A 56988-nucleotide genomic window follows, 5' to 3' on the forward strand; every position below is an offset into this window, starting at 1 on the left:
CCGTGCCCTGAGAAGTCTGCGTCACGATGGGCACTTGGTCGCCCACCTGCAGGCTTGCCTTCTGGTTGTTCAGCACGGATATCTTGGGCGCCGAGAGGATCTTCACTTCCGTCTTGGATTGCAGGGCATTGAGGACGATGCGTGCATTTGCCTTCCCCGAATACACATAAGGGCACCTCGAATAACCCGAGGTTTTCAGTGAATCCTGCCGCGTAATGATGCCCGTGACCGAGTTCGACCCAATTTCTCTGGCAAACCACCGCGTTTCTCGGCGACGTTGCCCCGTTTTTGCCTCGAATCGCCCCGGGTATCGGCGATTCGGCCCATTTCGGGCATCAGAAGGCCTCGATTCCGGCCTTCCGGAAGTAGACCAGCCGCTTCAGGTTGTAGCAGGCGGCCATCATCGTCATCGCAAAGTTCGCCCGGGCCTGGCCGATGGTACGCAGCAACTTGCCGCCCATCTGATCGATGGCGGCAAAGACATGCTCGACCCGGGCGCGTGTTTTGGCGATGCGCTGGTTACGCCGCTGCTGGCACTCGGACAGCGGCTTGTTGCGCTTGCCCTTCCTCTGGATCTGGTTACGGAAGCCGTTCTCCTTCAGCCAGGCTTCACACCCCTCGGACGGGTAGCCCCGGTCGGCATAGACGTCCCGACTCGTGTTGCCCGCATCGAAGACGTTGTCGAAGTGCTGGCTGTCGTGCGTACTCGCCGTGTCGGTCTCGATCCGGCGAATGATCTTGTATTTCTTGTCGACGTTGATCGAGAGCTTGTAGCCGAAGTGGCTCTTGCCGTGCTTCTTCGTCCAGGTCGCATCGATGTCCTTCTGGCGGCGCTTGGCCGGCTTCCAGTCAGCCGGCATCGCACCGTGCTCGATCAGCGCCTTCTCGCCCCGGCTGTTGTGCTGCTTGGGGGCGGGGACCAAAGTGGCGTCGATGATCTGACCGCCGCGCGCGATGAAACCCTTCTTCAGCAACTGCGCCGAGACACCGTCAAAGAGCGCCTTGGCGCCCGCTTCACCGATCCGGTTCTCGAAGGTCCACACCGTGGTGCGGTCCGGGACGTTGGTCGCGTTCGCCAGTCCGCAGAAGCGCTTGTAGCTCATGCGGTCGAGCAGTTGGTACTCCATCTGCTCATCGGACAGGTTGTACAGGCGCTTGAGCACCAGGATCCGTACCATCGTCTCGGTCGGGTACGGCGGACGCCCGCCCTGCGCGCTCACCGGACGCGGCGCAACCTCATCCACCTCGGCCGCCAACGCCACAAAGTCGATGTGCGACTCGATGTCGGCCAGCGGGTCGCCCAGCGAGTCGATCTTCTTGCGGTGATGCTCGTCAGCGAACAGGTCAGTCTTGATAGCGCTACGCGGTTTCATCGGTACAGGCTGCAGGGTTCAGGACGATGTAATTTTACCAAGGGCGGGCGGTGCAGAGGTTTTTCGAGCCGCCCATAAGAGAAACCCGGGAACTGCGAAGCGACCGAGCCGGTGTCGGTCGCACTCAGGGTCACGGTGTTCTCACTCGAGTCGAAAAACCATTGCACGCCATAGCGCAGGTTGTTGTTCAGGGTCACCTCGGCCAGAAACGCTTCGATCATGACCTGGCGCGGTAACACGTCGATCTGCTTGAGCGCTTCCTGGATCACACGGAACTCGTCCTCAGTGCCGTAAAACATCAACGAGTTGTTCTCCTCGATCGCCACCAGCCTGCCAATGTTCGCCTGGGGGCCCGATGCTGAGGGCGATATCGAGGGCGATGGCAAGCCGGGCATCTGCGGCTGCGGCAACGAGGACGTCGATGGGCTGGTAGTCGCTGTAGTCTGCATTTCCCCAGTCAGCACCTGCCGGAGCGATGTCACCAAGTCCTTCGCGTTACCATTCTGAACGTTATAGACGAAGATGCGCTGTGCACCGGCTTTCGAGACATCAAGCCGCCCAATCCACTCGCCTAGCAGCCTGTCGGACTTGAAGCCGGCGGACGGCGTACCGGCAGGCGGGTTTTCATGATGTGAAAAATAATCGGCATTTCAGAGCCGAAAGCGCCTTTTTCGCGTGAAATCGCCATGGTCCTGTCGTTTTTTCTCACTGCAGACGCAATACGGCCATGCGCTTGAAGTTCCACGCGAGGCAGACCAGCGTCCATTCGTTGCGCACGTTGCCAACACCGCGCAGCAGGAACTGACGGAAACCCATCACGGACTTGATGATGCCGAACACCGGCTCGACGGTCTGTTTGCGCAGCGCGTAGGCGGCGCGACCGGTCTGGGTCTTGAGGGCGTGCTTCATCTGCTCGACGTGGGAGGTGGGCGTCTCGAGCGGTGCGGGCTCCTCGAAGCGGCTGCGCCAATCCGGATGATGCGCATCGCGCCCCACTGCGATCAGCGGCTCGACCCCGGCGTCGTGGCAGTGCTGGACGTTGCGTTCGCTGTAAAAGCCGGTGTCGGCCAGCAGCCGCGCGGGTTGATTGAGCCCATCGGGCAGTGCCTGGATGCACTCGAGCATCGGCGCGACCTGCTCCTTGTCGTTACCGGCGGTGGTGATGTGGGGCGCCACCACCAGCATCGATTCGGTATCGACCACAGCTTGCGCGTTGTAGCACTGCTCGAAACCACCGCCCGCCACCTTCATGATGCGCGAGTCTTCATCGGTCAGATTTATCTGATCCTCGGCCTGTGGCCCCGTCTGCGGGGGCTTGGGGGGCTTGCCACCGGGCTTCTTGCCCGTGCTCGCCTGCTTGGCCTTGCGCTTGGCCATCTTCGCCTCGTACTCGGCTTGCTCGCGCTCGAAACGTTCCTTCGCGCGGGCCTCGATCTTGGCTTTGGCCGTCGCGATGGCCGCCAGACGGTCTTCGCGCCGCTTGATCTCCGCCGGCAAATCCACCCCCTCAGGCACATTGCCTTGATCGGCGGCCTCGGCCAGCTTGAGCATCTCCTGCACCTCGGCTTTGAGCTGCGCTTCGATCTTCTGCGCGTGCCCGTAAGACAGCGCACTGTGCCGGGAGGCGTTGGCGTGCAGCTTGGTGCCGTCCAGGCTGACCGTGCCAAAGCGTGAGAGCTGGTTCTCGCGTGCGACCTGCAGCACTTGCACGAAGAGCTCGGCGAACTGTTCGCCGAAGCGGCGCCGGAAACTCGCCAGGGTGTCGTGGTCCGGGTGCTGGTTGCAGGCGATGAACCGAAACGCCAGCGAATCGTATGTCGCCCGCTCGATCCGGCGGCTCGAATGCGTCCCCGTCGCGTAGCCGTAGATCAGCAGCGACAGCAGCATCGCCGGGTGGTAGGCATCGCTCCCACGCCCCGCATACGCCCGCTCCAGCGCCGACAGGTCCAGCGCCTCGACCACGTCGACCACATAGCGCGCCAGGTGCGTTTCGGGCAGCCACTCCTGTACCGAGGGCGGCAGCAGGTAGTCCGTCTGGCGGTCGATCGGGCGGAAGCGGCTCATGCTCTTAGGATCCGGGGGCGATGGGGCATTTTACAGGGGGTAGTCCGACAGGCTGCTAGATAACCCGCTTGGCCAGATCCACCCCGACTCGGGCAATCTCGTTCATGGACTTCCCTTTTCACATGGCTGCAGATTGATGACTTGGGGAGCACCATCGCGGTGGCAGCCAACATTTGTTTCCTGGCTGCTTACGATTGAGTCACATCAATCGGCCAGCAGATCACTGAATGTTGACTCTTGATTTTCTGCATGTTAGGCGCGACATCTTGCAGCGTCTTGAAAAAAATCCTCGATTGAGGCTGTACGAAGGCGTAACTTGTGGGGGTGGTATGACAGCGCGCCAGCAGGCGATCTTCACACTCGACGAGTTGGCTACCTACTTAAAGGTCGGCAAGCGGACGCTTTACCGGCTCGCCGCGCAGGGGAAATTCCGGCCTTCAAGGTCGGCGGGACATGGCGGTTTCGTCCAAGTGAAATCGATCGATGGATCAATGATCAGATCCAAGCAGGCAGAAAGAAGGAGGTGTTACGCACAGATGAGCAGCCGAAGTCAGCGAAACATCCCGTGTTGCCTGGGCGCGCTATCCATAGCCGCAGGCAAACGGAGTGAGCGAGAGTCTTCAATTTTTCTTCTGGAGGTGTGACATGGACATTGATTTCAAGAAGTTGGCTCCCTGGAACTGGTTCAAGAAGGAGCAGGAAGAACAACAGAGCACTGCCTCGCTGCCGGTGCAGCGCAATGACCTGCCGGTAGCGGGTGGGCCCGTCAGTCCCATCCTGCAATTGCATCGCGAGATCGATCGCCTGTTCGACGACGCGTTTCGAGGCTTCGGTTTCCCGACGCTGGCCATGCCACGCTGGCCGTCGGACTGGCCGGGCATGCTGAAGCCGGCGCTGGACATCCAGGAGACCGACAAGCAGTACAAGATCGCCCTGGAAGTACCCGGCGTCGAGGAAAAAGACATCCAGATCACGCTCGACAACGACGTGCTGCTGGTGCGCGGTGAAAAGCGTCAGGAGCAGGAAACGAGAGACGGCGGTTTCCACCGGGTGGAGCGCTCCTACGGCAGCTTTCAGCGCGCTCTGAACCTGCCGGCCGATGCCAACCAGGACACGATCAAGGCCGCTTTCAAGAACGGCGTACTCACGATCACGATGGAAAAGCGCGAGGCCAGTACGCCCAAGCAGGGGCGCTCGATCCCGATCAACGGCTGACGCGGGGCAGCGCGTTTTTCTCAAAAACCACAAAGAGATGAGGCACCGTGATCGGCGGTGCCTCGTCAGATCAATCTTTACAGGAGCATCAGCATGGCCAGAAAACAATGCCAAGTCTGCGGCCAGCCCGCCACGGTGCGGGTGGAAGCCAATCTCAATGGTCGCCACAGCACCATGCTGTTGTGTGACGATCACTATCGCCAACTGGTGCGCCAGCAAAAGCGCACCGTCTCACCGCTGGAAGCCTTGTTCGGCTCGCGCAGCGGGCTGTTCGAAGACTTCCTTGGCAGCGACTTCTTCCGCATCGGTGACGACGCACCGTCCATGGCGGCCGATACCGACGAGGTCGTCGATGCCTCGTTCGGCGAACCCGCCCCGGCCGGTACGGGCACCGCGCGCCGTCGCGGCAGTGGGCTCGCCAGCCGTATCAGCGAACAGTCCGAGGCCCTATTGCAGGAGGCCGCCCGACACGCTGCAGAGTTCGGGCGCGCCGAAGTCGATACCGAACACCTGCTGCTGGCGCTATCCGACAGCGACGTGGTCAAGACCATCCTGGGGCAGTTCAAGATCAAGGTCGATGACCTCAAGCGCCAGATCGAATCCGAAGCCAAGCGCGGCGATAAGCCGTTCGAGGGCGAGATCGGCGTGTCGCCCCGGGTCAAGGACGCGCTCAGCCGTGCTTTCGTGGCCTCCAACGAACTCGGCCACTCTTATGTCGGGCCGGAGCATTTCCTGATCGGGCTCGCCGAGGAAGGCGAAGGCTTGGCGGCCAACCTGCTGCGCCGTTACGGCCTCACGCCGCAAGCGCTGCGCCAGCAGGTAAGCAAGGTGGTCGGCAAAGGGGCCGAGGATGGCCGCGCCGAGACGCCGACCAACACGCCCGAGCTGGATAAATACTCGCGCGACCTCACCAAGATGGCGCGCGAGGGCAAACTCGATCCAGTCATCGGCCGTGCGCAGGAGATCGAGACCACCATCGAGGTGCTGGCCCGGCGCAAGAAAAACAACCCGGTGTTGATCGGTGAGCCCGGCGTCGGCAAGACCGCCATTGTCGAAGGGCTGGCGCAGCGGATGGTCGCCGGCGAAGTGCCCGAGACGCTGCGCGACAAGCGTCTGGTCGAACTCAACATCAACGCCATGGTGGCAGGCGCCAAGTACCGCGGCGAGTTCGAGGAGCGCGTGCAGAAGGTTCTCAAGGAAGTGACCGAGCACCAGGGCGAGCTGATTCTCTTCATCGACGAGGTGCACACCATCGTCGGTGCAGGCCAGGGTGGCGGCGAAGGCGGGCTGGACGTGGCCAACGTGTTCAAGCCGATGATGGCGCGCGGCGAACTGAACCTGATCGGCGCTACCACGCTCAACGAGTATCAGAAGTACATCGAGAAGGACGCCGCGCTGGAGCGTCGCTTCCAGCCGGTGATGGTGCCCGAGCCGACGATAGCGCAGACCATGATGATCCTGCGCGGCCTGCGCGACACCTTCGAGGCGCACCACAAGGTCAGCATCACCGAGGATGCGATCATCGCCGCCGCCGAGTTGTCGGACCGCTACATCACCGCGCGCTTTTTGCCTGACAAGGCCATCGACCTGCTCGACCAGGCGGCCGCACGCGTGAAGCTGTCGGCCACGGCCCGCCCGGTGGCGGTGCAAGAGCTGGAGTCCGAACTGCACCAGCTGCGGCGTGAGCAGGACTATGTGGCCTCGCGCAAGCAATACGACAAGGCCGCCGAGCTGGGCAAGCACATCGAGGCCAAAGAGGCCGAACTCAAGAAGCTTGTCGAGGAATGGGAACGCGAGCGCGCCTCGGGCAGCGCCGAAGTCAAGGCCGAGCATGTCGCGCAGATCGTCTCGCGCCTGACCGGCATTCCGGTCAACGAGCTGACGGTGGAAGAGCGCGAGAAGCTGCTGCATCTGGAGCAGCGGCTGCACGAGCGCCTGGTGGGCCAGGACGAAGCGGTGCGCGCGGTGGCCGATGCCGTGCGGCTGTCGCGGGCGGGCCTGCGCGAAGGCGGCAAGCCGGTGGCGACTTTTCTGTTCCTCGGGCCGACTGGCGTGGGCAAGACCGAGCTCGCCAAGGCGCTGGCCGAGTCCATCTATGGCGATGAAGGTGCGCTGCTGCGCATCGACATGTCCGAGTACGGGGAACGCCATACCGTGGCACGCCTGGTGGGCGCGCCTCCGGGTTATGTGGGCTATGACGAGGGCGGCCAGCTCACCGAGAAGGTGCGTCGCAAGCCCTACAGCGTGTTGCTGCTGGACGAGATCGAAAAAGCGCACCCCGACGTCTACAACATCCTGCTGCAGGTGTTCGACGACGGGCGGCTCACCGACGGCAAGGGCCGGGTGGTGGATTTCACCAATACCATCATCATCGCCACCTCGAACTTGGGCTCGGACATCATCCAGCGTCGGCTGAAGGCCCGTGGCGCCGCCGGCGAGGAATACGAGAAGACCAAGTCCGAGGTGATGGACGTGCTGCGCGGACACTTCCGCCCCGAGTTCCTCAACCGCATCGACGAGATCATCGTCTTCCATGCGCTGGGCAAGGAGGAGATCCGCCATATCGTCGGCCTGCAGCTCGATCGTGTGGCCCGCAACGCCGCCAGCCAGGGCGTGACGCTGACCTTCGATCAGACCTTGATCGATCACTTCGCGGAGGAAGGCTACAAGCCCGAGTTCGGCGCGCGTGAGCTCAAGCGGCTGATCCGCAGCGAGCTGGAGACGGCACTGGCGCGCGAGATGCTGGGTGGCGGTATCGGCAAGGCCGATCACGCCAGCGCCCGCTGGGACGACAAGGCCGAACGGGTGGTCTTCGAGCGCCAGGAGCCACCCGCGAAGCCGGCCGAGCCTGAGAAGCCCGATGCCGCGAACGTGGCCGAGGCACCGCCTAGCGACGCGAGCAAGCCTGCGCGCAAGAAGAAGTCAGCGGGCGGCGAATCTTGAGCGATGGGAGGCTGTCGTGTCCGACCCCAACGGGCTGACATGGGCAGCCACCCTCGTGTCGCTGACGGTCGCTATCCCCACAGCGGGGCACGCGGTCATCTACAAGCGTGACCCTCGATCGGCCACGCTGTGGGTGCTGCTGATCGCGCTGTTGCCGCTGGGCGGTTCGCTGCTGTATGGGCTGTTCGGCATCAACCGTTACCAGCGGCGGGCGCGGCGGCTCTTCCCGGGGGCAGATCCTGCTGTTCGGCAGGACCTCTCGCCCACGATGCCCGAGGCTGTATCGCCGCCGCTTGCCGGTCTGGCCCACCTGGTGGGACGCGCCACCGGCCAGTCGCTGACCGGCGGCAACCGCATCGAGCCGCTTGTCGATGGCGAGCAGGCCTACCCGGCCATGCTCGCCGCCATCGAATCGGCCAGGCACAGCGTCGCCTTGGCCTCGTACATCTTCGACAGCCAAGGCATCGGGGCGCAGTTCGTCGATGCGCTGCGCCGGGCTCATGAGCGCGGCGTGCAAGTGCGGGTGCTGATCGACGACGTGTATGCCCGCTGGACGCCCCGCAGCGCCTACCGCGCCTTGCAGCGCGCCGGCGTTCCGGCGGCGACGTTCAACCCGACATTGATTCCCGCGCGCCTGCATGGCGCGCATCTGCGCAATCACCGCAAGCTGCTGGTGATCGATGGCAAGACGGGTTTCACCGGCGGCATGAACATCTTCAGCCCGTATTGGCGGCCCGATGCGCCGGACCGGGCCTGTCACGATTTGCACTTTCGTCTGCGCGGGCCGGTGGTTGCGCATCTGATGCGGTGCTTCACCGATGATTGGTGCGATACCACGGGCGAGCGGCTCAGCAAGGGTTTCTGGGGCGAACCGCCCGCAACGGCTGATGAGCAAGGAACCTCTTGGGCGCGCGGCATCGAGGCCGGTCCCGATGAGGCCCTGGACAGGATGCGCTGGACCTTCATGGGCGCTTTGAGCGCGGCGAAGCATTCGGTGCGCATCTGGACACCTTACTTCGTGCCCGATCAGCCGATGATCGCGGCGCTGAGCACGGCCGCGTTGCGCGGCGTGCGCGTCGAGGTGCTGACGCCCGCAAACGGCGACCATCCCACGGTGCAATGGGCCGCGCGCGCCCACTACTGGCAGGTGCTGGAGCACGGTGTACGCATCTTCGAACGGCCTGGCCCGTTCGACCACAGCAAGCTGATGCTGATAGACGGCCAGTGGTGCTGCCTGGGTTCGGCCAATTGGGATGCGCGCAGCCTGCGCCTCAACTTCGAGTTCAATGTGGAGGTGTACGACACCGCGCTGTCTACGCGGCTGGAATCCCTTTTTGATGCCGCTCGTGATGCGTCGGGCGAGATATCGGCGAAGGCGTTGCGCGCCCGCCCGCTGGCCATCCGCTTGCGCGACGGGGTGGCCCGTCTGTTCACCCCCATTCTCTAGCGACACGACTTGCGAGGAACATTGCCCATGGAAAAGAAAGATCAATGGAACATTGGCTACTGGATCGTCGCCGGCCTGTTGCTGCTGACGCTGCAGAACTACTGGCAGGCGGCCAAGACCGTCGAGCCCGTGCCCTACAGCGAATTCGAGAAGGCGCTGGCCGAGGGGCGCGTCGCCGAAGTGCTGGTGTCGGACCGCACGGTCACCGGGCGCCTGAAATCGCCGGACAGCCGGGGCAAGACCACCATCGTGGCCACCCGTGTCGAACCCGACCTGGCCGAGCGGCTGTCCAAGTACGACGTGCCCTATGCGCGGGTGGTGGAAAGCACCTGGCTACGTGATGTGCTCTCCTGGATTCTGCCGGCGGTGGCCTTCTTCGGCGTCTGGTTCTTCCTGTTCCGCCGCTTCGCCGAGAAGCAGGGCATGGGTGGCTTCCTGAGCATCGGCAAGAGCCGTGCCAAGGTATTCATGGAGAAGAACACTGGCGTGACCTTTGCCGATGTCGCTGGCGTCGATGAAGCCAAGGCGGAGTTGGTTGAGATCGTCGATTTCCTCAAGAATCCGCAGGAGTATGGACGGCTCGGGGCGCGCATTCCCAAGGGCGTGTTGCTGGTCGGCCCACCGGGCACCGGCAAGACATTGCTGGCCAAGGCTGTTGCCGGCGAGGCGGCGGTGCCCTTCTTCTCCATCTCCGGATCAGAGTTTGTCGAGATGTTCGTCGGCGTGGGTGCGGCCCGTGTGCGCGACCTGTTCGAACAGGCGCGTGCGCAGGCGCCGGCGATCATCTTCATCGACGAGCTCGATGCGCTGGGCCGCGCGCGCGGCGTCGGCGGCCCCATCGGCGGCCACGACGAGCGCGAGCAGACCCTCAACCAGCTGCTCACGGAGATGGACGGCTTCGACAGCTCGGTCGGGCTGATCATCCTCGCCGCCACCAACCGCCCCGAAATCCTCGACCAGGCGCTGCTGCGCGCCGGTCGCTTCGACCGTCAGGTGCTGGTGGACCGGCCCGACAAGAAGGGACGGCTGGACATCCTGAAAGTCCACGTCAAGAAGGTGACGCTGGCTCAGGATATCGATCTCGAACAGGTGGCGGCGCTGACCACGGGCTTTTCGGGTGCAGACCTCGCGAACCTGGTCAACGAGGCCGCGCTGGCCGCGACCCGGCGCAAAGCATCCGCCGTGGAGTTGCAGGATTTCACCGCCGCCATCGAGCGCATCGTGGCCGGCCTGGAAAGGAAGAACCGTGTGCTCAATCCGAAGGAGCGGGAAACCGTGGCCTATCACGAGATGGGGCATGCGCTGGTGGCGCTGGCGCTGCCCGGCACCGATCCGGTACACAAGATTTCAATCGTTCCGCGTGGCATCGGTGCACTCGGCTACACCCTGCAGCGGCCCACCGAAGACCGATTTCTGATGACACGTGCCGACCTGGAGCACAAGATCGCCGTGCTCCTGGGAGGGCGCGCGGCTGAGAAGCTCGTGTTCGGCGAGCTGTCCACCGGGGCTGCCGATGACCTCGCACGGGCCACCGACATTGCCCGCGACATGATCACCCGCTTTGGCATGGACGAAGGACTGGGCTACATCGCCTTCGAGGCGCAGCGGCCCCGCTTTCTCGATACACCTGAACTGGCCCACGGCGGTTGCCGGGTGGCCGAATCGACCCAGGCGCGCATCGATCAGGCTATCCGCGACATCGTGATGGGCGTGTTCGAGCGCGCCTACCGGATTCTCGACATCAACCGCGCGGTGCTGGAGCGCTGTGCGCGCGAGCTGCTGGCGCGGGAAACGCTCGACGAAAGCGATATCCGTCAATTGACTCAAGGACTTGTTCGGAACTGAAAACAGTAGTAGGTGCCATTCAGAGTAAACGTAAGCGCTCCACGAACCCCATCCTTACGTAGCCCCCGTTGAGCCCTCATGCTTCGGCTTCCGTTTTTCGGGGAGCACGAGCATGTCGGAGCGCAGTACGTTCTGGTTGTCGCACCTGTCGGCAATCGAAGCCGAGGGCATCACCACGAAGGCGTACGCCGAGCGCGAGGGGCTGTCGCCGCAGGCGCTCTACCAGTGGCGCAAGCGCCTGGTGGCCGGTGGCCGTCGTAGCCGCGCCAAGCTTGGCGGATTCGTCCCGATCCAGATCGAACCCTCGATGACGCCCCGCGCGGGCTGCACGGTGGTGATCGACGCGCAGTTGCGGCTCGAATGCGCGATGCTGCCCGGCGTCGACTGGCTGGCCGCGCTGTCGGTGGCCCTTGCCGAGCGGGGGCGCTGATGCACCCGGGGCATTCGATCGGTGCGGTGTATCTGTACCGGCCGGCGATCGACTTTCGCAAATCCATCGGCGGACTGTCGGCACTGGTCGAGCAGGAGCTGGGGCTGAACCCGTTCGGCGACGCACTGTACCTGTTCATCAACCGTCGCCGCGACAAGCTCAAGGCGCTGTACTGGCACCGCAACGGCTTTTGCCTCTGGTACAAGCGGCTCGAAGCCGAGCGCTTCGCCTGGCCGGCGGCCGAGGCGGGCGAGCCCACCTGCGTACTGACGATGAAGGAGCTCGAATGGCTGCTTGAGGGCTTCGATCTGTGGGCGGCAAGGCCGCATAAAACGCTGCAATACCAATCAGTTACGTAGCGTGATCGGGTATAATTCCGGCATGCCGCAACGTACCGCCGCCCCTCGCTCGAACCCTTCCGTTGGCGTGTGCGCATCCGTCCTGGCCGAGCTGTTGCCCGACGATCCAGCAACGCTCAAAGCCTTGTTGCTGGCACAGCAGCGTGCCTTCGAGACGCGTGAAGCCGAACGGCAGGCAGCCTTCGAGGCCCGTGAGGCCGCACTCCAGAAAGTCTTCGATGCGCGGGAGGCTGAACGCCAAAGAGCCTTCGATGCGCGGGAGGCTGAACTGCAAAAGGCCTTCGAGGCACGCATCCTCGAGCTCTACGAGCAGCTTCGCCTGGCGCGTCGGCGCATGTTCGGGCCCAGCAGCGAATCGCACGCGGGCCAGGCCTGGCTCTTCGACGAGGCCGAGGCGCTGGCCGAGTCCGCACCCGAGGCGCTCGACACCGCAACCTTGCCGCCGCCGGCCACCGAGACGACGGGTGAGGCGTCCGCCGACACCGGCAAGAAGAAGGCGCGTGGTAAGCGCAAGCCCTTGCCCATCGAGCTGCCGCGCATCGACGTCGTCCATGACGTCCCCGAGGCCGAGCGCACCTGCGCCTGCGGCACGCCCATGGTCGAGATCGGCCAGGACGTCAGCGAACAGCTCGACATCGTCCCGATGCAGGTGCGTGTGCTGCGCCATATCCGCAAGCGCTACGGCTGCCCCGAGGGCGACCAGGCGCCGGTCACCGCCCGCGCCCCGGCGCAGGTGCTGCCCAAGAGCAACGCCAGCAACGACCTGCTGGCCTTGCTGATCGTCATCAAGTACGTCGATGGGCTGCCGCTGGCGCGTTTCGAGTACGTGCTCGCTCGCGCAGGCGTGCTTGTGCCGCGCCAGACCCTGGCGCGCTGGGTGATCGGTACCGCCCAGGCGCTGCAGCCGCTCGCCAACCTGATGCGCGACGTGCTGCTCGGGCACGACGTCATCCACATGGACGAAACCCCGGTGCAGGTGCTCAAGGAGCCTGGCCGGGCAGCCACGAGCAAGAGCCAGATGTGGGTGCAGCGCGGCGGACCGCCGGGCAAGCCGGTGGTCCTCTTCGAGTACGATCCGAGCCGCGCGCAGGCGGTGCCCTTACGCCTGCTCGAAGGCTGGAAGGGGCATCTGATGGCCGACGGGCTCGAGAGCTACGGCGCAATTGCCTTCACCGAAGGGGTGACCCGGCTCGGTTGCTGGGTGCACGCGCGACGTCGTTTCGTCGATGCCAGCAAGGTGCTGCCTGCCGGCAAGCGCGGCCGCGCCCACGAAGCGCTGGCCCTGATCGGCAAGCTCTACGCCATCGAGAAGGACGCGCGCGAACTGAACGACGCCCAGCGCCTGGCGCTACGCCAGAGCAGAAGCCGCGCCGTCATCGACGAACTGCGCCGTTGGCTCGACCAAGTGCTCCCCACCGTGCCGCCCACCTCGGTGCTCGGGGGTGCCCTGGGCTACCTGCATCGGCAGTGGCCGCGTCTGACGCGCTACCTCGAGCGCGGCGATCTGCCGATCGACAACAACCCCGCCGAAAACGCCATCCGTCCCTTCGTGGTCGGGAGAAAGGCATGGCTCTTCTCGGACACTCAGGCCGGTGCGCGTGCCAGCGCACTCCTCTACTCGCTGGTCGAAACCGCCAAGGCCAACGGCTTCGAGCCGTATCTGTGGCTGCGCCACGTGCTGCGCGCCTTGCCCACCGCGACCAACGTCGAACATTTCGAGGCCCTCCTGCCCTGGAATCTCAAGGCTGAGCAGTTGATCACGGCGTAAAGAGCCCGGGAAGGATGGGGTTCGTGGAGCGCTTACGAGTAAACCGACGGCTCTGTTCAGTGCGTCATCCAATTCGTCGGCATTGTTCAAGGAGAACCGATATGTCTGCATTGACTCCGTGGGACCCCTTCCGGGAACTGGATGAATTGCAAAACCGCCTGGCGACGATGTTCGGACGAATACCCCAGCGACAGGGCGCCCGTACCGGCAACGAAGCCATGACCACGGCGGACTGGGCACCAATGGCGGACATCAGCGAGGATGAGAACGCATTCCTCCTCAAGCTGGATCTGCCGGAGGTCCCCAAGGATGCCGTGCGCGTCAGCGCGGAAAACGGTGTGCTCACCATCAGCGGCGAGCGCAAACTGGAAAAAGAGGAGCAGGGCAAGAAGTTCCACCGCATCGAACGTGCGTATGGCCGCTTTGTGCGCAGCTTTGTCTTGCCTGACAACGTTGATCCGACCAAGGTGACGGCTTCCATGAAAGACGGCGTGCTGGAAGTGCGGCTTGTCAAGGCCGAGCAAGCCAAACCGAAACAGATTCCTGAATCCGTGTTCGTTTAGCCGGAAATCCAGCCTAACGCATTGATGTAATTGTACAATTACGCATCCGACTCATTCACCCAACCGACCATGCCGCGCTTCGAAGTCAAGCAATCCGCCAAGCTCAACCTGACCTCGTACTCGGGCCTGGCGCTGATCGGGCAGTGCTGCCAGGCGGCACAGGTTCAGGCGGTGATCGACCCGAGGCTGCCAGTGTCGCAGGGCATGCTGAGCTCGGATCTGGTCAAGTCGGTGGTCGGGCTGCTGAGCCTGGGCAAGAGCGACTTCGAGGCGATCGAGCCGTTTCGCGGCGACCGCTTCTTCAAGGAAGCGCTCGGGCTCGCCAAGGTGCCCGGCAGCGTGTGGATGCGCCAACGGCTCGATGCCCGCGCGGCCGAGCTGCGCGAGCTGACCGACGAGCTGAGCCTGCGCCTGCTCGAGCGCACCGAGGCGCCGATCACGGCGCACAAGGGCTACGTCTGCGCCGACCTGGACACCTTCGTGATGGACAACTCCGACACCAAGAAGGAAGCGGTCAGCCGCACCTACCAGGGTGTCGACGGCTACACGCCGATCGCGCTGTACCTGGGCAACGAGGGCTGGAACCTCGGCCTGGAACTGCGCGCGGGTTCGCACCACTCGGCGCTGGAGACGGAGTATTTCTTCGAGCGCGCGCTCCCGCGCCTGCGCCGGGTGTGCGCCGCCGATGCGAAGCTGCTGTGGCGCGCCGATAGCGGCTTCGATAGCGCGCGGCTGCTGTTCGCGCTGGCCGACGAGCGCGATCGCTGGGCCGAACTCGGGCGTTCGTTCGATTACCTCACCAAGTGGAACCCGCGCCGCCAGGACAAGACCGCCTGGGTGGATCGGGCCGAGGCCGCCGGTGCGTTCGAAGAAGCGCGCGTGGGCAAGCGGGTGGGGCTGCTGGACCTGAAGATCGATCGTGCCTGGAAGAAGGCCAAGCGCACGCTGCGCCTGGTGGTGCGGGTGACCGAGCGCACCATCGACAAGAAGGGCCAGCACCTGCTGGCGCCCGAGATCGAGATCGAAGGCTGGTGGACCAGCCTCGATGGGGCGATGGCCGAGGTGATCGAGCTCTACAAGCACCACGGCACGCACGAGCAGTTCCACTCCGAGATCAAGACCGACCTGGACCTCGAGCGCCTGCCCTCGGGTAAGTTCGACACCAACGACGCGGTCGTGCATCTGGCCGCATTCGCCTACAACTGCCTGCGCCTGATCGGCCAGCTCGGGCTGGCCGGCGAGCTCTCGCCGATCCGCCACCCGGCCAAGCGCCGGCGCATCAAGACGGTGCTGCAGGAGGTGATGTACCGCGCGGCGAAGTTCGTCGAACACGCCCGGCGCCTGGTGCTGGACTTCGGGCGCGGCGTGGCCGCGCATGTGAAGGTGTTCACCACGGTGCAGGCGCGACTGTGCGCGGTGGCTTCGCCGTGATGCAAATCCGGCGGCCGAATTCTCCGAATCGAGGCCATTTCGCTGCGGCGGAAGGGCGACGGCCGCGCGGGAGAAGGGAAATGACATAGCGCACCCGCCGGAAGCCCGGCTCGCCGGCGCTCCGGGCCATGAAAGGACGGCGCTCGGGGCTGCGGTGAGCTGAGATTGGGAGTCAGGCAGCAGAAGAATCATGCGCTGGGGCTCGCGGAGCGGGTATGCGCTGTAGAGAACACGGATTCAGGAGATTGAAATCTCAGTCAACTAACTTCAATCAAGAGCCCAAGATCATGAATATCAAACAGCCACAATACACCTTCTCCGCACTTGCCCTGGCGGTCGTCGTCGGACTGAGCGGACCGGCTCTGGCCCAATCGGCGGCAGGTTCTAGCCCAGGTGCTGCAGCACCCTCTGCCGCATCCAAGGCGGCACAGCCACAGGTAGATGACAAGGCCGCCCGGGAAGCCGATAAAAAGCGTGCCGAGCTCACTCAAGACGCCATCACGGCGCTCACCAAGACCCAGGAGGCTTTGACCCTCCTTGATGCAAAGAAGACCAAGGAGGCGCTTGCTGCGCTGGAACTGGCCAGCGGAAAGCTGGAACTGGTATTGGCACGCGACGCCAAACTTGCTTTGGCGCCGGTCGATGTACGCGTCATCACCCACGATATCCACGCCAACGTGGAATCGGTAAAGAAAGCGGTCAAGTTGTCTCGGGAGTTGTTGGGTGATGGCGAGGTGCAAAAGGCCCGGCCCATCGTTGCCAATCTGGCCAGCGAAATCGTGATCCAAACCGACAACCTTCCGATGGCAACGTACCCGGCAGCGATCAAGTCGGCCGCACGGCTCATCGACAGCGGCAAGATCGACGACGCCAAAGCGGAACTCGCCCGAGCACTGAACACGCTGGTGGTGACCTCGGTCGCCTTTCCTCTGCCCGTGCTACGGGCCGAAGCCGCGATGGCAAAAGCTGAAAAGCTGGCCGAGACCGACAAGCGCGATGCCAAGCAGAACGAGGAGCTCAGCACCTTGCTGTCGTCCGTGCGCACGGAGATCGAGATGGCGCAGATCCTGGGTTATGGCAAGAAGGCGGACTTCACCCCCATCTTCGATCAGGTGAAGTCCATTGAGCAAAAGTCGGCTGGTGGCAAAAGCGGCAAGGGATGGTTCGACGAGTTGAAGACGCGCCTCCAAAAGCTGTTTTGAGGTGATGAAGGGGCCGACTGTTCGGTCGGTCAGTCTCGCGATGTTCGCAGTCAGCCCCAATAGATTCGCCTATTTTCACTAACTCATACGAGGCATATCACCATGAATGAGCAAACATCGAATCCCAATGCGACGAACAAAGAAATAAACGAACAGGCCGCGGTAAGCAGCCTTCCTGTCAGTCCAGAGGCCAAGCCTGAAGTCGTCACGGAGGTACAGCCTGAGGTTCAGAAGGAAACGGACTCGCAGGCGGCAGATAAACGTAAACAAGTCCTCGATGAGGCCGTCTCGGCCTTGGCGCTGACCAAATCAGCGCTGGCCGCACTTGACGGCAAGGACGCTGCACGCGCATTGGCAACGCTGGCCGAAGTGACGGGAAAGCTGGAGCTGATCGTTGCGCGCGAACCCACGCTCGCCCTGGCCCCCGTTGATGTGCGCACCATCGTGCACGACTTGTTCGCCAACACGGAAACCATTGAGGCGATGACCGACGAGGCGCTGGAGGCCCTCAAACATGGCGAGGTGCAACAGGCACGTCACGTGCTGGCTTTGCTGGCCAGTGAAATCGTGATCGCGGTCACCAACATCCCTCTGGCGTCCTATCCCGCAGCCGTGAAGTCAGTCGTGCCGCTGATCGATCAGGGCAAGATTGAAGAAGCCAAAGCCGCGCTGCAGGCAGCGCTCAGCACGCTGGTCGAGACGCGCAGCGTGCATCCGCTGCCCGCCCTGCGCGCCAGGCTGCTCCTGAAGCGCGCCGAGACCTTGGTAGAAGATGGTCAGCGGAGCGAAGCGTCCAATGAGCGCCTGGAGACATTATTGAACGAAGCGCGGCAGCAGTTGGAAATGGCAGAACTGCTGGGCTATGGAAAGAAGAAGGACTTTGAGCCCCTGTATGCTGAACTCAAGAAAGTCAAGCAAAAGACGGCTGGGGGAGGCGGCGGAAAAGGCTGGCTCGATGAAATCAAGGCAAAGCTGTCCAAGTTGTTCTGAAACCGCTGGATAGGGCGTAAGAGGGGCGCGTCGCGCCCCTCTCTTGGCTCAGGAGTGTTTGCTTTTTCACCCCATTAGATCTTTAGGAGATATAGCATGAACACAGACACCATCGCCGATTCCAGTGCGGATGACCCCACCAAAGCACTGTGTTCGCTGAGCCAAAATTGGTGGCTTTTTGCGTTGCGCGGTGTCTTGGCATTGATTTTCGCAGCCCTCGCGTTCTGGATGCCACAATCGGCTCTGTTGGCCATGACCATCATGTTCGGCGCATTTTCCTTGGTCAATGGCGCGTTCAACTTGTTTGCAGCGGTGCGCCATATCCAGAAAAAAGAGCGCTGGGGCTGGCTGCTGTTCAGCGGCATTGTCGGCATACTTACGGGCGTCGTCGTCCTGGTTGCTCCTTGGGTCGCCACGATAGTCTTGGCTTCTTTTTTATGGGCTAGCGTGGGCTTCTGGGCGATTTTCACCGGTGTGCTGGAGATATCCGCCGCCGTTCGGCTGCGTCAAGAAATCAAGGGTGAAATCTGGCTTGCCTTCAGTGGACTGCTCTCGATTGTCCTTGGCGCTATCGTCTTGTGGATATTTTTTTCCCGTCCGGTCGAGTCATTCCTGGCCGCAGGCTGGCTGTTGGGCTTCTATGCGGCAGTCTATGGTGTCACGCTTTTGTTCTTGAGTTGGCGTCTTCGCAAAACGCGCCAGGGATAAGAGCGGGTCAAACTAAATTCTATGGATATGAGCATCCTCGATTCATACCTCCATAGAAATGACATCGAAGGAGTCATACATGCAGATGCAATATAGCTATCGAGCTATCGACAAAGAGTTTCATGAACCTTGGCAGAGAGCTTTGGGAAATGTGATCGAGCACGCCCTCAAGCCATTGCTCGACAAACACACTAAAGATTCAGCGCAACTTCATATCGTCCTTGATCGCGACAAGACCAAGCGGCAATTTCTGGCCAGTGGCTATATGCACCTGCCCGGCAGAAAGATTGTCAGCGTTACTGCATCACATGACGAGCTGACGCCCCTCGCGCAGATGCTCGCACAGTCGTTGTTCCGTCAGGCCAAGAAGCATTTTGACCGGCTGCATGCTCAGGACCAAATCAAGCGCAAAGCACGACGCAAGCGCTTGCGCGAGCTCAAGGTGCGAATTGCCGCAAAACCCGCGTCAGCCGCCCATGAGGCCGAGGCGACCCGAATGCCTCTACTGTCGAAACTTGAGGCTGTCGCAAGGCGTGAGCTGGCTTATCTGCGGGCCGTCGGCGATTTACCGCGCGATTATCCGACGCTGCGCGACGTGGTGGATGAAGCGATTGTCCGAGCTGAGGTGGAATGGCAATCCGTGCCGGGGGAAAAAGAGGCTTACACCGGTCTTTTGAAGCATCTGTTCGCCGTCCTGGATAACGAAGTGGCAAGCAGCCGGCAATTTGGCGAATTCGTTTCTCTGGACGCGCCGGTCGAACCGGATGCCCAAGACGTCGCCGAGGCCATGGTGGAAGAGGAAATCTTCGAATTTTATCAGCCCGATGACACACTCAAGCTGGCCGATATCTTCGCTGGCAGTCAGCATCCCGATGTCGCAACGATCGCGGAACAGGAGGAGCTGATTGATCGGTCGAGCGAGTTCGCTTTTGCATTTGACCTGCTGAAGGACATGCCGCGTTTGTGGCGGCGCATTTTTCTGCTTATCCGTGTGGACGGGCTGGATGCCAGCAGCGTCTCTGAAATCCTGCTGATTCCTAGTAAGGAAGATACTGTCCAAAGGTGGCTCATGCAGGCCGAAGCATTCATCGCTGCTCATTTGGAAGAGGCCGGAGTAAGCAAAGACGGGAACGATTGGCTCCAAGGCGTTGATTGGTCGGCATTGTCTGTGACCCGAAGCGCGGCAGCCTCACTGTGGTCCAAGGAGGCGAACCATGAAGAATGATCTTCACCTCGTCTGTCCGCATTGCCAGTCCATCAACCGCGTACCGACTGCGAAGCTATCGGAACATCCCAACTGCGGCCGCTGCCAGCAGCCCTTGTTCACGGGCGAACCCATCGAGTTGACCACGGCGACGTTCTCGCGCCACGTGGAGCGCAGCGATCTGCCGCTGCTGGTCGATTTCTGGGCGCCATGGTGCGGGCCGTGCAAGATGATGGCGCCACAGTTCCAGCAAGCGGCGCACCAGCTCGAACCGAGGATCCGGCTGGCGAAGGTGAATACCGAGGCTGAGCCCCACCTGGCCGCCCAGTTCGGTATTCGCAGCATTCCAACCCTGATTTTGTTCCGAGGTGGACATGAGGTTGCACGTCAGGCGGGCGCCATGGGCGCGCAGGACATTATGCGCTGGGTGACATCCCGCTTGCCGCAATGACCCGGCGCGAACCACCCTGCTTATCAGTTGTTCGATCCTTGAAGAAAGTGCGTAGCCGCGATGCATAGCGACCCAACCACACAATCTTTGACGAAATACGCTCCGAGTTGCAGAAACGTTGGAACCTCTGTTTCACCCATAAGGAGCGTCACCTTTGAACGAGACGCCTCAAATCTCAGCCCGACACTGTGGCCAGATTAACCAGAATGCCCATTTTGGCAGTTGGCATCTCGATCTTGGCTCGCAACTCCTCACTTGCTCCGATGAAGCCTGCCGCGTGCTCGGCCTGGATGTTGGTGCGCCAATAGCCTTCGAGCGATTCCTGCAGTGCATTCACCCTGAAGACCGCCCCCTCTTCGATAGGGCATGGGATGCTGCCATGTGCGGAAAGTCCCTTGATCTGCGGTATCGCATCGTCAGCGGAGGGCAGGTTCGCTGGATACACCTTCGGGCAACATTCAAGGGCGACGCCTCTGGTCGGCCCAGAGCGGCAGACGGGACGGTAGAGGACATCACCGATCTCAAGAGGGTCGAGCAGGCGCTGAACGCTATGCGCCGACAGCGAGAAGAGTTGGCCAGCCACGTTCCCGGTATGCTTTACCAATACCGTCTTCGTCCGGACGGCAGCTCGCACTTCCCTTATGCCAGCGCGAGGATACAGGAAATATACGGGGTTGCACCGGAGGATGTTGTTGAAGATGCCACTCCTGCGTTCGCTGCGCTCCATCCTGAAGACCGCGACCGTGTGCATGAAACCATACAGGCGTCGGGGCAGTCACTCGCGCTTTGGCATGACGAGTACCGAGTGCAGTTTCCAGACGGTCGGGTGATCTGGGTCGAAGGCGAGGCGTCGCCTGAAGCCATGCCTGATGGGAGCATCCTCTGGCACGGCTATATCCATGATGTCACCTCACGCAGAAGATCCGCGGAAGAGCTTCGCCTTGCGGCTAAAGTTTTTGAGCACGCAGGAGAGGGCATCCTCGTTACGGACGCTCAAGGCCACATAGTCAACGTCAATCGGGCGTTTTCCGTGATCACTGGTTATGCGCGGGAGGAAGTAATGGGTCAGACACCTCGTCTGCTCGAGTCCGATCGCTATGACGATGAGTTCTATCAGACCGTTTGGCAGGCTCTGCGTGAGCACGACTATTGGCACGGAGAGCTCTGGTGCCGACGCAAGAACGGCAGTCAGTTTGCCGCGCTGCTGACGATCAGTGCAGTCCCGGATATGCAGGGCAATATCGAGCATTACGTAGCCATGTTCTCCGACATCACGGCGCTGAAGGAGAACCAGCAACAGCTTGAACGCGTTGCTCATTACGACCTGCTCACCGGCTTGCCCAATCGACTATTGCTTGGAGACCGCCTTAAGCAGGCCATTCGTCAGACACGTCGGCGTGGCATGCACCTGGCGGTTGTCTTCATTGATCTGGATGGATTCAAGGAGGTCAACGACCAGCACGGCCACGCAGTCGGCGACAAATTGCTGTCCGTCCTGTCCAGGCGTATGACGCAGGTGTTGCGCGAAGACGATACCTTGGCCCGTCTTGGAGGTGATGAGTTTGTCGCCGTTCTGGTCGATCTGCCGGAAAACTCCTTCAGCCTACCAATTCTTGATCGCCTGATCGAGGTAGCGGCACAGCCCGTACCGATTGGTGACGCACTGTGCGAAGTGAGCGCGAGTATCGGTGTGAGCTACTACCCGCAACTCGAAGACATCGACGCCGACCAACTACTGCGGCAGGCAGATCAGGCCATGTATTTCGCCAAGCAAGCTGGCAAGAATCGATATCACGTTTTCGATACGGAGAAGGATCGTACGCTGCGCACCCGTCACGAAGGATTGGACAGCATAGAGAATGCACTTGCCAATGGGCAGTTTCTGCTTTACTTCCAACCTAAGGTCAACATGCGCACCGGTGAGGTGCTGGGCGCCGAAGCCTTGATCCGCTGGCAACATCCGGCGCGTGGCTTGTTATCTCCTGCCTCCTTCATACCCATCATTGAGAACCATCCGCTCGGGATTGACGTGGGGAAATGGACCATCGAGGCTGCGCTGACCCAGATCGAAGTTTGGCGCAAGGCCGGCCTTCATGTCCCGATCAGCGTGAATATCGGTGCGCGGCACTTGCTGCAACCGGACTTCATCATGCATCTACGGGGTATGTTGTCACGACATCCCGGTGTCCAGCCGCAAGACCTTGAACTGGAAATCCTCGAAACCAGCGCCGTGGAGGACTTCGTTCAAGTGTCTCAGTTGATGGCGCTGTGCGAGAGGATGGGATTGCGTTTTGCCCTCGACGATTTCGGCAGCGGCTATTCATCGCTGACCTATCTGAAGCGCCTGCCCGCGTACCTGCTCAAGATCGACCAAGGTTTTATACGCGACATGCTCGAGGATCCGGACGATATCGCCATCCTGGATGCGCTACTGGCACTGGCAAGGTCGTTTGGCAGGAACTGCATCGCGGAGGGAGTCGAATCCATTCAGCATGGTGAAATGCTGCTGCGTCTGGGATGCGAGTGGGGCCAGGGTTATGCCATCGGGCATCCGATGCCGGCGCATGAATTCGAGCAATGGCTACACACCTGGCAGGTACCCTTATCCTGGAAGGGATTCAAACCTGACAGTCGCGCCGCGCTGCCCGTGCCGTTCACATACGCCGACCACCGGGTCTGGATTTCCCAGATGATCGACTATCTGTCAGGCAAGACCCAAGTGCCTCCTCAATCCGAAACACTCCAATACTGGCGGGATCAAAGTGGACGCCCTACGTTCTTCGGCAAGAATCCTGATGATCAGGTCGATGCCCTGCATCAGAGCATCCAGCAGTTAGCGCACACCCTGAGTGAAATGAAAAATGCCGGCCGTGTCGAGGCATTGAGGGCTGGCATCGACAAGTTGCAACATTTGCAGGCGGATCTGCTGGGATTGCTGCCGCCAGACCAGAAGCCGGATTGATGCCATGCATGGGACAAAGGGTTGACGTGCAAGAGGCTGATCCACCCATCGGCGGCGCCACGGGCGCGCAGGACATTATGCGCTGGGTGCCTTCGCAATTGCCTCGGCAATCCAGGTGTAATCGAGTCGTCTTCTCGGACTCCCCGTTCCATTAACGTTTCATTGAAAGAGAGAGCAACGCTTATGCATAAAGAATCTGGCCACACGGCCCTTGACGAGATGCGCTCCCAGTGGCGGTTGATGACGGTTTACGAGCGCTTCGAGCAGGTCGTCGCCCTCGTTCTGTCGGCGGTGATTGCCGTCATCATCGTGGTGTCGCTTCTCCAGCTCATCTCTATAGTCTTCACACTGCTGATCCTCGATGCCTTCAATCCCATGGACCACAAGGTATTCCAGAGCGTGTTTGGCATGATCATGACGCTCTTGATCGCGATGGAGTTCAAGCATTCCATCGTGCGCGTGGCGCTGCGTCGGGACAGCATCATCCAGGTCAAGACCGTGATCCTCATCGGCCTGATAGCGCTGGCACGCAAGTTCGTGGTCCTCGACCCCGACACGAGTCCCGCCAAAATCGCCGCGCTGGCAGGCGCCACACTGGCGCTCGGTGCCACTTACTGGCTGCTGCGCGAGCGCGACGACCGTGCCGCCGAGACATCTGAGCATGCCCCGTCATCATCCCAGTGACCCGCGCGCGGCGTTGTTGCAACACCGCTGGCTCAACCGCCTGCAGACCGGGCTGTTGGTCCTGACCCTGGTCGGGATCGCAGCCGCCGCAGGAAGCCTGCTGTTCGGGGAAAGCGGCCTGTGGCTCGCGCTGTTTGCCGTTGCAGGCACGCTGCTGCTGGAACCGGCAGCCGCATCCGCCTTGACCTTGCGCCTATACCGCGCCCGGGCGCTGCACCCGCACGAAGCCCCGGAAATTTGGGCCCTGTTGCGCGAGCTGTCCGTCCGTGCCGGTTTGCCCGCAACGCCGGTGCCGCACTACGTGCCCAGTGCCGTCGTCAACGCCTTCGCCACCGGATCGAAGCAGGAGGCATCGATCGCCCTCACCGATGGCCTGCTGCGCCGCCTGAGCCCACGCGAGCTGGCGGGTGTGCTCGCGCACGAGATCGCGCACATCGCCAATGAGGATCTGCGCGTCATGGGGCTGGCGGATTCCGTCAGTCGCCTCACGAGCCTACTGGCCCTTATGGGACAGATCGCGATCCTGCTGAGCCTGCCTGCGCTGCTGGTTGGCGCGGCGGAGGTCTATTGGCCTGGTTTATTGTTATTGGCCGCATCGCCCCAGCTGGCCCTGCTCGCACAGCTCGGCTTGTCTCGCGTGCGTGAGTTCGACGCTGACCGCCTCGCTGCGGAACTGACTGGCGACCCGCAGGGGCTTGCGTCCGCGCTGGCGAAAATCGAGCGGGTCAGCCGCTCCTGGCGTGCCTGGTTGTGGCCGGGATGGGGCAATCCCGAACCCTCCTGGTTGCGCACGCATCCGGCCACGCAAGAACGCATCTCACGCCTACTGACGTTGGCGCCTGGGCCAGCATCAGCGTTGCCACTCCACGCGCCCCATTTCTTGCCGGAATCCGCTTTGACGCCGCGCCCACCGCGCTGGCGCCCGAGCGGGCTGTGGCGCTGATCGCCTATCAACAGGAGACTTCTCATGGCCTACCCCGACCCGTACCAACGTCCCGCGCCGGACCACTTCGTCCGGCGCTGGCTCTTCATCACCGCCTGTGTTGCCGCGCTCATGCTGCTGTGGCAGTTCCTGCCCGCCATCGAGGCCTGGTTCAGTCCGCGCGAAGCGGCAGAACGCACTGTGACGGCGCGTGGCGATCTGGCGGCGGACGAGAAAGCCACCATCGAACTGTTCGAAAAATCGCGCGCCTCGGTGGTCTACATCACTACCGCACAATTGGTACGCGATGTCTGGACGCGCAACGTCTTCTCCGTGCCGCGCGGCACTGGCTCGGGCTTCATCTGGGACGACGCCGGCCATGTCGTGACCAATTTCCACGTCATCCAGGGCGCGTCGGAGGCCACCGTCAAACTCGCCGACGGACGCGACTACCAGGCCGCGCTGGTAGGGGCGAGCCCTGCGCACGACATCGCTGTGCTCAAGATCGGCGTCGGCTTCAAACGCCCGCCTGCCGTGCCGGTCGGCACCAGCACCGACCTCAAGGTGGGACAGAAGGTGTTCGCTATCGGCAACCCCTTCGGCCTGGACTGGACGCTCACCACCGGCATCGTCTCCGCGCTCGACCGCTCGTTACCCGGAGAAGCGGGCGGCCCGGCCATCGATCACCTGATCCAGACCGACGCCGCCATCAACCCTGGCAACTCCGGTGGGCCGCTGCTCGATTCGGCAGGAAGGCTCATCGGCATCAACACGGCGATCTATAGCCCCTCCGGCGCCTCGGCCGGGATTGGTTTCGCCGTGCCGGTGGACACCGTCATGCGCGTAGTCCCGCAACTCATCAAGACCGGGAAGTACATCCGTCCGGCGCTGGGCATTGAGGTGGACGAACAGCTCAATCAGCGCCTGCTGGCGCTGACTGGAAGCAAGGGCGTGTTCGTGTTGCGTGTTACCCCTGGTTCGGCAGCGCACAAGGCCGGCCTCGCGGGTGTCGAAGTCACGCCGCAAGGCATCGTGCCGGGCGACCGCATCATCGATGTTGATGGCAAGGCGACGGACGATGTGGCCAAGCTGCTCGCGCGGCTAGACGACAGGAAGGTCGGCGATGTGGTGGTCTTGTCAGTGGAACGGGCCGGCAAATCGCGCGAGGTGCGTGTGGAGCTGCAACCCGGGAATTGATTGAACTGAACCTGTGGATCAGGCGGTAGTGCAGCGTCGCGGCGATTGAGGTTCTCAGGTCTTCGGCCAGGTAGCGTTCCGCCTCAACCTCCGTAATTTTCGGATGCGATCTGCCTATCCGAATAGGCAAGCATGCAACGCCGGAACCTCTTGCCAATCATCGAAGGAGAAAGCGAGGCGCAATCCGCATGAGGTGGACGCAGGCCAGGAACGAGGCAAACAGGAGGCCGCATTGGAACTCAGACTACTGCGCTATTTCGTTGCGGTCGCGGAAGAACTGCATTTCGCGCGAGCGGCCGAGCGCCTTGGCGTAGAACAATCGCCTGTGTCGCGCGCAATGCGAAATCTCGAAGCCACGCTCGGCGTGCAGTTGTTCGACCGCAGCGCGCACCAGACGCGACTGACCTGCGCCGGTCAAGTGTTCCTCGGTGAGTGCCGGCGCGTGCTGGCCACCGTGGAGCAGGCGGTGAGTGCCGCAAAGGCGGCGGCGCAGGGCTATCAGGGTTATCTGCGCATCGCCATCTGCGACAGCTTGGCGCAGCCCCACATTGCCACCTTGCTGGCGCGCAGCCGCGAGGAAGAGCCCGAACTGGAGATTCGCGTCTTCGAGCTGCCTTTCGCGCAGCAGCTCAAGGGCCTGCACAACGATCTGCTGGACATCGGTTTTGCGCTGTCGGACGCGGTGAGCGAAGGCCTTGTCGCCGAGCCCGTGTGGACCGATCCTCTGTCGGTGATCGTGATCGTGCCCGTGCGCCACCCCTTGTTGGCGCACGCGGAAGTGCCATTGGATGAAGCCTTGAAGTTTCCGTTGGTACTGTGCCATCCGGACGCGGGATCGGGCTGCCACCACCAGATCCAGGCGGTGCTTCAAGGTGCGTCCAAGCCGCTCAAGCTGGTAGATCAGGTGACGAGCCTAAAGAACACGAAGTCATTCGGCAGCTTTCCTGTTCTTGGCGTTTTTCAGAATTGCAGGAAAACCGTTTCGCAATTAACGAACTACTCTGCTCGCGCGAAGGGCCATTCTTCGCGACGACGTCGGCCGCGTCTTCGTCAGGCCAGATCCAGGCGGGCGTTTCTGAGCCTGAACCGTCTGGGCCTGTTGAGGAGGTGCGTTACTTCCTCCTGGTTCGCACCAGCGCACGTTCGCATTCTGTACGCCCAGCACCGTCCGCTGCACTGCGACTGCAGGAGCCGATGACATCGAGACCAACCATCGGCACCGAGATACCTCAGTGGCCGCGTCCGTCGCAGGCGATCGAGCGTGCTAGCGGCACGCGAAAGCGTCGCGGCTGCTACTAGATACGGGGCTCAATAAACGGTTGACACACCGCTTACGGTCATATCTTCATGTATTGCAAAGAGAATTTGTTATTGCACGCTTCACCCTACATCGGGTATGCTTTTCGGTGCTGCGAAAGCGGTAGGCCAAAAAGGAAAGCCCCAGTTCTGCGGGAACAGAATTGGGGCGGAATATTCAGGCCTGACTGCACACCGAAGAGGCTCTTGCAAAACTTATTCGGATGTGCTTGGTGCTAAGTGCGTCTAGAGCGAAAAAGATTATATACAGCTTGCTGTAATAGTCAAGACTTGACTTTGTCAAGAGGATCGCCTTACTCGGCGCGCATTGAGAGATGCGTCCATGCCTCACTACTTCAATCACCTGTCAGCAGTTCCTGCGCAGAACGTCTGTGCGGCCACTCAGTTCGCCCAAGCAGCTAGAACGGAAGCGGGGCACACCCAGCGCAGAACAGACCGTCCCCGGCCGTTCTTGCGGCTCCGGCGCATACACCACCGAGTGAACGCGCGAGTCATGTACCCGCTTTTGCCCCGGCTGCAGCGCGAGCGCAAGGCAAGCAGCGTGCGACGTCCACACTCGCCGATCCCGGTGCTCGAGAGCTGCCGGACGATGGCTCGACAAGCCTCGGGAAGGATACCCAGCGGGGACTTGACGGAAATTTTCTATTTAGCTAACGTATCAGCTATTCGGATAACAGTCCGTCGAGTCACATGCAGACCGTACGCTTGGATAGGAGGCCATATGAAACTCACACCCTTTGGAGAGGCTGCCAGGATCCTGCGAATGAAGTGCGACCTGCCCCTTAAGGCAATGGCGGAAGCGATGGAGATCAGTTCTGCTCACCTTAGCTCGATCGAATACGGCGAGAAGCGCCTAGCTGACAAACACATCAACGCGGCGCTGAAGTTTTTTTCCGACAAGGTCGATCAGGAGCAGCTGCGTGAACTACGCAACGCAGCTGAGCGCTCGAAGGACGTGATCAACACCTCCGACCTCGCTCCTGATGCACGAGGCCTGGTTGCCGCCTTCGCGCGCCGATTGCAGCAAGGCGCTGCGCCCACGCCGGAGATCGTGCGTTGGCTCAACGAGCAGAACGGCAAGGGAGATTGAGCCAGTGACGACGCTCTATGCCAATGGACGGCTCGACACCCCGTCTGGACTCAAGGTAGCTCCGCAGAGCTATGCCTCCCTTGAGCAGGTTGCGGCCGACCTGCAGAAGATTCTTCCCCTTGCCCGAGGCGAGCGATATCGACTCGATTGCTGGAAGGTCCTCGAACAGACATTACAGAAGGCGGGGCTCCAGCTCAAAGTGGTCGAACTAGAAGACCTCGACGAGTGCGCGGCATTCACGATCCCTGAAAGGGGCGTCGTGGTGTTTAGGGAGGACATCTACGAGATGGTGCTCAGTGAGCACGTCTTCGGGCGTAGCACGGTCATCCATGAGACGTCACATATCGTCTTGAAGCACGCCGTGACGCTGCATCGAGGCGCGAAGCTCGGGGAGCATCGTTTCTGCGAGGACTCGGAGTGGCAAGCGAAGGCTCTCACTGCCGCCACGATGATGCCTCTGGCTGCCTGCAAGAATGCCCGATCGCCCGAGGATCTGGCTGAGATGTGCGGAACAAGCGTTCAAGCCGCGTCGTATCGGCTGGGGCGTCTAACGAAAGATGGGCTCATCACCCGTCAGAAATCATTCTGGGAGGTCACGTGATACCTCTCATGGAAAAGAAAAGGCTCTGTCACCGGTAAGTATTGAACGACCGCCACATAAACTGTATATTTTTACAGTTTTCGAGTTTAGGAGGCGGAGATGAAGACGGTGGCGTTCGAACAGGTTTTGAAGCAGCTGGCCGGACTTTCTCATCGGCAGCGGAGTCGGCTTGCCGAGGCGTTGAAGCATGTTGGGCACGACACGCAGGCGGCCGAGCTTATCCAAACTCACTTTGAGTCAGCACCTCAGTGTCCACACTGCACGCATGAGCAGGTCCATCGGTACGGTCACGCCGATGGCCTTCAACGTTACCGCTGCTGCGCCTGCGCCAAGACCTTTAACGCGCTGACCGGCACGCCGCTGGCGCGGCTGCGGCACAAGCCCAAGTGGCTGTCGTTTGTGCAGCAGATCCTTGCTTCCCTGACCGTTCGCCAGGCGGCCCGCGAAACCGGTGTTCATCGCAACACCAGTTTCCGGTGGCGCCACCGCTTCCTCGCCTGGGTCAAGGACGACCGGCCTGGGCGTTTGCACGGCATCACCGAGGCCGACGAAACTTACTTTCTCGAATCCAACAAGGGCGCTCGCAACCTCCCGCGCCCCGCTCGCAAGCGAGGCGGAGCAGCGAGCAAGCGCGGCCTATCGAAGGAGCAGGTCTGCGTTCTCGTGGCCCGGGACCGTACCGGCCAAACGCTTGATTTCGTGACTGGCAAAGGGCCCGTCAGCAAGGCCCAGCTACGCAAATGCCTGCCACCCGTGCTCGACGAGGACGTTCTGCTCGTCAGCGATGCCAATGCCAGTTATCGCTACTTTGCCCAGGAAGCGGGCATCAGCCATGAGTCGGTCAATCTGTCGGCCGGCATGCGTGTCAAAGGCGCGTTTCATGTCCAGAACGTGAATGCCTACCACGGTCGGCTGCGCCAATGGATTGACCGCTTTCACGGCGTCGCCACCCACTACCTACCCAACTATCTCGGCTGGCGACGGGCAATCGACACTGGCCGGCTGAAAACCCCGCACGCCCTGCTCCTCGCGGCCGTCGGTGTATTTCCACAGGTAACGGTGACATAGCCAAAGAAAAAGCCCAAGAGGTGCGCCAACACCCCTGGGCTTTCTGGTGAGGCGAACGAGGGTCTGCCAAACCACCCTGATCCCAGCACCGCGTCTTACGGAAGATGCGGAAGTGTAGTGCTACACAAGGGATCTGGGCAAGCCAACACCCTCCAACCCTTCATAGGGGGGGCCTATCGTGGCTTACTCGCGCATGAAGGACGTCTTTGTTCGGGCGTACCGCCGCTACCGGTTCGGTCAGTGGGAAGAGGTCTGCCAGCACTGGCGTTCGCATCCTGGTCAGTTGAGTCTCTTCTGATCTGCACTAGGCCGGCGACTACACGGTAGCTGGCTATGGGGCGGAGAAATCCGCCCCAAACACTTCCAAAATTCATGTCTTCAAGGAGAAGATCATGGCAAAGAACGAAAAATCGTCCCGGGAACTCGCCTCTCTCGCCGGAAAGGTGCTGTCCCAAAGTTCATCCACGAAGGCCGCAAGAAGCCTCGCTGGGTCTGTCCTTACGCAGGCGCCGGACAGGCCGAAGTCGACACCGAAGAAGAAGTAAGCATCATGAAGAGGCCGCTCACTGAGCGGCCTCTTTTTTCCGTGCGCCCAGCATGGGCGCACTCCTGCGGGTGTAAATCCCGCCGTAAGTTGATCACAGCGAACGAACCGACGGCGGGCGGGTGGATCGCGATCCTCGACCGCACTGCTCAACGCGTGTTCAAACTGATCGCCAAGGACACCGCCCGGCTCATGGTATACGCGTCAAGCGATGCCTGCCTTTTCGCCTTTCACCGCAGCATCGCCGAGCTCGATGCCACGCCTGACAGTTTCTGCGAGCCGGACCTTTCGGCCCTTGTCGCGGCGGGCATCGCTCGATCGCCGCGGTAATCGACTGCGGCGACAGCAGTGGAGCGAGACTCACAACACAGGGATCTGGATCTCAAGGCACGATCCGACGCGCTCCTGCGCGCGGCGGGTTGTCGGGTAGATGGTCGTCTGGACCTCATCGTCAGCAGAAGGTCGGCCACGAGGGAGGTTTTGACTTTCCTTGTGATCGCGCTCGTATTCGGATTCGCTATCGACTTTGTGATCCGGCTCGATCCGCACGCCGCAGCACGCGTCTATGGTTGGAAAGCAATCCATCCGTGAAGGAGCAGGTGGGGAGATCGAGGGCTCACTCATTGTTAAAGTCTATTACTTCGGCGCTCGAGCGGGACGCGGAGGAGTCGATCGTGAATACTTCTTCGTGGTGCGAGGTTCCAAAGGGCGCGCCTAGATCCTTGATGCATGCCGAGGTCTTTCGAGGCGCCCTTAATGCTGAAGTCGTATCGGATCGATATGGCGTAGCTCTGGATCGGCTGCCTCAGCATCCGTCGTCGCCTTAGCCGGGGGCATCTCATGCCCGTACCTGGCGTACGGCACGGTCGGCGTTCAGGTCCCGGCTCAGCCAGCGCATGACCTATTGCGCTTCGAGAGGTCGATCTCGGCATCGTGCGGCCTGTAGCGGCGCTGCATGGCGGTTTCTATACCCGCGAGTTCTGCGCCGCACTCGATCTCCATCGTGGTCGCCAAGGGCAGTTAGACTTGGAAAAGGGCGTTGATCTGGGCTTCGAGCTTGAGGATCTTTGATCTGCCCAGTAGCCCAGTACGACGCCAGCTTCTACAGTCCCGGTTCGAAATGTCAGCAAGCAGCGTTCCGTGAGGAGCAACATCACGATGCGGGGGCCGAATCTCCACGCAGGTTGTTCGCCCGCTCCTACCGAAATACCATAGGACGCCGGTTTAGCCTGAGAGGTCGTCGGCACATCTGAAAAAGCCCGGGACATCGCGCGCATGGCAAAGAAATCGGGGTCGAGCCCGCTGCTCATCATGGCAGCCATCATCATCGGGGCGATCGCGTCCGTACCCAAGGACGTCTGGGTCTTCCTCTTCATCATTGGAGGTGTTGTGCTAGTCGCCTGGCTCGCCAAGAACCTATTCGGAGGCAAGGCCAAGGCGACCGCTGAGCCGCCGACGGCGCAGGCTGGAACCGCTCATCGGGCATCCGCGCCGGCACGGGCGACAGGAAGCCTCAAGACGGCACGCGGCGAGCCGGACGATGAGTTCGCTAACTTCCGCCTGGATGACGCTACGAACAGTGATGGGTACCGGGTTCCGGCATCACCCGTGGCTAGTAGCGGCCTGCGTTGGGTGCCGGCCGGCGAGAAAGTGAACGTTGCGGGCTTCGATGTACCCGGAGGCATGCTTTACATCGGAAGCAACCCTCACGATGACTACGGTCACACAGAGCCTTCTGCCATCAATCCAAAACTGCGCGTAACCGGCAGCCCCGTCGACTGGTCGGATCGCCTGACTGACTACTGGCCCTCTTACTCCTCAATCTCGCACGATGCTCGCCGTGCATACCTTCAGTGGCTGGTTGATGGCCGACGCGCCCCAGACGCGAACATCGGATACGTGTTCCTGTACTTCTACGGCCTGGAGCGCAGAGTCCTTGTCGACCTCGGCTCAGGTTCGAGTGAGCGTGGTGAGGTTGAAGTCATCAGGAACGAGGTGCGTCGCTTACTTGGCATCTATGGCGACAACAACTCCTTCCGCCGGTATGCGAGCCATTTCCTGGCCTTCATCGAGGCCGACAACTACCGTAGCCAACCCTTCACACCCGACCCACCCACAGTCAATTCGGCCCTCGAGCAAGGCTACGAGCTTCCCCTGAGCTTGAAGCTAGGGCTCGGGCACCTAGCGGTTGCACAGAAGCCCGTTCCGGCTTCATGGGCTTTGGCATGGGCGCTGAACGACCCCAACATCTACCGCCGCACTCCCGTATCGCGGTGTGAGGCCGAGTTCAAGGCTCTCTTCAACCGCAAATACGCCGAAGACTTCGGCGATGGATTCGTGCTCCGGCTCAATAAGACGAAGCTCCAGGTCACCTACCAACCCGCATCAGGTGCTCTCGGAAGGCAAGAGATGCGTCGAAATGTCGGCGACCTGCCAGACGTCACGGCGGTCAAGGGCCCCATCCAGAAGCTGCAGGCGTTGGTGGACGCTTGCACGACGTCCCTGGAGTCCTACAGCCGCTTCATCGGGCGAAATCCCGACAAGGCGCACGCCCTCGAAGGCTTGCTTCAATTACCGGTCGAGCTTTGGCCTGCCCCAGTGCGCGCTGAGCTGGATGACCTCAAGAGCCGCGTCGGCGATGGCATGCTCTTGATGGCGTTTGGAGAGTTGTCGGGCCGCCTCAAGAGCGCTGGAACACTGTCTCGAGACAAGGTGATTGGCCTGGCTCGTGCCCTTGAATCGCTGCACATCGGCATGGAGCCCGATGTCCTTGCCGGTAGTCGTACACCCAAGGCCGAGGACAAGGTTGCACTCTTCGCCACCCTGCCGGAGGACAGCGCCGCCCGGGCCGGACATGCGTATCGCGCGGCGGCGGTCACCCTCGATCTGGCCTGCATGGCCGTTCATGCAGATGGCGAGGCGTCAGCCCACGAACTGATGTCGCTGACCAAGCAAATCAATGCCTGGGCTCATTTGAGCGACACCCAACGGAAGCGACTCAAAGCACACCTGCGCTTGGGCATCGACCAACCCGCGACGCTGGCCAGCCTGAAGAAGAAGCTGGAGCCCTTGGCGGAAGACGCGCGCCGCTCAATCTGTCGGCTACTTGCGCATCTCACGCAAGCTGACGGTGTCGTGAGCCCCGCCGAAGTGAAGTTCCTTGAGCGCACCTACAGAACCTTGGCGCTGGACACCAAGCTCGTTTACTCGGACCTGCATGCGAGCCCCGCGCCAAACGTCGTCCCCAGCACATCCACCACGCAAGCCACACCTGTTGTGACCGCCATTGGTGGGACAGCGGGCTTTGCCCTGGATCCCGCTCGTATCGCGCAACTGGAAAAGGAAACCGCCGAGGTCTCGGAACTGCTCGCGAAGGTGTTTGTGGACGAAGAGCAGCAGGAGTCCGCCCCGCTTATGGAGTCGGCGCCAGATGAAGAGCCCGCGGCAGCTCCCGGAATTCTTGGTCTCGATGCAGACCATTCGGCCTTTGTTCGCATTCTTGTCTCAAGGACCTCCTGGCTCCGTGGCGAGCTCGCAGATGCTGCGTCTGACATGGAATTGATGCTCGATGGTGCGCTAGAGCACATCAACGAGGCCGTGCTGGACGCGCTCGATGCGCCCCTCACCGAAGGTGACGACCCGATTGAGATCAACAAGGAAGCCTTGGAGGCGCTCCCCATATGAGCACAATTCGCGCAAAGGACCGTGATGCGGTCATCCAATCGCTACGCGCGGGTGTCGTTCCGCGTGTCGGCCAGCATCTGATTCAAGTCGGGCGAGTGAAAGAGCTCGAGGCTCTTATGAAGGACGTGGAGCGCATCGCTGATGCAGGCTCCGGTTTCAGAGTTGTCATCGGTGAATACGGGTCGGGGAAGACGTTCTTCTTGAACCTGGTCCGCGCCATCGCGATGGAGAAAAAGCTCGTCACGATGCATGCGGACCTTAACCCCGACCGCCGACTCCATGCGACCGGCGGGCAAGCCCGCTCGCTCTACGCTGAGCTAGCCAAGAACCTTTCCACGAGAACAAAACCGGATGGGGGCGCCCTCCCTGGTATCGTCGAGAAATTCATCGCACAGGCCAAGTCCGAAGCGAAGACGAGCGGAAAACCCAGCGAAGCCATCGTGCGTGAGCGACTGGACCACCTGTCAGAGATGGTGAATGGCTACGACTTCGCCGAGGTCATCGCCGCATACTGCCGAGGCTTTGACCAAGGGAACGAGCAGCTCAAGTCAGATGCCATCCGCTGGCTCCGCGGGGAGTTTACGACCAAAACGGACGCCCGCGCTGCATTGGGCGTACGCACCATCATCGACGACGCCTCGATATACGACCAACTGAAACTGCTCGCCCGATTCATCCGGCTTGCAGGTTATAGCGGCCTGATGGTCTGCCTGGATGAGTTGGTGAACCTCTACAAACTCGCCAACACACAGGCGCGTAACGCCAACTACGAGCAGATTCTCCGCATCCTCAACGACTCGTTGCAGGGCTCTGCGGAGGGTCTCGGCATAGTGCTTGGAGGCACCCCCGAGTTCCTGATGGACACGCGTCGCGGCTTGTACAGCTACACGGCCCTGCAGTCCCGCCTGGCGGAAAACACCTTCGCCAAGGCCGGCATGGTGGACTATTCGGGGCCCGTTCTTCGGCTTGCGAGCCTTACGCCCGAGGACTTCTACGTGCTCCTCAACAAGCTGCGCCACGTCTATGCCGGCGGTGACACAGCCAAGTACCTGGTTCCGGACGAAGCGATCCCCGCCTTTATGGCGCACTGCGCTCAACGCCTTGGGGAGGCCTACTTCAGAACGCCGCGGACGACCATCACCGCCTTCATCAATCTCCTGGCCATCCTTGAGCAGAACCCCACCGCGGACTGGACGGAGCTCCTTGGGCACGTCGCCGTCGAGAAAGACACGGGCGGCGCCGCGGACACGGCGGTTGAGGATGACGACGAGCTCGCCAGCTTCAAGCTCTGACTCCCAAGCCTTCCAGCGGCTGGACGAGCGTATCCAGCGGTGGATCTGGAGCGAGGGATGGACCGCCTTGCGCGATGCGCAGGAGAAGGCGATTCCAGCCCTCATCGATGCCGACCGCGACGTCATCGTGGCCGCCGCTACCGCTGCGGGGAAGACCGAAGCTGCGTTCTTCCCCATCCTGACCCATATGCTCCGACACGAGCCGGACATCGGCTCGGTGCTCTACATCGGGCCGCTCAAGGCACTCATCAATGACCAGTGGAGTCGGCTGTCTGAGTTGTGTGAGTCATTGGACATCCCTGTTGTTGCCTGGCATGGCGACATAGCGGCTAGCAAGAAGCACAGGTTCGTCAAAGACTCCCGCGGCGTGCTCCTCATCACGCCAGAGTCTCTCGAGGCCCTGTTCGTGCGACGCGGCACCGCTATGCCTGGCCTGATGTCCCGCCTTCGATACGTCGTTATCGACGAGTTGCACGCTTTCATTGGCTCCGAGCGAGGCAAGCAGCTTCAATCGTTGCTTCACCGCCTTGAACGAACCGTTGGGCGACGGCTCCCTCTCGTGGGCCTGTCCGCGACTCTGGGGGATATGGGGCTTGCTGCCAGCTTCCTTCGGCCCGATGGAGCAAGTTCGGTTGAGTTGATTGTTGCCAAGAGCGGTGGGCAGGAGCTGAAGGTGCTCATCAAGGGCTACGTGGAGAAGCCACCGCGGGTAGAGGAAGCGCCAGACATCGAAGCCCCCGATATGGAGGATCTTGTCAAAGGAAGCACGCTGGAGGTGGCCGAACAGCTTTATAAGGCCCTGCGTGGCTCCAACAACCTTGTTTTTCCGAATAGCCGCAGGCAGGTCGAGATCTACGCCGACTTGCTAAGGCGGGCCTGCGAGCGAAATAACGTCCCCAACGAATTCTGGCCGCATCACGGCAGCCTATCGAAGGAGTTTCGCGAGGAAGCCGAACGGGCACTGAAGGACGGGACGAAACCAGCGACCGCCATCTGCACGACCACGCTCGAACTTGGCATCGACATCGGTTCAGTAAAGAGCGTCTGCCAGATTGGTCCACCGCCGTCCGTAGCGAGTCTGCGCCAACGACTCGGCCGTTCGGGGCGCCGCAAAGGCGAACCAGCCATACTGCGTGGTTACTGTATCGAACCTGAGCTGAATCCGAAATCTGGCCTATCTGATTGCCTCCGCGAGGGCTTGGTCCAATCAATAGCGATGGTCCGCCTGCTCATCAGAGGATGGTTCGAACCACCAAGGGTCGACGGGCTGCACGCGTCGACCCTTGTTCAACAGCTTCTGTCAGTCCTTGCAGAACGCGGAGGCGCCACGGCGGCAGAGCTGTGGGCAAGCTTAGTCAAGGACGGCGCGTTCTCAAACATCACCCGCGATGACTTCGTCCTGCTGCTACGTCACTTGGGGGACAAGCAGCTGCTTATCCAAGACAGTTCGGGCCTCTTGTTGCACGGTGAACTCGGCGAGAAGCTGGTAAACCTCTACGAGTTCTATGCTGCCTTCGCCTCTGACGAGGAGTTTCGCATCGTCTGCGACGGACGGCTGCTGGGTTCGCTCCCCGTTTCCCATCCCCTGATACCCAGCCAACGCATCATCTTTGGCGGCAGACGCTGGCGTGTCATCGATGTGGAGTCGGAGAAGAAGATCATCGTCGTAGCGCCGGACAAGGGCGGAGCGCCTCCCGCATTCGATGGTGGCGCCGGCATGGTGCATGACGTCGTGCGACAGGAAATGCGCCAGGTCCTGATGGAAGCGGACCCGGTGCCATTCCTGGATGCCGGTGCTGCAGCACTATTGAATGAGGCTCGCGAGTTCTACCAACTCGCCGACCTCAGCAACAACTGGCTGTTCACCAAGGGCAATGACGCGGTGCTGCTAACTTGGCGGGGCGATTGGGTGAACGATGGCCTTGCCATGCTCCTTGCCCATGTTGGGCTGTCCGCGACCAACGAGGGGCTTGCATTGACCGTGTCGGGTATATCGTCCGACCGGCTATCGGACGCACTAGCGGATATTGCCGAGTTGCCTGCACCAGACCCGATACAGGTTCTCGCGGAGGCGAAGAACCTTCTCCGCGAGAAATGGGACTGGGCGTTGCCCGAACCACTTTTGCGGAGGTCCTTTGCTTCGCTGCACTTAGACCTTGTTGGCGCACAAGCCCTCGCACAGCAATGCTCTCAACTTTAGCTTATAGCCCTTGTGAACCCTATGGGAAACGGGTAAAATGGCGTTCGTTAAGTCATTGATAAATAGACAATATGAACTCGAATACTCGACCACGAGTCGCTGCTGTCCGAGTTCGCTGACTTTCTGCTCGACCCCGCGCTGGCCGAGCAGGTACGTCTTCGGCCTGGGGCCTTCACCCGCGATCGCAAGCTCACCCTGCCGCGCCTGGCGGCCATGATGATCTCGGGCAAGCGCGCGAGCGTTCAAGCCGAACTCGACGCCTTTTTCGGTCGCCTGCATGCGGTGCCCGGGCGGATCCGCGAGGTCAGCGCACAGGCCTTCAGCAAGGCCCGCCAGGGGTTTTCGGGCCGGCTGTTCGAATTGGCCAGTGCGCACCTGCTGCACCTGGCGCGCCCGCACATAGAGGCGGCACGCTGGAATGGCCGCCGCGTGGTGGCGGCTGATGCGTCGCGCCTGCGTGTGTCGACACGCAAGACGGCCGCACTGACGGCGGACCACTACGCGTTTGCCTTGTTTCTGCCGGGCACCGAACTCACGCTGCACGCCAGTCTGCATCCGGCCGACGGCTCGGAGCGGCAGATGCTGTTCGAGGCGCTCGACGCACTCGATCCGGCGCAGGATCTGCTCGTGCTCGACCGAGGTTACGTCGGCAACACCATGGCAGCGACGCTGGCGCAACACGGCATGGCCTTCTGTCTGCGCGTCGATGCCAGCGGCTGGCGTTGCGTCGCCGACTTCCGACGCTCGAACGAGGCCGAGCGCGTGGTCACACTGTCGCCGCCCACCGCACGCGATGCCAGCACGTTCGATCTGGCCCGCACCGCCACCACCGTGCGCCTGATCCGCAACATCGCTCCGAACGGCCAGATCCGCGTCCTGATGACCAACCTGCTCGATGCCCAGTCGTATCCGGCCGCGCAGTTCAGCGCGCTCTATCACCAGCGCTGGCGCGTCGAGGAGGCCTTCAAGCGCATCAAGCATCGTCTGCGCCTCGAGGCCACGACGGGGTTGAACTACCTCGCCCTGCAGCAGGACTTCGCCGCCAAGATCCTGGCCGACAACCTGTGCGCACTGCTCAGCGGCAGCGGCACTGACGACGCCATCCAGACCGGCTCCCGCCCGAATCGCACCTACGCATTCGGCGCACTCAAGCCCATCCTCGCCGGGTGCCTGCTCGGCATCGCTCAGGCATGGGCGGCATTGCCCGATACCCTGGCCGCCATGGGCCGCAGTCGATGCCGCATCCAGCCAGGCAGAAGCTACCCACGACCGCCCCGAAGCAAGCCACATTTGCATATGTCCTATAAGGGAGCGTTAAGTTGAGAGCATTGCCTCGCACAGGCCTTAAGGAGCCCCTGATCAATCGATGTTCTGAGCACGCTTGTCCAAGTCAGCCATTTAAACCGACTCCGATGATCGTCGTTTGCGCTCCTTGCTTCATGGTGGCAGCGCGATCTATGTCCTCAGTATTCTTGCCGGCTCTGAATAGTTCAGAGCCTCCCGAATTGCTATTGACATGAAAATATCTCCGTCGCATCCTCTCGGTTCAGCGTCTTAGCAAACAGCGTAAGGAGTCTCCAATGTCTGGTTCCAGCGGCAGTTCTGGCGGTATCGGTTTCTCGAGCGGGGCGAGTAGCTGCGACTCCTTGGTGATCACGACGCAGCTAAATTCTCCGAAGCCCGCAGTGGTGGAGAGAATTGCCGTCGGCGATGAGCTGGATGTGAGGACGATGCAGATGGGGAGCACCACGACAGTCGTTGCGATGCTCAATAATGAGCTGGCGGGCGGTATTGCGTCGCCAGACGTTCAAAAACTTCGAGAGTGCATCGCTGACGGCACGCACTACGTTGCAACGGTGATCGGGAAGAGTGACGGCCAAGTGACTGTCCGGGTAAGCGCACGATGAGTGGCGAAGATGGCACTGGCGCCGACATCGCCGTCGTAGGGGGCGTGTACCGGGAGCGTTGCATGCGCCCAGCCTGGCGCGAGATTTACGGATCGGCGGGCAGGGCGGCCTCTGCAATGGCATCGATGGGGGCGTCGGTGTCGCTGCACTCGTATCTTGATCCGGCAGCTGCCGAGGTGCTTGCTTCGAGGGGTGCATTCGAAGGATTTCACGTCGCCAGAAACGAATCAGTTCAAGAAATCGCCTTCGACTACGACCATGGCCTTGCAACGCCGAGAATTCTGGGGCGAGGAGCGGTTGAGGCGCCCTTACGGGTGTCCGCTTCACGAGTGCTTCGTTTTGGAATGATGGACGGAGATGCAGTCGTTCATGGCCAAAAGGTGGTCTACGACCCCCAAGATGCTTACGCCCCTGAAGCCTTTCACGCAAATGGCTCGACGGCTGACGAACTCGCGCTTGTGCTGAACCAGCATGAGGCTGCCTTGTTAACAGGGGCAAGGGACGCTTCCGTAGAGGCGATGGCCGGCGAACTCATGCAACAGCAGCGTGCAGCCGTCGTGGTGATCAAACGCGGTGCAATGGGTGCCTTGGTCCGTGATCAACACGGCGTGGCGACCGTTCCTGCCTACCAGTCGCAGAAGGTTTGGAAGATTGGCTCCGGAGATAACTTCGCGGCTCACTTTGCTTATCGGTGGCTGCACGAAGGACGAAGCGCTGCAGAAAGCGCGGACCTTGCTTCGCGTGCGACTGCCTATTACTGCCAGACCCGTGGGTTTGCGACCCCTGAGGCGCTGGCGTCCTTCGCTCTGAGCCCGATCGTTCCATCCGAGGCGTTTCTTCAGGGCCAGCGCCCGAAGGTTTATCTGGCAGGTCCGTTTTTCAGTCTGGCTCAGCTATGGCTGATCGAGCAGGCCAGAAGCGACCTGTTGGCCGCAGGGTTGAAGGTGTTCTCGCCTTACCATGACGTCGGACACGGAAGCGCCGAGGATGTCGTTCCCCTTGATCTCGAGGGGATCAACGATGCCGATTTGATCTTCGCAGTCGGCGATGGAATGGATCCAGGAACGGTCTATGAGATCGGTTACGCGCGGGCGAAAGGCAAGCCTGTCGTCGTCTACTGTGAGAACGAGTCCGACGAGAACAAGAAAATGATGGGCGGCTCGGACTGCCTGCTCTGCGATGACTACGTGAGTTCGATCTATCAGGCGCTCTGGACGGCTTGCAGGCTATGAGATCAGCCTTGCTCCTGTCGGGCGGCATGGACTCGCTCTCGATCGCCTGGTGGAAAAGGCCCGAGATCGGGATAACGATCGACTATGGCCAGTTGGCTGCCCAAGCCGAAATCACCGCGTCGCAGTTGATCTGTAGACGACTGGGGATTGAGCACCATGTCGTGCGGATCGACTGCCGTTCGCTGGGTTCCGGCGACATGGCAGGCGCTGATGCCGACTGCCATGCCCCAGCAAGTGATTGGTGGCCGTACCGGAACCAGATTCTGATTACGTTCGCAGCAGCGAGATCGCTGTCACTCGGCGTGGGGAGGCTCATGATCGGCACGGTCAAATCGGACTCAGCCCACCGCGACGGCACCTCGGACTTTGTCGACGCGATGAACGCTCTGGTTGGGCTGCAGGAAGGAGGTATACGGGTCGAAGCGCCAGCCATCCACCTCGCCACCGTGGAACTCGTTCGCGAAGCGGGTGTGCCCCGTGAACTCCTCGCTTGGGCACATAGTTGCCATAAGGCGAATGTTGCTTGTGCCAATTGCCGTGGCTGCAACAAGTACTTCGAGGTACTCAATGAGCTTGATGGACGGCTGGGTTGATCTGGGAAGTCCCCGACCGCGAGAGACTCCACAGCGCTACGCGCCCTTGACGTGGCCGCTAGGAGCCCGTATCGCCCTGCCCGTCCCTGTGTTTCCCTCTGGATCGAGTCGTTCATGTCCAGAGCTATTGCTACAGAGGCGCACAAAGCGCGTGTTCTCGCGACTAAGCTTGGAGATGTTGAGCAAGCTGACCTGGCTGTTGCCGGCTCCCTGATTCCGCACAAATCTGGCGTCGTTAAACGGCGTCGTCGAGTGGGCGCCGGCGGCGCCGTAAACGGCACGAGGGCCGCGCGCGTCGGCCCTCGTTGTGCTGGGGGGCGCGGCTCGATCAGAACGACGGATCGTCGAACGGCAGCTCGGCCTGCGTGAGGCGGTCCTGGCGGTAGTGCTCGAACAGGGCGAGCTCGTAGTGCGCCCAGATGCGCTCGCGCAGATCGTCGAGCAGCTCGATCACGGCCCGGGCCTGCTCGGGCGTCCAGTCGGCGTCGATGAGCAGGTCCAGGCCGCGCAGCAGCCCGGACGGCGGGTGGTCGGTCTTCATGCGGGACTCCGTGCGGATTTGCGTTTGCGGGCGTTGGTGGCGGCGCGCTCCTGGGCTTCCTTGTGGCGCCAGGACGGGCCCTTGAGGGCGATGATCTCGGCGTGATGGACCAGGCGGTCGATGAGCGCGACCACGCAGGCGGCGTTGGGGAACACCTCGGACCATTCGGCGAAGGACTTGTTGGTGGTGATGAGGGTGCTCTTTTTCTCGTGGCGACGGCTGATGAGCTCGAAGAGCAGATCGGCGTGGCGGTTCGAGTAGGAGAGGTAGCCGACCTCGTCGATCACCAGGAGCGTGGGGCTGGCGTAGTGGCGCAGGCGGCGGCGCAGCGCCGAGTCGGAGTCGAGCGCGGCGAGCTCGCCCAGGAGCTGGCCGGCGGTGGTGAAGAGCACGGTGTGCCCGCGCAGCACCGCCTGGTGGGCGATGTTCTGCGCGATGGTGGTCTTGCCGAGCCCGGAGGGGCCGACCAGCAAGGCGTTGGTGGCGGTCTCGAGGAAGCCGAGCGTCATCAGCTCGGCGATGGCGGCCTGGTCGCACTGCTCGGGCCAGCGCCAGTCGAAGTCGGCCAGCGGCTTGAAGCGGCCGATGTGCGCGCAGCGCGCCCGGCGCTCGAGTGAGCGTCGGGCGCGCTCGGTCTCCTCCCACTCGATGAGCGGGGCGATCCACGGTGCCTGGGCGCATTCGGCCCAGTGGCTCACCACACCATGCAGTTGCAGCGCGCGGGCGCGCGCGAGCAGCGGTTCAGGCGTCGTCATGGTTGTCCTCCAGCAGGCGGTCGTAGCCGGCCAAGGGGTGGGCGCGCACGGTGACATCGCGCGTCTTCAGATGCGCGGGTAGCGGCACGCCCAGCGGCGGGGGCGCCTCGCGCCGGCGCTCGAGCGCCAGGCGTACCGCGTTGGGATGCGGCACGCCGCGCGCGAGTGCTTCGTCGACGGCGACGGCCAGTTCGCCCGCCCCGTAGCGATCGAGCAGGTCGGTGAGCGCGCGCGTGGTGCGCCCGAGCGGCTCACCGCGCTCGGCGGCCTGGGCGAGCAGCGCCTGGCAGGCCGGCACGGCCGCCGTCAGGCGGTCGGTGGCGCGGTGGGCGCGGGCCGCGTGCTTGTGCGCGACGAGCGCCTCGAGGTGCGCGGCACACTCGATCTGCTGGCGGCGGTCGTAGCTGCGCGCGTGGGTGGCGATGACGTCCTCGCCGTCGAGGATGCGCACCCGCAGCGGGTCGGCGCACACGGTGAGGGGGCGCCGCACATGGGTGTGGGGGATCGAGTAGTCGTTCAGGTCGAAGCGCACGTACGGGGTCTTGCCCGCCGACACCGCGCGCAGCTCGTCGGTCGGAAACGGTGTCTCGGGCCGCGCGAGCAGGCGCTCGCGCTCGGCCGCGAAGGCCTCGGCCACGGTCATCGAGGCGTCCTCGGGGCAGCGCCGCGCACCGGCGGCGCCCTCGCACCAGGCCTGGGCCTGCGCGTTCAGGTCGTCCAGATCGGCGAAGGCGCATCCGGCGAAGAAGGCCTCGCGCACGTAGCGGATCGCGCGCTCGACGCGCCCCTTCTCGTTGCCGCGCGCCACCGCCACCGGGCGCGGCTCGAAGCGGTAGTGGCCGGCGAGCGCGAGCAGGGTCGGGTGGAAGCGGATCGCGTTGCCGCAACGCTCGAGCACCGCGCTCTTCAGATTGTCGTAGAGGGCGATGCGCGGCACCGCGCCCCAGCACTCGAAGGCGCCGACATGGCCGCGCAGGAAGTTCTCCATGCGCGCATCGAGGAAGAAGCGCAGATAGATCTGGCGCGACCACGACAGCACCATGACGAAGGCCATCAGCGGACGGCGTGCGCGCCCGATCGTCAGGTGCCCGAAGTGCCCCCAGTCGACCTGGGCCTGCTCGCCGGGCAGGGTGCGTAGCCGCAGGTAGGCCTCGGCGCTCGGGCGCGGGCGGTGGCGGGCGATGAGGTGGCGGAAGTGATCGGGGCGCCCGGGGTAACCGCGTGCGCGCACCATGTCGTAGAGCCGCGCGGCGGTGAGGCGCGGAAACTGGGCGAGCGTCTCGTGGAGGAAGGGCAGATAGGGGTCGATCGCCGAGGCGCGCTGCACGGGGCCGTGCCGGGGCAGGCCGGCCTGGGCGAGCACGCGCGCGACGGTGTCGCGGTGCAGCCCGAGCTGCACGGCGATGGTGCCGATGCGCCAGCGCTCGGCGTGGTAGTAGCGCAGGATCTGCGCTTCGTGTTCAGGGGACAGGGCCATGGCGGGGCGGACTCCGTTCGGATCGCGGACAGGGGCGCCGAACCGGGGAGTGCAGGAAGTCCTGACGCACGAACGGGGACAGTGCGCGGTGGCACAGGTGGCACTGCCCGCTCGCGGACGGTACGGACTCGGGCACGGTCGGCGCGGTCCTTACTTCAACAGGCGGGGCCGGCGGCGGGGAACCCTGATGCGTCACTTCCTGGCGTCGCGCGCGGTAGCGGCGCTGGCGTTGCGCGTGCGCCAGGCGCCCCGCAAAGCTCGCCTGGTAGCGCGTGCCGGCTGCCCGCAGCGAGGCCGCGCGGGCACGCTGGGCGCAGCCGGCGGCGCAATAGCGCTGCCCCCGATCACAGTGGCTACAGATCAGCACTGCCGCGCGGCACGCGGCACAGAGATAGCGTCGTCCGGTCGACTCCATGGGCCTTGAGGCCCGTGGGAGACTCGACGCCAGCGCCCACTTCGTGAAAGACTACGGGCGCAACGACCGCGCAGCCTTGCGCGGGTGTGGGGCGCGACACTGGGGATGACTTGGCGGTTTGAGCCGGTGTCGCGCCTGCGTTGCCACAGGCCGAGCCCGATTGTGCGCGCATCGGCCACTCGGGTGCCAAACGCCCTCCCTCCCGATTGCACGAACACCCCGCCCGCCATCGGCGCGCCGGGGTCAGGGGCGTTTCCAGTCGCCCTACGGGCGCCTTCCAACGCCCCTGACCCCATCAAGCAAACAGCCGCTATCCGCTCACCAGATCAAGGTCATGCTGTGCCGTGCCGGCGGTGGACGCCGGATTTGTGCGGGAATCGACCGCCGTTAACACTGGCTGACCTGCCAGGTGCAAGGGACAGGAGGAGATGAGCTTGGATTTGCTTTGTCGCATCGTCCCTGCCCGTCTGCCGGAGCGATTCATCCCATCCACCTGCTGGTGATCGATCCGCAGGCCGGCCGGTGGCTCAGGTATGACGCAGTGAGTCACGCCTTGGACGAGGTGATTACCCAACTCGAGCCAAGCGGGGTATTGGCCGAGATGCACAGTGTCCTGCCGGCAACATCCGCAACGCTTCTCATCTTGGCCGCAGAGCCAGGCAAGACCGCTGCAAAATACGAAGCTGCGGAAAGTCTTGTCTGGCGGGATGCAGGGGTATTGCTGGGTTTTCTTGCGGTCGCCGCGGAGGCTCTAGGCTTGAACTACTGTCCTTTGGGCGTAACGGGCGAGCCCTGGGTGGGACGGCTACTCGATCAGCCTGGCTTGGCGGGGGTCGGAGCGGCCTTTGTGGGGGCGCCGCCGGACTAGCGGAAGGTCAGATACAGGCGCCATGGTCGTCTCACTTGGGCGCACCCCGTTTCGATTCCCGCCCATGAGCTGAGTGATCGTCCGGGGAGAGGACATCATTTCGTGCCACATCACAGCATCTAGCTCGGACGCGCGGACGCCGATCGCCTTGGAGAACCGCAGAAAGCGTTCTTCCAGCTCAAGATAGTTCCGCTCGACACTCATATCCTCGTCGAAGAAGCGTGCGAGTGCTCCGGCACGGAGGATGTGAATATCGAGGATGGCGACGTCGTCGGCGTCGAGCCAGTTGCGCGCGACCCACGAGGCGGTTTTGAACCCGACGCCTGGCAGCTGAATGAGCCAATCGCGCAGAGCCCGCCCGCTTGTCAGCGGCGGCTGCTCGACTGAAAGGCGCGCAAGGGCGGCACTCAGGTACCGCGCCTTTTGCCGCGCAAAGCGATATCGAATGTGTCGGCCATCGATATCGAGTGGCTCCGATAGCAGCTCCCCGATCTGTGCTTCGGTGGGCGTTCCCTGAAGGGCGCCGCACGATCTCAGCTTCTGGAAAGCGGCGACGCCGACCGCCGCTGGGATGCCATGGCCACCAAGTAGGCAAGCTGCTACCTCTTCGGCAAGGGTGCTTCCCAAACGATACCGAATTGGGGTGCCGCAGATCCGCCGCGCGATCACCTGGTATGTCCAGTACGCGGGTGTAGGGAAGGCTTCGACCGCGCCCCATGGCACGCCAGGTAGTGTCTCGGCATCGGGCGGGGGAAGATCGACCTTGATGACCGCTGCGCCTGTGAATACCGCGGCAGTTTGCATCATGATGTGCATGCCCTTTCGTTGTAGCGGGTGTTAAGCACCTGCAAGACGTGCTCACGCTCGACAGGATCCATCCGGCCGAAGCGCTCAAACAGCCTTTGGTGCCGTCGTTTGACAGCTTGGCGCTCGCGGAACGTCTCGCCCAAGAACGACGCATCGTGTAATTGCGTGGGCTCCGAAAAGTTCATCCAGACACATTCCTGGCGAAGCCCTCTTTGTGTATTGGCAGAGAACGACACTCTTCGCCACCCTCGAAGTCGTTCTTCGTAGAGGGCACTCTCGTAGCCCGAGATCATCACCATGCATGGAAGCGCAGCGAGTACATCCAGAAGGCGGAAGTGATCGGCGTCCGAGTACTCGTATCGGTAGATCTTCGTCCGACGGCGCGTGGCTGCCACGTAGGGTGGATCTGCGTAGACCAGCTCGTTTCCACGGAACGCGTACTGTTCCAGGAAAGTGACCGCATCTGCCTGAACCACCTTGCACCCCATCGGGGTGCTCTGCGACCACGCTGAAACAACACGCTCGTCAGCGTCGATGCCGATCGTGGTTTTGGCCGGTCGCTTGTTCCTCAACACGGCGCCGCTACCGAGGTGAGTCTCGATGTAGGTTTCATGGGGTGGCATCAGGTTGATCAGCCGCTGATAGCTCTTGCCTTTTCCGCCGGGGTAGCTCATGTCGTGAATCATCGTCGGTTCTGACGATGATTGCAAGCGGGTCTGATCGGGATGACGGGCAAACCATCTCGTACGGCTGTGGCGAAGAAGGCGTGTGTCTCTGTTTCCGCGACAGGCTACTGGCCTCTAGCCTCACCAGGCAGCGCAGTTGCAAGAGGCTTGCGTTCGCCAGCACAACCTGAACCGGACGAGGAAGCGTATCTGTCCCGCCACCTAGAGGCTGAGATTCGATTAAACTCTTTTGCCATAATTGTGTTGCATGCTTTGCCTGTGAATCGCGCAGGATCTTTCGCCCTTGACCGACAAGGGACTTGCACTATGCCCAGATCGGATCGGAACCCGTAAACAAGAGAATCACGACGAGCATGCGCGCCGACCTGCACCCATCAAGCCAGCCTGAGTGCTCCTCCGGTGCGACCCCCGCACTGATCTAAGCACTTCGGCAGCGTGGCCTCATCACCGATGAGGGCGTCGAGCGTGTGCAGGCCGCTGCGTTGGCACACGGGGTCGCGTTCTCGATTGCGGCGACGCGACTGGGCGTTGTCGCCGAACGTGAGATGGCACAGGTCTTTGCCGGTGTCCTGGACATCCCCTTGCTCGCGCGCGCTGAGTATCCGCGGCCGGCACGGCTTCCAGCCCGTCTCAATCTGGCGTTCCTGCGGAGGCACCGAGTGTGTCCCGTCGGAGAGTCTGAGACGCGCATCCGACTTGCGATGGCCAACCCACAGGACGATATCGCGATTGCCGGTGTCCGTTTTGCCATCGGTAAGGACGTGGAGCCGTTAGCTGCTCTCGAATCGGAAATCGACGAGTATCTGCTGGCCGCATTGGGTGACGAGGCGTCGAATAGTGGGGGCGAGCCTGGACAGGGCAAGCCGCTGCGAACGGGCGACGATATCGACAAACTGTCGGATCATGAGTCGGATGCCCCGGCTATACGTACGGCACACAGGCTGCTCACCCAAGCCATGGACTCCGGCGCTTCGGACGTCCATCTCGAACCGACTTCCGACTCGCTCGTCGTGCGTTACCGGATAGACGGCGCCCTCCTGGAAGTGGAGGTGTTGTCGAACCGCTGGGCTCAAGCCGTGATCTCGAGGTTGAAGCTCATGGCGCGGCTGGACATCGCTGAAAGACGGCTCCCGCAGGATGGCCGGATACGGTTTACGACACGAGGAGTCAGTCTGGACCTGCGCGTTGCCACCTTTCCGACGCTCCACGGCGAATCGATGGTGCTGCGCCTGCTGGGACAGCATTCAGTGTCGCCCGAGCTCGAGAGCCTGGGGCTCGATCCCCATGGCCTACAACTCTTGCGTGCGGCGCTGGATCGTCCCCACGGCATCGTATTGATTACCGGCCCGACGGGCAGCGGTAAGACGACGACCCTTTATGCGGCTTTAAATGCGATCAGGAGCCCGGAACGCAAGGTCGTCACGGTCGAGGATCCCGTCGAGTACACGCTCCCCGGGGTGTCGCAGTTGCAGGTCAAACCCGAGATTGGATTGACTTACGGGGCGGCCCTTCGATCCGTACTCCGTAATGATCCTGATGTGATCATGATCGGGGAGATCCGCGATCAGGAAACCGCAGACATCGCGATCCGCTCCGCTCTTACAGGACACTTGGTCCTCGCTACCCTGCACACGAACACGGCGGCCGGGGCAATCACGCGGCTGCTCGACCTTGGTGTCGAGGATTACCTTTTGGCATCAACGTTGGTGTTTGCGGGTGCCCAGCGTCTGGTTCGCCAGCTTTGCGCAACCTGCCGCTCTACACGCGAGCCAACGCAGGATGAACAACATGCGCTGATTTCGGCGCTTGGCCACAAGACTGAGTCAATCAAACTGCCGCGGGCAGTCGGATGCCCGACCTGCCGCGGACGAGGTTACTCGGGCCGCCTACCAATCTTCGAAGCCCTGCCGATCGGACCTGAGGAGCAGGCGGCAATCCGACAGCCGCACGCCGAGGAGGCTTTGCTCGGGCTGATCAAGCAAAAGAATCGCCCGACCTTGTGGTCTCATGGCCTGAACAGAGTGGTCCATGCGGAGACCACGCTGGAGGAAGTGCTTGGTGTCGTCGAGGAGCTCGGCCGGTGACGAAATTCACGGTGAAGGCGCTCACACCCGAGGGCTCATCCCGAGTATTCACTCGTGACGCAGAAGACGAGCGCCAACTCGCCATTCAACTTATCGGCGAGAATATGACGCCGATCCGGATCACCGCACAAGACGGCGGTCTGAACGATCTGCTGAGTCGACCCGTGATCTTGAGTCGGCGGGTTCCTGTTCGTGACGTTGCGCTCTTTTGTGAGCAAATCGGTGCAATGGTGGGGGCGGGACTTAGCATCGAGCAGGCGCTGCAGGTTGTATCGCGGCAAAGGGGAAGCCGGCCCTCCGCAACAATGGGTAGGCGCCTGTTGCCCCGTATCCAGGCGGGAAGCCCCATGTCCGATGCGTTGGAGGCTGAGGCCGGAATGCCTCGATATCTGCCGCCGATGATCAGGGCTGCGGAAGGCGGGGGGCGATTGGCAGAGGGCCTAGAGACCGCGGGCCGTTACCTCCAGCGGCAGGCCAGTACCCAAACCGAGATCACAAACGCCCTTACCTACCCGACGATCGTGCTGGCCACCGTGCTGGTTGCACTGCTGGTTGTGCTCACCGTGGTTATTCCGGGGTTTGAGCCGATCTTCGCGGGCGAAGAGCATCGTCTGCCAGGTATGACCCGCGCCGTGCTCTGGCTTTCGAATCTGGCTGTACACCATGCGATGGCGTCGCTGCTCTGGATCGGCGCGGTGGTGTTCGCCGGATTCCTGTTGCAGCGAAGATCGGAACGCTTCGCCGGCTGGATTGCTGCTGCGATCAGGCGACTTCCTCCTGTCCAACTCATGGACCAGCTGAATGTCTCTCGCGTCCTCAGCGTACTCGGGATGCTCTTCCAGAGCGGCGTTGAGGCTTCCGAGGCGGTTTTACTGGCTGCACAGGCAGCGGGATCAAGGCGCCTTCGGGATGCGTTGGAAGGTGCGTCGAGGCGACTGCGAGAAGGCGGTTCGATCGGCACGACACTCGAGACCATCCGAGTCATCCCGGATGAAACGTGTGCTCTCATCGAGGTTGGCGAGCACACCGGGGAGCTCGGCAAGACGACCCTGCGCGCCGCTCAACTTCTCGAGAGAGATACCTCCGAGCAGATCGAGCGCATGCTCGCACTTGTCAATCCGCTGGCGATCGCATTTCTTGGCGTCGTTGTCGGCCTTGTCGTTGGCGGTGTCATGCTCGGAATACTCAGTATCAATCAACTTGCATTGAGATCATGACGAAGCCCATCCACTTTTCCGTTCGGTCAGCCCCAGGAGCGTGTCGTGGCTTCACCTTGCTCGAGCTCCTCGTCGTGCTGGTGGTCATGGGGCTGTTGACGGCAGTCGTCACGCCCCAGGTGATGAACATGTTCTCTGGCGCCAAATCGGATACGGCAGCCCTTCAGGTAGAAACCATCACGACCGCACTGAATTACTACCGGATTGATACGGGCAGTTACCCCGACATGGAGCATGGACTGCGATCCCTTTGGGAAGCCCCGCAAGGGGTCAGCAAGTGGCGTGGCCCGTATGTCCGAAAGCAACTGAGCATGGTCATTGCTGCTGATGGCTTTTGCCGGCGGGATGGTCACGCAGCGTGATGGCGGAGGGGGGATCCCCCTCAGGGAACTTGAACAAACGAACCCCTCGGGGGAGTCTCTGGTTACCAAGCCAAGAGACCGTTCAAGTGTGCCATGTTGACCCGCAGCATTCGCAGTTTTTCCTGTTTCTGATTCGCCTCGACGAAGAGCTCGCTGCCCAGGCGCAGGGTGCAGGGTGCCCATGCGGCGGCGTGCTCCATCGTGCCAACTATCCCCGCAAGCCCCGTGGTTGCCCGACCCTCGCGATCCGCGAGGCGTTCTCGTCACGGCTGAGCTTTTGCTGCAGCCGTTGCCGCCGGCGCACGACCTCGATGTCGGTGCGCTTTCTGGGCCGGCGCGTGTATCTGGGCTTGGTAGTGGTGCTGTGTTCTGCCCGGCATGCCGGGCAGAACACAGCGGCGGCGAGGCTGTGCGAGGCGCTCGCGGTGCCGCTGCGCACGCTCACCCGCTGGCGACGGTGGTGGCGTGAGGGCTTCATGCACACGCCGCTGTGGCAGGCGATGTGCGCCCGCTTCATGCCCCCGGTGTCGCCCCAGGGGCTGCCGGGCGAACTGCTCGCACGCTTTGCCGGCGAGGCCACCGAGGCGCTGCAGCGGCTGCTGCGCTTTCTGGCGCCGCTCACGGTGCGCGCGGTCACGCTGCCCGAGGGGCGTTGAGTTCCCGCAGAGGATGCAGATCGCCACCGAACCCGAGGCTTCGTAGCCTGCACTCCCAGTGGCGCCACCCCCCGGTGCGCCCGAACCGGGAGACCCTCTTGAGCACACCGACCGATCCCCCGCAACGCGACCGCTGGGCGCGGCTGCGCTTCTCGATCATCGGCCCCTTGCTGGCCGCACCGCCCGCGCCGGGCGAGGTGCACGGTGCGCTGACCACGCTCTCCGCCCACACCTGGCGCCATCCCATCAGCGGCCAGGACGTACGCTTCGGGCTGTCGACGATCGAGCGCTGGTACTACGCCGCGCGCAGCGCCGCCGACCCGATCGCGGCGCTGCGCGACCGGCCACGCCCCCGGGGCCGCTTCGCGAGCCTGGCGCCGGGCGTCATCGACGCCCTGGTGCAGCAGTACCGCGAACACCCGGGCTGGACCGCGCAACTGCACTTCGACAATCTGCGCGCCGCGCTCTCGGGCAGCGGGCTGACCGTGCCGTCCTACCCAACGGTGCGCCGCTACCTCAAGGCCCAGGGGATGTTCCGTCAGGCGGCCCCGAAGCGCACGAGCGCGGGCGCGGTGCTCGCGCGCGACCGGCTCGAGCACCGCGAGGTGCGCAGCTTCGAGCTCGACCATGTCTCGGCGCTGTGGCACCTGGACTTCCACCACGGCGCGCGCCGCGTGCTCACCCGCGCCGGCACCTGGGAGAAGCCCTTCCTGCTGGGCATCCTGGACGATCGCTCGCGCCTGGTCTGCCACCTGCAGTGGTATCTGGACGAGAGCGCGCAGAGCCTCGTCCATGGTCTGTCCCAGGCCTTCATGAAGCGTGGGTTGCCGCGTGCGCTGATGACCGACAACGGCGCGGCCATGCTCGCCGACGAGACGGTATCGGGCCTGAACCGCCTGGGGGTGCTGCACCAGACGACGCTGCCGTACTCGCCCTACCAGAACGCCAAGCAGGAGTCGTTCTGGGGCCGCGTCGAGGGGCGGCTGATGCCCATGCTCGAGGGCGAGCCCGCGCTCACGCTGGCGCTGCTCAACCAGGCGACCCAGGCCTGGGTCGAGCAGGAATATCACCGTACCGAGCACAGCGAGATCGGCGCCACGCCGCTCGCGCGCTATCTGGTCGGCCCCAACGTGCGCCGCGACTGTCCCACCCCCACGGTGCTCGCCGACGCCTTCCGCATCGAGGCGCCACGACGCCAGCGGCGCGCCGACGGCACCGTGACCCTGCACGGGCAGCGCTTCGAGATCCCGGCGCGCTACCACGCGCTGGCCGTGGTGCACCTGCGCTACGCGCGCTGGGATCTGACCCGGGTCGATCTCGTCGATCCGCACACCGGCGCCGTGCTGTGCCCGATCACCCCGCTCGATAAATCCGCCAACGCCGAGCGTACGCGCCGGCCGCGCGCACCGAGCACGGTCGATCTGTCGCCGCTGCCGCCTGCGGGCATGGCGCCATTGCTCACTCAGTTGCTCGCCGACTACGCCGCCACCGGCTTGCCGCCAGCCTATCTGCCTGTCCCCACTTCCCCCGCCGCACAGGACCTCGCATGAACACCAAACTGCTCGCCCTCTACGGGCTCAAGTGGCACCCCTTCACGACCGAGGTGCCTACCGAGGCGATTCATGTGCCCGCGCGCCTCGAGCACTTCTGCTGGCGCATCGCGCAGGGGCTGATCGGCGAGGGTGGCTTCGCGATGATCCACGGTGACCCGGGCACCGGCAAAAGCGTGGCGCTGCGTCTGCTGGCCGAGCGCCTGGCACGGCTGCCCGATCTCACCGTCGGCGCGATCACCCATCCGCAGAGCAACCTCGCGGACTTCTATCGCGAGATGGGCGATCTTTTTGGCGTGCCGCTGCGTCCGCACAACCGCTGGGGCGGCTTCAAGGCGCTGCGCGAGGCCTGGTTCGCCCATCTGGAATCGACCCGGCGCCGCCCGGTGCTACTCATCGACGAGGCCCAGGAGATGAGCCCGGCGGTGCTCTCGGAGCTGCGCCTGATGGCCAGCGCGAAGTTCGATTCGCAAGCGCTCCTGTGCGTGGTGCTCGCCGGCGACGCGCGCCTGCCCGAGAAGCTGCGCCGCGAGGAGCTCATCCCGCTCGGTTCGCGCATCCGCACCCGGCTCGCCACCGAGGCGGCCAGTCGCGAGGAGCTGTTCGCCTGCCTGCAGCATCTGGTGAGTGCGGCGGGCAATGCCAGCCTGATGAGCACCGCCCTCATGCACACCCTGTGCGATCACGCCGTCGGCAACTACCGCATCCTCACCACGATGGCCGCCGAGCTGCTCGCGGTGGCCGCCCACCGCGACCTGCCTCAGCTCGACGAGAAGCTCTACCTCGACGTCTTTGCCCCGCCCGAGATCGTCGCCCCACGCCGTGCCTCGGCCCGGCGCTGACCCCCCACCGGAACGTCATCATGCACAACCACCCCCCGAGCGCACCGCTGTCGTGGCCCGAATTGCCCGATGAGGCGGCCGTGGCCCTTCAGGGCGTACTCCACGACTTCGTCATGCTCTTCGAGTCCCACTACCTCGGCCAGATCGAGCGCTACTACCACGAGCGATCGCGCGAGCACCTCGTCGCACCCGACTTCGTCCAGCCCGACCTGTTCCGCTCGGCCTACCCGGACGATCCACCGTTCTGAACCGTGCTCAATCGGGATAGGGGCGGCCAGATTATCTGGCCGACCCCTCCCACACCACCCGGCATGCGGGTCCGCACCGGGCGGTTGGAATAGTTGAGGTCGAGACACAGGAGCAAATTCCTGCACCCCGCCTGAAGCCGCTTGTCTTTGATCCGCCGGAAACGGTTTCTCGCTGCCTACAAGCCTTGGGTTTCACCCTTGGCAACCTATGGGCGAGCTTCGCAAAGCGAACATCTGAGACACTCCGCCTCCGAGAACCACAGGGCACCTTCTCCTGTTCCTTTGGCCCTTCGCTCCTGACAGGCAGCTACTATGGCCGCTGCTGACTCCTCGCTCCGGCTCAACACCGTTGGCCTTTCAGCCACAAGGCGAGGTCTCCCCAGGTAAGAACGCGATCCTTCCCCGCACGACCGCCGGATTTACGCCACCTCGCTTTGACCACGAGGGCTTTGCGGTTCGTTGCCCGCTCGCCCTGCTCGGCATCGCCTCATATCCGGTTCTTGTCCATCGGCCCGCGGTTTCGCTCCACGCTTCCTCCCCACACTCGGTCACCCTCATGCAGTTGCGCTTCGCTTCATTCGCCGTGGTCAGCTTGTGGGAGGACTTTCACCTCCAAGATCGCGCCCATGCTGGGCGCACAGCACAAACGCCGCCCCTCAGCGTCACCGGGCGGCGTTTCCATTCGACGGCGTGCCTCGACACGCCATCGCGCTACGTGATCATCGGAACATCAAATTGGGTGACCACACTCAAGCAACAGCATCTGATTGATCCGTGGGGACGCCCCTATCGCTACAGAATCCCCGGCAAGCACGGCGCGGTGGACGTTTTCTCGTTCGGGGCAGACGACAAGGAAGGCGGCAGTGGCGAAGACTCCGATATCGGCAATTGGGACAAGCAATGAGCGTGGCTTGACCTTGCTCGAACTCTTGGTAGTCATTGTGCTGATTGGTCTGCTCGCGACCGTTGGTGCTCAAGCGATACCTGGTGATGGGCGACGGCTGCAGCGCGCGACAGATCATGTTGAGCATCAACTGAGAATGGCGCGTCTGCACGCCCTGAAGACGGGCAGCAGCGTAAACATCCCCTGCAACGAGCTGACTGCACCTCGACAGGCAGCATCCGTTCGATTAAACGAAGACTCGGCCGTCCCTGGGTCTTGCATCGGATCGAAAGGGCCCGCAGTCGGCGTCACTTTTTTTGCGGACGGATCGTCCAGCGGGGAGGTGATTGAACTTGCAGTGGGTAAGGGGCGCGTGCGCATTCACATCGATCCTCTGACAGGCACCTCGACCCTTGACTAGCGCCATGCGTGTACAGGCGGGCTTCAGCCTGCTCGAGATATTGGTCGCACTCGCTGTGGCCGCCCTGTTCTTCGGGATACTGCTCCCCACGATGGTGACGAACCTTGATCGAACGCACGCTGACGCCTCGCGTTCAGCGGCTCTCCGGGTGGCGCAAAGTCAGATCGAGATCCACACGGTGATTGCTCACGATATGGACGGTCGCTTCGAGGGGCGAGACGGATCATTTGCGTGGGCGGCAACAATCGATCAAGCGGAAACCGGTGCCGGTGCCGGCGCGCAAGGCGCCGCAAGCCCCTTTGTGCTGCGCCGTGTGCGCGTTGACGTCTTCGAGGAGCGAATCCAGCCGATCGTCTCACTCGAGGTCTACCGTGTTGGAGTGGTTCGATGAAGGGTCATCGAATTCGCACGGAGGAAGCAGGCTTCACCCTTTTGGAGCTACTGATCGCCATGGTCATTGGCGGCGGTCTCATCTATCTGATCTCCGACGTCTTGACGCTGGTTCAGCGTGGGTCTGAACGGTCCCGTGAGGTTGCCAATCAGCTGTTGATCGACCAACGCGCCATTGCCCTCGTGAGGGATGCGATCGCGAACCTTGTGCCGCCGGTCGACGCTGATGAGCGGTACAAAATTGTTGCGACGGAATCCCGCTTCGAGTTCGCCACCTCTCCGGTCGACGCCCAATCTCAGTGGGGTTCCATCAACGCAAGGATCGTGATCGAGGCGCCCGTCGATGGAAAAGTCGCGATCACGTATGAACACGGGGGAGGGCAGGTTGGCAAACTACACGCAAGCCCCCGCGCGCGGGTTGTCCTTTTCAAGGATCTGACAAGCGCCTCTCTTCAATATCTTTACCGCTCGGACCTAGGTGTCCGAGGCGAGCCATCAACGCCTGGACAGCCCCCCGAGTTGGTCACGCTGATTTGGGCAGGCGATGAGAATCCAAAGCTGATTCAATCGATATCCATTCGGCCCAGGCTCAACGCTGGAGCGAACTGCCAGCTAGAAGTTCAAAGTGCCCGTTGTCGCTAGCCAGTAGGCCAGATTGTCCCGGGATTATGTAGCAACCGCACAAGGAGCCTGCTCTGCGCATCAGCGCCTGATCGACCGCCAGTTCGAGAGTGACTGCACGATGTCACCGTACCATCTCGGTGGCCTCTGAAACCCCTTCAGCATCAGGTTATACCGGATCGCCTTGTCCTTCCAGGCCTCCGTGAGGCGCTGCTCCAGATCCTCCACCAACCAGAGACCGCACATGAGCACCAGATGACGCGTGTCGCGCCGGAGGTCCTCGATGCCGATCCTACCTTCCGGCAGCAGGGGTACTTCCGCGTGTCCGAGCGTGGTCGCCAGGTGTCGCAGCAGCAAACCATTGTTCGATTTCGAACAGATCATGCCGCAGAGATGGTGCAGGACTCTGAAGAAGCCGAGGTCGAACCGATGGGCCGTATTCGCTGCTGGCATGATGGATCGCAGCATGGCCCCGGAGAACGCTTGGAGTGACTCGGTGGGGAATGTCTCCGGATGGCATGGGACCTCGCGGAGGTCAGTGCCGCACGTGGCACAGGCATGCATGGGACGGGCGTCCGCCAGTTCCCGTCCGAAATCACCCCGATGCGGAGTAACGGGGCTATGACAGGTCGGGCATTCATCGTAGAGCGCGCACTGGTGCTCGGGGCAGTACGTGTAGAGCGCGAGGCGCCACGTCTTCCTGAAGTAAGGAATGGGATCGCCCGCCAGACATGCGGGGCAGAACTGCAGGCTGGAGGCTGTTCTTCGCATGCCGTGGCCTTTGATCGGCAAGACCCAGCTCAACCGACCGCTGGTCCGGCGCCTGGGGTACAGCCGTCCTCGATAGGTCACCAAGGTCGCATGGAACGCGTCCCAATA

The 56988-nt window shown here is 62.5% G+C and carries 54 protein-coding genes and 1 pseudogene (2 of these 55 running past the window's edge); 45 read left to right on the forward strand and 10 right to left on the reverse strand.

Features of this window, described 5'->3' with window-relative positions:
• The 4 genes from ACZ5PP_RS12945 to ACZ5PP_RS12960 form a co-directional block, all read right to left on the reverse strand.
• Positions 1–166, reverse strand: the 5' portion of a protein-coding gene (locus tag ACZ5PP_RS12945) for a type II secretion system protein GspD (protein WP_464826114.1). 482 nt of this gene lie to the left of the window's left edge; the window shows 166 of its 648 coding nt (coding positions 1–166); its start codon is at positions 164–166; the stop codon falls past the left edge of the window.
• 169 nt (positions 167–335) lie between these two features.
• A complete protein-coding gene (locus ACZ5PP_RS12950; RefSeq protein ID WP_464826115.1) occupies positions 336–1373 on the reverse strand; it encodes an IS5 family transposase in 1038 nt (345 codons plus the stop codon).
• Entirely contained in the window at positions 1370–1855 is a 486-nt protein-coding gene (locus tag ACZ5PP_RS12955; RefSeq protein WP_464827055.1) for a secretin N-terminal domain-containing protein, read from the reverse strand. The genes ACZ5PP_RS12950 and ACZ5PP_RS12955 overlap by 4 nt, the downstream gene beginning before the upstream one ends.
• Positions 1856–2078: 223 nt before the next feature.
• On the reverse strand, positions 2079–3437 hold the full coding sequence (locus tag ACZ5PP_RS12960) for an IS1182 family transposase (RefSeq protein ID WP_002926673.1): 1359 nt from the start codon (positions 3435–3437) through the stop codon (positions 2079–2081).
• A 227-nt stretch (positions 3438–3664) separates the two neighbouring features.
• Here ACZ5PP_RS12960 and ACZ5PP_RS12965 point away from each other — a divergent pair.
• The 33 genes and pseudogenes from ACZ5PP_RS12965 to ACZ5PP_RS13125 all read left to right on the forward strand — a co-directional run.
• Positions 3665–3820, forward strand: a pseudogene (locus ACZ5PP_RS12965) (hypothetical protein); the annotation flags it as partial.
• The gene (locus ACZ5PP_RS12970; protein WP_464827056.1) at positions 3754–4047 is read left to right on the forward strand and encodes a helix-turn-helix domain-containing protein; all 294 of its coding nucleotides are present in this window, start codon (positions 3754–3756) and stop codon (positions 4045–4047) included. The pseudogene ACZ5PP_RS12965 and the gene ACZ5PP_RS12970, both read left to right, overlap by 67 nt.
• Positions 4048–4082: 35 nt before the next feature.
• Positions 4083–4652 (forward strand): Hsp20/alpha crystallin family protein, encoded by a 570-nt coding sequence (locus ACZ5PP_RS12975; protein WP_104609725.1) that lies wholly within the window; start codon positions 4083–4085, stop codon positions 4650–4652.
• A gap of 93 nt (positions 4653–4745) precedes the next feature.
• Positions 4746–7595, forward strand: a complete 2850-nt coding sequence (clpK, locus tag ACZ5PP_RS12980; RefSeq protein ID WP_464826116.1) for a heat shock survival AAA family ATPase ClpK — start codon at positions 4746–4748, stop codon at positions 7593–7595.
• Positions 7596–7611: 16 nt separating this feature from the next.
• Complete coding sequence (gene cls / locus ACZ5PP_RS12985) at positions 7612–9042, forward strand: cardiolipin synthase (RefSeq protein WP_464826117.1); 1431 nt, start codon at positions 7612–7614, stop codon at positions 9040–9042.
• A 27-nt stretch (positions 9043–9069) separates the two neighbouring features.
• A complete protein-coding gene (gene ftsH / locus ACZ5PP_RS12990) occupies positions 9070–10887 on the forward strand; it encodes an ATP-dependent zinc metalloprotease FtsH (RefSeq protein WP_464826118.1) in 1818 nt (605 codons plus the stop codon).
• Positions 10888–10999: 112 nt separating this feature from the next.
• On the forward strand, positions 11000–11317 hold the full coding sequence (gene tnpA, locus ACZ5PP_RS12995; protein WP_012584785.1) for an IS66 family insertion sequence element accessory protein TnpA: 318 nt from the start codon (positions 11000–11002) through the stop codon (positions 11315–11317).
• Complete coding sequence (gene tnpB, locus ACZ5PP_RS13000) at positions 11317–11676, forward strand: IS66 family insertion sequence element accessory protein TnpB (RefSeq protein ID WP_012584784.1); 360 nt, start codon at positions 11317–11319, stop codon at positions 11674–11676. The genes tnpA and tnpB overlap by 1 nt, the downstream gene beginning before the upstream one ends.
• A gap of 22 nt (positions 11677–11698) precedes the next feature.
• On the forward strand, positions 11699–13444 hold the full coding sequence (gene tnpC / locus ACZ5PP_RS13005; RefSeq protein WP_012584783.1) for an IS66 family transposase: 1746 nt from the start codon (positions 11699–11701) through the stop codon (positions 13442–13444).
• A gap of 101 nt (positions 13445–13545) precedes the next feature.
• Positions 13546–14007 carry a small heat shock protein sHSP20-GI gene (gene hsp20-GI / locus ACZ5PP_RS13010; protein WP_464826119.1) on the forward strand — a complete coding sequence of 154 codons (462 nt, stop codon included), beginning with the start codon at positions 13546–13548 and terminating at the stop codon, positions 14005–14007.
• A gap of 69 nt (positions 14008–14076) precedes the next feature.
• Complete coding sequence (locus ACZ5PP_RS13015; RefSeq protein WP_004300513.1) at positions 14077–15438, forward strand: IS1380 family transposase; 1362 nt, start codon at positions 14077–14079, stop codon at positions 15436–15438.
• A 287-nt stretch (positions 15439–15725) separates the two neighbouring features.
• The gene (yfdX1, locus tag ACZ5PP_RS13020; RefSeq protein ID WP_464826120.1) at positions 15726–16640 is read left to right on the forward strand and encodes a heat resistance protein YfdX1; all 915 of its coding nucleotides are present in this window, start codon (positions 15726–15728) and stop codon (positions 16638–16640) included.
• Between the two features lie 102 nt (positions 16641–16742).
• Positions 16743–17630 (forward strand): heat resistance protein YfdX2, encoded by an 888-nt coding sequence (yfdX2, locus tag ACZ5PP_RS13025; RefSeq protein WP_464826121.1) that lies wholly within the window; start codon positions 16743–16745, stop codon positions 17628–17630.
• Positions 17631–17726: 96 nt separating this feature from the next.
• Complete coding sequence (gene hdeD-GI / locus ACZ5PP_RS13030) at positions 17727–18338, forward strand: heat resistance membrane protein HdeD-GI (protein ID WP_016852018.1); 612 nt, start codon at positions 17727–17729, stop codon at positions 18336–18338.
• 79 nt (positions 18339–18417) lie between these two features.
• On the forward strand, positions 18418–19563 hold the full coding sequence (locus ACZ5PP_RS13035; protein WP_464826122.1) for a hypothetical protein: 1146 nt from the start codon (positions 18418–18420) through the stop codon (positions 19561–19563).
• Positions 19553–19993 carry a heat resistance system thioredoxin Trx-GI gene (trx-GI, locus tag ACZ5PP_RS13040; RefSeq protein ID WP_034085933.1) on the forward strand — a complete coding sequence of 147 codons (441 nt, stop codon included), beginning with the start codon at positions 19553–19555 and terminating at the stop codon, positions 19991–19993. The genes ACZ5PP_RS13035 and trx-GI overlap by 11 nt, the downstream gene beginning before the upstream one ends.
• Positions 19994–20147: 154 nt before the next feature.
• Positions 20148–22955, forward strand: a complete 2808-nt coding sequence (locus ACZ5PP_RS13045) for a sensor domain-containing protein (RefSeq protein WP_464826123.1) — start codon at positions 20148–20150, stop codon at positions 22953–22955.
• Positions 22956–23174: 219 nt separating this feature from the next.
• The gene (locus ACZ5PP_RS13050; RefSeq protein ID WP_464826124.1) at positions 23175–23639 is read left to right on the forward strand and encodes a phosphate-starvation-inducible PsiE family protein; all 465 of its coding nucleotides are present in this window, start codon (positions 23175–23177) and stop codon (positions 23637–23639) included.
• The gene (locus ACZ5PP_RS13055) at positions 23617–24582 is read left to right on the forward strand and encodes a zinc metalloprotease HtpX (protein ID WP_464826125.1); all 966 of its coding nucleotides are present in this window, start codon (positions 23617–23619) and stop codon (positions 24580–24582) included. The genes ACZ5PP_RS13050 and ACZ5PP_RS13055 overlap by 23 nt, the downstream gene beginning before the upstream one ends.
• Positions 24583–24606: 24 nt before the next feature.
• Positions 24607–25758: a S1C family serine protease gene (locus ACZ5PP_RS13060; protein ID WP_464826126.1), complete on the forward strand. Its 1152-nt coding sequence runs from the start codon at positions 24607–24609 to the stop codon at positions 25756–25758.
• A gap of 232 nt (positions 25759–25990) precedes the next feature.
• Positions 25991–26956, forward strand: a complete 966-nt coding sequence (locus ACZ5PP_RS13065; RefSeq protein ID WP_464826127.1) for a LysR family transcriptional regulator — start codon at positions 25991–25993, stop codon at positions 26954–26956.
• An 882-nt stretch (positions 26957–27838) separates the two neighbouring features.
• Positions 27839–28165: a hypothetical protein gene (locus ACZ5PP_RS13070; RefSeq protein ID WP_464826128.1), complete on the forward strand. Its 327-nt coding sequence runs from the start codon at positions 27839–27841 to the stop codon at positions 28163–28165.
• A gap of 4 nt (positions 28166–28169) precedes the next feature.
• Positions 28170–28766, forward strand: a complete 597-nt coding sequence (locus tag ACZ5PP_RS13075) for an ImmA/IrrE family metallo-endopeptidase (protein ID WP_464826129.1) — start codon at positions 28170–28172, stop codon at positions 28764–28766.
• A 99-nt stretch (positions 28767–28865) separates the two neighbouring features.
• On the forward strand, positions 28866–29834 hold the full coding sequence (locus ACZ5PP_RS13080) for an IS1595 family transposase (protein WP_464826130.1): 969 nt from the start codon (positions 28866–28868) through the stop codon (positions 29832–29834).
• A gap of 392 nt (positions 29835–30226) precedes the next feature.
• The gene (locus ACZ5PP_RS13085; protein ID WP_464826131.1) at positions 30227–30379 is read left to right on the forward strand and encodes a hypothetical protein; all 153 of its coding nucleotides are present in this window, start codon (positions 30227–30229) and stop codon (positions 30377–30379) included.
• 5 nt (positions 30380–30384) lie between these two features.
• Positions 30385–30708: a hypothetical protein gene (locus ACZ5PP_RS13090; protein ID WP_464826132.1), complete on the forward strand. Its 324-nt coding sequence runs from the start codon at positions 30385–30387 to the stop codon at positions 30706–30708.
• A gap of 945 nt (positions 30709–31653) precedes the next feature.
• On the forward strand, positions 31654–34062 hold the full coding sequence (locus tag ACZ5PP_RS13095; RefSeq protein ID WP_464826133.1) for a tellurite resistance TerB family protein: 2409 nt from the start codon (positions 31654–31656) through the stop codon (positions 34060–34062).
• Positions 34059–35354, forward strand: coding sequence for an ATP-binding protein (locus ACZ5PP_RS13100; protein WP_435750109.1), 1296 nt, complete (start codon positions 34059–34061; stop codon positions 35352–35354). The genes ACZ5PP_RS13095 and ACZ5PP_RS13100 overlap by 4 nt, the downstream gene beginning before the upstream one ends.
• Positions 35323–37554 (forward strand): DEAD/DEAH box helicase, encoded by a 2232-nt coding sequence (locus tag ACZ5PP_RS13105; protein WP_464826134.1) that lies wholly within the window; start codon positions 35323–35325, stop codon positions 37552–37554. The genes ACZ5PP_RS13100 and ACZ5PP_RS13105 overlap by 32 nt, the downstream gene beginning before the upstream one ends.
• A 138-nt stretch (positions 37555–37692) precedes the next feature.
• Positions 37693–38877: an IS4 family transposase gene (locus ACZ5PP_RS13110; protein WP_464827057.1), complete on the forward strand. Its 1185-nt coding sequence runs from the start codon at positions 37693–37695 to the stop codon at positions 38875–38877.
• Between the two features lie 257 nt (positions 38878–39134).
• Positions 39135–39461, forward strand: coding sequence for a hypothetical protein (locus ACZ5PP_RS13115; protein ID WP_341648050.1), 327 nt, complete (start codon positions 39135–39137; stop codon positions 39459–39461).
• Entirely contained in the window at positions 39458–40693 is a 1236-nt protein-coding gene (locus ACZ5PP_RS13120) for a PfkB family carbohydrate kinase (RefSeq protein WP_464826135.1), read from the forward strand. Before ACZ5PP_RS13115 ends, ACZ5PP_RS13120 begins: the two co-directional genes overlap by 4 nt.
• Before the next feature lie 8 nt (positions 40694–40701).
• Positions 40702–41286 carry a 7-cyano-7-deazaguanine synthase gene (locus ACZ5PP_RS13125; RefSeq protein WP_464826136.1) on the forward strand — a complete coding sequence of 195 codons (585 nt, stop codon included), beginning with the start codon at positions 40702–40704 and terminating at the stop codon, positions 41284–41286.
• 328 nt (positions 41287–41614) lie between these two features.
• Here the strand turns inward: ACZ5PP_RS13125 and ACZ5PP_RS13130 are convergent, their stop codons facing one another.
• From ACZ5PP_RS13130 to istA, 3 genes are read right to left on the reverse strand one after another with little or no spacing between them, the layout of a single operon-like run.
• Entirely contained in the window at positions 41615–41827 is a 213-nt protein-coding gene (locus tag ACZ5PP_RS13130) for a hypothetical protein (protein ID WP_004359146.1), read from the reverse strand.
• Complete coding sequence (gene istB, locus ACZ5PP_RS13135; protein WP_004359139.1) at positions 41824–42582, reverse strand: IS21-like element helper ATPase IstB; 759 nt, start codon at positions 42580–42582, stop codon at positions 41824–41826. The genes ACZ5PP_RS13130 and istB overlap by 4 nt, the downstream gene beginning before the upstream one ends.
• A complete protein-coding gene (istA, locus tag ACZ5PP_RS13140; RefSeq protein ID WP_464826137.1) occupies positions 42569–44059 on the reverse strand; it encodes an IS21 family transposase in 1491 nt (496 codons plus the stop codon). Before istA ends, istB begins: the two co-directional genes overlap by 14 nt.
• Before the next feature lie 914 nt (positions 44060–44973).
• On the opposite strand from istA, the gene ACZ5PP_RS13145 reads away from it, so the two are divergent.
• A complete protein-coding gene (locus ACZ5PP_RS13145; RefSeq protein ID WP_464827058.1) occupies positions 44974–45342 on the forward strand; it encodes a nitroreductase family protein in 369 nt (122 codons plus the stop codon).
• On the opposite strand, the gene ACZ5PP_RS13150 is transcribed toward ACZ5PP_RS13145, so the two are convergent.
• Positions 45280–46158: an 8-oxoguanine DNA glycosylase gene (locus ACZ5PP_RS13150; RefSeq protein WP_464826138.1), complete on the reverse strand. Its 879-nt coding sequence runs from the start codon at positions 46156–46158 to the stop codon at positions 45280–45282. The genes ACZ5PP_RS13145 and ACZ5PP_RS13150 overlap by 63 nt on opposite strands.
• On the reverse strand, positions 46146–46823 hold the full coding sequence (locus ACZ5PP_RS13155; RefSeq protein WP_445334079.1) for a DNA adenine methylase: 678 nt from the start codon (positions 46821–46823) through the stop codon (positions 46146–46148). Before ACZ5PP_RS13155 ends, ACZ5PP_RS13150 begins: the two co-directional genes overlap by 13 nt.
• Positions 46824–47380: 557 nt before the next feature.
• Here ACZ5PP_RS13155 and ACZ5PP_RS13160 point away from each other — a divergent pair.
• The 11 genes from ACZ5PP_RS13160 to ACZ5PP_RS13210 all read left to right on the forward strand — a co-directional run bounded on the left by ACZ5PP_RS13160 (position 47381) and on the right by ACZ5PP_RS13210 (position 56130).
• On the forward strand, positions 47381–48919 hold the full coding sequence (locus ACZ5PP_RS13160; protein ID WP_464826139.1) for a GspE/PulE family protein: 1539 nt from the start codon (positions 47381–47383) through the stop codon (positions 48917–48919).
• Complete coding sequence (locus tag ACZ5PP_RS13165) at positions 48916–50136, forward strand: type II secretion system F family protein (protein WP_464826140.1); 1221 nt, start codon at positions 48916–48918, stop codon at positions 50134–50136. The genes ACZ5PP_RS13160 and ACZ5PP_RS13165 overlap by 4 nt, the downstream gene beginning before the upstream one ends.
• Entirely contained in the window at positions 50133–50498 is a 366-nt protein-coding gene (gene gspG, locus ACZ5PP_RS13170) for a type II secretion system major pseudopilin GspG (protein ID WP_464826141.1), read from the forward strand. Before ACZ5PP_RS13165 ends, gspG begins: the two co-directional genes overlap by 4 nt.
• A 311-nt stretch (positions 50499–50809) precedes the next feature.
• Positions 50810–51154, forward strand: a complete 345-nt coding sequence (locus ACZ5PP_RS13175) for a hypothetical protein (RefSeq protein ID WP_464826142.1) — start codon at positions 50810–50812, stop codon at positions 51152–51154.
• Positions 51155–51252: 98 nt separating this feature from the next.
• Positions 51253–52704 carry a DDE-type integrase/transposase/recombinase gene (locus tag ACZ5PP_RS13180; protein ID WP_464826143.1) on the forward strand — a complete coding sequence of 484 codons (1452 nt, stop codon included), beginning with the start codon at positions 51253–51255 and terminating at the stop codon, positions 52702–52704.
• A complete protein-coding gene (locus ACZ5PP_RS13185; RefSeq protein WP_464826144.1) occupies positions 52701–53546 on the forward strand; it encodes an ExeA family protein in 846 nt (281 codons plus the stop codon). The genes ACZ5PP_RS13180 and ACZ5PP_RS13185 overlap by 4 nt, the downstream gene beginning before the upstream one ends.
• A 20-nt stretch (positions 53547–53566) precedes the next feature.
• Positions 53567–53794, forward strand: a complete 228-nt coding sequence (locus ACZ5PP_RS13190) for a hypothetical protein (RefSeq protein ID WP_464826145.1) — start codon at positions 53567–53569, stop codon at positions 53792–53794.
• 349 nt (positions 53795–54143) lie between these two features.
• Complete coding sequence (locus ACZ5PP_RS13195) at positions 54144–54698, forward strand: type II secretion system protein GspG (protein WP_464826146.1); 555 nt, start codon at positions 54144–54146, stop codon at positions 54696–54698.
• Positions 54699–54705: 7 nt separating this feature from the next.
• Entirely contained in the window at positions 54706–55098 is a 393-nt protein-coding gene (locus ACZ5PP_RS13200; protein ID WP_464826147.1) for a prepilin-type N-terminal cleavage/methylation domain-containing protein, read from the forward strand.
• Positions 55099–55102: 4 nt separating this feature from the next.
• The gene (locus tag ACZ5PP_RS13205) at positions 55103–55489 is read left to right on the forward strand and encodes a prepilin-type N-terminal cleavage/methylation domain-containing protein (RefSeq protein WP_464826148.1); all 387 of its coding nucleotides are present in this window, start codon (positions 55103–55105) and stop codon (positions 55487–55489) included.
• Positions 55486–56130, forward strand: a complete 645-nt coding sequence (locus tag ACZ5PP_RS13210) for a PulJ/GspJ family protein (protein WP_464826149.1) — start codon at positions 55486–55488, stop codon at positions 56128–56130. The genes ACZ5PP_RS13205 and ACZ5PP_RS13210 overlap by 4 nt, the downstream gene beginning before the upstream one ends.
• Before the next feature lie 60 nt (positions 56131–56190).
• Here the strand turns inward: ACZ5PP_RS13210 and ACZ5PP_RS13215 are convergent, their stop codons facing one another.
• Positions 56191–56988 carry the 3' portion of a TniQ family protein gene (locus ACZ5PP_RS13215; protein WP_464826150.1) on the reverse strand. It continues 216 nt past the right edge of the window, so the window shows 798 of its 1014 coding nt (coding positions 217–1014); its start codon lies off the right edge, out of view; the stop codon is at positions 56191–56193.

The organism is Thauera sp. DNT-1 (genome assembly GCF_055393985.1).

Coding starts and splice junctions, on each gene's coding strand:
- ACZ5PP_RS12950 (WP_464826115.1), bottom strand. CDS start 1,373: ATGAAACCGCGTAGCGCTATCAAGACTGACCTGTTCGCTGACGAGCAT.
- ACZ5PP_RS12960 (WP_002926673.1), bottom strand. CDS start 3,437: ATGAGCCGCTTCCGCCCGATCGACCGCCAGACGGACTACCTGCTGCCG.
- ACZ5PP_RS12975 (WP_104609725.1), top strand. CDS start 4,083: ATGGACATTGATTTCAAGAAGTTGGCTCCCTGGAACTGGTTCAAGAAG.
- clpK (WP_464826116.1), top strand. CDS start 4,746: ATGGCCAGAAAACAATGCCAAGTCTGCGGCCAGCCCGCCACGGTGCGG.
- ftsH (WP_464826118.1), top strand. CDS start 9,070: ATGGAAAAGAAAGATCAATGGAACATTGGCTACTGGATCGTCGCCGGC.
- tnpA (WP_012584785.1), top strand. CDS start 11,000: ATGTCGGAGCGCAGTACGTTCTGGTTGTCGCACCTGTCGGCAATCGAA.
- tnpB (WP_012584784.1), top strand. CDS start 11,317: ATGCACCCGGGGCATTCGATCGGTGCGGTGTATCTGTACCGGCCGGCG.
- tnpC (WP_012584783.1), top strand. CDS start 11,699: ATGCCGCAACGTACCGCCGCCCCTCGCTCGAACCCTTCCGTTGGCGTG.
- hsp20-GI (WP_464826119.1), top strand. CDS start 13,546: ATGTCTGCATTGACTCCGTGGGACCCCTTCCGGGAACTGGATGAATTG.
- ACZ5PP_RS13015 (WP_004300513.1), top strand. CDS start 14,077: ATGCCGCGCTTCGAAGTCAAGCAATCCGCCAAGCTCAACCTGACCTCG.
- yfdX1 (WP_464826120.1), top strand. CDS start 15,726: ATGAATATCAAACAGCCACAATACACCTTCTCCGCACTTGCCCTGGCG.
- yfdX2 (WP_464826121.1), top strand. CDS start 16,743: ATGAATGAGCAAACATCGAATCCCAATGCGACGAACAAAGAAATAAAC.
- hdeD-GI (WP_016852018.1), top strand. CDS start 17,727: ATGAACACAGACACCATCGCCGATTCCAGTGCGGATGACCCCACCAAA.
- ACZ5PP_RS13035 (WP_464826122.1), top strand. CDS start 18,418: ATGCAGATGCAATATAGCTATCGAGCTATCGACAAAGAGTTTCATGAA.
- trx-GI (WP_034085933.1), top strand. CDS start 19,553: ATGAAGAATGATCTTCACCTCGTCTGTCCGCATTGCCAGTCCATCAAC.
- ACZ5PP_RS13050 (WP_464826124.1), top strand. CDS start 23,175: ATGCGCTCCCAGTGGCGGTTGATGACGGTTTACGAGCGCTTCGAGCAG.
- ACZ5PP_RS13055 (WP_464826125.1), top strand. CDS start 23,617: ATGCCCCGTCATCATCCCAGTGACCCGCGCGCGGCGTTGTTGCAACAC.
- ACZ5PP_RS13060 (WP_464826126.1), top strand. CDS start 24,607: ATGGCCTACCCCGACCCGTACCAACGTCCCGCGCCGGACCACTTCGTC.
- ACZ5PP_RS13070 (WP_464826128.1), top strand. CDS start 27,839: ATGAAGTGCGACCTGCCCCTTAAGGCAATGGCGGAAGCGATGGAGATC.
- ACZ5PP_RS13080 (WP_464826130.1), top strand. CDS start 28,866: ATGAAGACGGTGGCGTTCGAACAGGTTTTGAAGCAGCTGGCCGGACTT.
- ACZ5PP_RS13085 (WP_464826131.1), top strand. CDS start 30,227: ATGGCAAAGAACGAAAAATCGTCCCGGGAACTCGCCTCTCTCGCCGGA.
- ACZ5PP_RS13090 (WP_464826132.1), top strand. CDS start 30,385: ATGAAGAGGCCGCTCACTGAGCGGCCTCTTTTTTCCGTGCGCCCAGCA.
- ACZ5PP_RS13095 (WP_464826133.1), top strand. CDS start 31,654: ATGGCAAAGAAATCGGGGTCGAGCCCGCTGCTCATCATGGCAGCCATC.
- ACZ5PP_RS13100 (WP_435750109.1), top strand. CDS start 34,059: ATGAGCACAATTCGCGCAAAGGACCGTGATGCGGTCATCCAATCGCTA.
- ACZ5PP_RS13105 (WP_464826134.1), top strand. CDS start 35,323: ATGACGACGAGCTCGCCAGCTTCAAGCTCTGACTCCCAAGCCTTCCAG.
- ACZ5PP_RS13115 (WP_341648050.1), top strand. CDS start 39,135: ATGTCTGGTTCCAGCGGCAGTTCTGGCGGTATCGGTTTCTCGAGCGGG.
- ACZ5PP_RS13120 (WP_464826135.1), top strand. CDS start 39,458: ATGAGTGGCGAAGATGGCACTGGCGCCGACATCGCCGTCGTAGGGGGC.
- ACZ5PP_RS13130 (WP_004359146.1), bottom strand. CDS start 41,827: ATGAAGACCGACCACCCGCCGTCCGGGCTGCTGCGCGGCCTGGACCTG.
- istB (WP_004359139.1), bottom strand. CDS start 42,582: ATGACGACGCCTGAACCGCTGCTCGCGCGCGCCCGCGCGCTGCAACTG.
- istA (WP_464826137.1), bottom strand. CDS start 44,059: ATGGCCCTGTCCCCTGAACACGAAGCGCAGATCCTGCGCTACTACCAC.
- ACZ5PP_RS13150 (WP_464826138.1), bottom strand. CDS start 46,158: ATGCACATCATGATGCAAACTGCCGCGGTATTCACAGGCGCAGCGGTC.
- ACZ5PP_RS13155 (WP_445334079.1), bottom strand. CDS start 46,823: ATGAGCTACCCCGGCGGAAAAGGCAAGAGCTATCAGCGGCTGATCAAC.
- ACZ5PP_RS13160 (WP_464826139.1), top strand. CDS start 47,381: ATGGCACAGGTCTTTGCCGGTGTCCTGGACATCCCCTTGCTCGCGCGC.
- gspG (WP_464826141.1), top strand. CDS start 50,133: ATGACGAAGCCCATCCACTTTTCCGTTCGGTCAGCCCCAGGAGCGTGT.
- ACZ5PP_RS13175 (WP_464826142.1), top strand. CDS start 50,810: ATGTCGGTGCGCTTTCTGGGCCGGCGCGTGTATCTGGGCTTGGTAGTG.
- ACZ5PP_RS13185 (WP_464826144.1), top strand. CDS start 52,701: ATGAACACCAAACTGCTCGCCCTCTACGGGCTCAAGTGGCACCCCTTC.
- ACZ5PP_RS13190 (WP_464826145.1), top strand. CDS start 53,567: ATGCACAACCACCCCCCGAGCGCACCGCTGTCGTGGCCCGAATTGCCC.
- ACZ5PP_RS13205 (WP_464826148.1), top strand. CDS start 55,103: ATGCGTGTACAGGCGGGCTTCAGCCTGCTCGAGATATTGGTCGCACTC.
- ACZ5PP_RS13210 (WP_464826149.1), top strand. CDS start 55,486: ATGAAGGGTCATCGAATTCGCACGGAGGAAGCAGGCTTCACCCTTTTG.